Origin of the sequence: Cnuella takakiae (assembly GCF_001953305.1) — a bacterium.
Lineage (GTDB): Bacteria > Bacteroidota > Bacteroidia > Chitinophagales > Chitinophagaceae > Flavisolibacter > Flavisolibacter takakiae.
The window spans coordinates 3096115-3153785 of sequence record NZ_MTFE01000010.1; the positions used below are offsets into that span (position 1 = coordinate 3096115).

A 57671-nucleotide genomic window follows, 5' to 3' on the forward strand; every position below is an offset into this window, starting at 1 on the left:
GCATCTCCATACCGGCAATACGGGTATTGATGGTGGGGTAATCGGCGAAGTTCTGGCTGCCCAGGATCAGTACGCCCTTGGGAATGTTGAGGTGTACGCCCTTTTTCAGGAAGATGGCGCCCATGAGGTAGGTGCCCGGCTCAAAGCTTACCGTACCGCCACCGGCTTTTGCGCAAGCATCAATAGCAGCTTGAATCGCTTTGGTGGCACCCGTGGTACCATTACCTTTTGCGCCGTACTGATTTACCAGGAACTGTTTTTTTAAAAAATGGAGTTTGCCTGCACCTACCTTTCCTGCCCATGCAGGCATGGCGAAAGCGGCCTTTTGCGCCCCTGCACAAACAGGAACACCAGCCAGGAGGCAAGCAGCAAAAAGAAACCGGCAAAAGGCAATCATCAGTTTATGCTTAACAAGTAAAAGGTTCAGCCCTTAAAGGGACAAACTGGCTAAAATTAAGTTACGCTCCCTGTGTACCATCCTGCCTTGTCCTGTTGAAAGCATAAGGCCAGGCAATAGCCTGTACATTTAGCATAAGGAAAGAACCTGCGCGGGAGATGTTGTAGGTGTTTCGGTTTTGCTTTTCCTCCATGCAAGTGGCAGTTGATAAAATCTGTTGGTGCAAAACAAGACTCTGGTTCATTCTTCCCCTAACTTTCCTGCGTACAACCAACAAACCCCACCCCGGAAAAAAAGGATCATGAAAAGAACTGCCTTACTAACTATTGCCGCCATGTTTACATTATCCGTATATGGACAGGAACACACCCTTCCCCTCTACCCTGCCGGAAAGGTGCCCAACTGGAAAGATGCCGGCGAAAAAGAACAGGCCGAAGTAAATGAGATCGTACGGTACAGCCTGGTTCAGGAGCCCAATATCGCGGTGTTCCTGCCGCCCAAACGTATTGCTACAGGGCAGGCCGTGGTGGTATGTCCCGGTGGTGGCTATGGCGTGCTGGCCTACGACTGGGAAGGTACCAGCGTAGCCAAATGGCTCAACAGCAAGGGTATTGCTGCGGTGGTGCTCAAGTACCGCCTGCCCAATGCTAAAAGCAATATTACGCCGCACCTCACGCCGCTGATGGATGCCAAGCGGGCCATCCGCATGGTGCGTGCCAACGCCCCGCAGTGGAATGTGCAGCCAGGCAAAGTTGGTGTGATGGGCTTTTCTGCCGGTGGCCACCTTGCCTCCACGTTGGGAACTCATTTTGATGCGGGCAACAAGACTGCTACCGACTCCGTGGAGCGCTTTTCTTCCCGCCCCGACTTTATGGTATTGATTTACCCAGTCATTACCATGGATAAACAGTATACACACAGCGGTTCGCGCAACTACCTTATTGGCGCCAACCCCTCTGCCGATTTGGTGCAGTTGTACTCCAACGAGCTGCAGGTAAGCAAGGAAACACCATCCACATTTATTGTTCACTCCACCGATGATAAGGGCGTACCTGTTGAAAACAGCCTGCTGTTTTACCAGGCACTAAAGGCCAAGGAGGTTCCTGCCGAAATGCATATCTACCCATACGGCGGTCATGGTTTTGGATTGGCTACCGGCCGCGGCTACCTGGAAAGCTGGTCAGACAGGTGTCTGGATTGGATGCGGAGTTTAAAATAAAACGCCATAAAAAAAGCAGCGGTCGTACCGCTGCTTTTTTTATGGAGGAATCCTTGCTGATAAATATAATTTGTTGAAGCTGTTTTGTCTACGCTGCTATTAATTCAGTGCACTTATTCAGGCTTGGTCTTTACACTTCCTTTCTTATAATTCTTCCAGTCTTTAACGGTCATTTCAAACTTTATCTCGCCTGAGCCATGCACCCCTTTCTCTGCCCAACCTGATTTTCGATAAAAGATTTCGGCTCTTGTTTTTGGAGCTGTGCTTAACCAGATATCTTTTGCCGTTTGACTGAAGTACCAGTCAAGCATGGTGTCGTGAAGCAGTCTGCCGGCTCCCTGCTTTTCCAGGTCAGGGTGAACAAATAAGGCCCACACATTATTTGCAACCAGGTCAACAATGGCAAAGCCACTAACTTTTCCGCCCAATTCGCATACCCAGCCCTTACCTCTTTTGTTTATGTAGGTATTGCAATCATCGTCTGTGACCCTTTTGGGATCAGAAAGTCTATTTTCCCTGACAGCATGTCGAATGATTTGAATTTGCTTGATGTCACCTGTCGTTGCTTCCCGGATGATCATGATAAAGAGTTGGTAGCAAAGTATCTAAGCTAACCCACCATTGTTCCATCGAAGGTTCAACGCATTGCCGAAGGTGGCGCAATAAGGCAAGGTGAGCTTCACTAAAGTATAAAAGCAAAATTAAAAACTGATAGCCCGCCGATGTTTATTAACCCCACCTTTGGCGATGGGCTATTGGCAGCAACTAAAGCTTGGCGTAACCCAGCCTTTCAATTTCTTCATGGCTTTCAGCTAAATGGGTTTTTCCATCTGTTAGTACATAAAGGTTGTCACAAATGTCAAGCACTTGTCTGTACAAATGGTCTGTGATCAATAGGCCTTTATTCTTTTTCTCCTCCATCAGCAATTCTTTTACTTTTTCGATCTGCAGCGGACTTAAGTGGGTGAAAGGCTCGTCCAGCATAGCGAAGGCTGATTTTGATTTTACGATAACGTACAGTTCCAACAACCTTTGACCACCACCTGAAAGGCTGCCGACTGCAGCCTTATATTGTGACGCTAGTTCAGGAAATATTTCTGCAAATGGGGCGAAGTCTAAAGAAAAGTCATGAAACACTCTTTTTACCGAGAGTGACTTAAGAATATAATTAAACTGGGGGAGGTAAACTAACAAGTCCGCCCTTTTAAATACTGCATGGTATGCCTGGCCATCAATACGAACAGATTTCTCACATTTCAGTGTGCCATGGATGATTTTCATCAAACATGATTTCCCCTGCCCATTTCTGCCAAGCAAACCTGTAATTTTTCCGGTTTCACATTTCAAGTATACATTGGACAAAATTACCCGATTGCCAAATTGAAGTTGTATACTGTCAGCTTCCAGTTTATGAATCATTTGAACTTATAAGTCTGGATAATAAGAAAAAGAAAAAGAATGAAATCAAAAGTTAGGGTAACAACCCATAAGCGGGTTTTTGGAATGCCTAGATTCTGATAATAGTAGTATTCTTTCCGCTTGTAATTATTGATGAAATTGTAAATAAACGCGAGGCTCGCAATTTTGAGCCAGAACAATCCAGAGTAGGCGCTGAATCCATACTTCCAGAAAATACTTAAACAAAATGCATTAATAACCAGCGACGCAAAGAAGAAACTTCTGTAGAAAGTCCAAATAAGCCGTATAGTTTTGATTGGTTGCATGGTGATGGCTGCCAACACTTAAATATACGCAGCTCCTTGCTCCATTTACCATCGATTACCAATTGAATTTGGAACAAGGGATGCACGGTAATTGTAACAACATGGTTTTTCTACAGCAACTGTGTTCAGAAAATCCAGGCTCAACCAAACAGTCCTTCCTGGCCCAAAATCCAACAAATATGCCCGGATACATCCGGGCATATTCTCTTAAGGCCTTGTTTGTTTTACCTGTTCAGCCAAAGCATTCTGGAGCTTGCTGAATGCATCAGTTGTAATGCTGAATACCGTGCCGTGGCGGATGCCCGGCGGCATGGACAGTTGGGCGGAGATATCCTCCCAGTTTTGAAGGTCTTTGGAGCGGAGGGCACCATAGCGGTGGTCGCGGTATTTGTCAAAGTACACCACCCAGTGGTTATCTATTTTAACTGCCGTAGGACCCTCAGCCCAGTACTTGCCGGTGATGGGTGCCGAGGCCTTGCTGTATGGTCCTTCGATATTCTTTGCCCTTGCTATGCGGATATTCTTTTCTTCAGGCCACCGGGTTTCGTTTTTCAGGAACATGAGGTATCCCCTGCCTTCCTGTACAATGGAGGCATCAATTACGCTGTAACCGGGTTCGTACAAAAGTTTGGCGGGTGAGAAATGTACAAAATCAGGGGTGGTAACATAATACATCCGGTGGTTGTAACTGCTTTCAGCAGCCGTGTCCTTATTAGGGTAGCGGCCTGCAATGGTCGTAGCCCAGTAGATGATGTACTGTTTGGAACGGGGATCATAATTCAGCTCGGGTGCCCAGCAGTTGCGGGCACTGTCCGTTCCTTCCATCACGGGCAGGTAGCGCTGCTCGCTCCAGTGGACGAGGTCTTTTGAATAGGCATAACCAATGCCTTTTGCATTCCAGCTTACCGTCCACACCATGTGGTACAGCCCGTCCGGACCGATGGTGATGTGCGGGTCGCGCATCAGCCGGTCTTTGGAAACTGTTGGCCGAAGGAAGCTGCTGTCCTCCTTAAGCGCCGACCATTTCAACCCATCATGGCTATAAGCCAGGTGGAGGCCATCCTGTCCGTTTTGTTTGAAATAGGAAAACAGGTACACGGGCTTGTTTTGTTGCGCCTGCACCGTACAGGCAATGCACAAAGCGGCCAGGCATAGAAGAAGGTATCGCATTGGGGGTGGTTTATAAAAGTTCATTCACGGCGGGCATGGTAAACTGCTTGTCACCCTTTGTGGGTTTGGGCAGCCCGAAATAAAAATAAATGGTTCTTTTAGTAGTGCCGTTTACCGTGTTCCACTCGCTTTGCGGCCCCAGCGATTTGGTGTTGGTATTGATGTTGAGTGCCAGCTTGGTACCGATGGGTGGTATGTGGTCCAGAAAGGACAGGTTGCCCACGGGCAGTTCGGGGTGCGGCTTTACACCCGACAAACCATAGAAGTCAAACAGGCGGATAAACAGCCCCGGGTGGGGAGAAGCTACGGTAAACTTGCCTTCAACGGTGTTGAGTTGCATCCAGCTGATATCGGCATAATAACCTTTAAACTCGGGCAGCTGCCAGGGCGCCGAGCCTGTTTGGTTGTTGTTGTACATGCTTTCCCAAACATTATCCGTAACGCCCTGCAGCCTGTTTTTCCATACCCGGTAAGGACCCTTGCCCAGCCATTTGGCACCCAGTACAAAGTTTTCGGGGTAGGTAAAGGAAATACCGGTAAAAGGATATTGCCCGTTGAGGGTATAGGCATAATCGAGCTGCAGCCAGCCGCTGCCCCAGATTTTCCACTTCATGTACTGCAGGGCGCCGCTATACTGGAACTCGGCTACCTGGCTGTTTCCTTCGGCATAAGTGCGTACGCTTTCCAGCTTGCTGTCGCCGCTTACCAGTATGGGGCCTTTGCCAAAGGAAAGCGCATCGCTTGCTGCAGGTTTAACGTACTGCAGCAGTCCGTCTTTTTTACCGATGCTTACCGTGAGCTCGCTGCCTGAAAGGGTAACCAGCGAGTCGGTTTCGGTAAGCTTGGTTGCAGCGGTATCCAACAGGGCAACGGCTCCTGCCAGCAGGTCCTGTCCCTCTTTGGTACGGAAGGTCCACTGGTAAATTTTTTTTCCCGAAGGATCAAATGCTGCCACCTGCAAAGCGTCGGCATCTTTCCAGGTGGCTGGCAGGCCCAGGTGCAGGCTGCCCTGTGCGCCACCGGGTGCAATATCCGGGGCAATAGACTGCCCTTTTGCCTGTATATCATAGCCAGCAAAAGGATCGGAGGGCTTTTTATAATTGACCAGGGCCCAGGTAAAATGGCAGGCTTTGAGGTTGGTAAAATGATAGCGGTTTTCCAGCGGCAGGCTACCGTTGAAACCGGCAGGCAGCTCTTGCACCAGCATCTTTACCGGTGCATAGATTTCCCTGATGGCCCAAAAGCTGCCTTCTTTCTGGCGGTGTGGTCCCAGCACGCCATCGGGAGCGTTGAGGCCGTTTACATCTATTTGGTTGTTAAAGTCGGTGCGCACCAGGCCTTCATCCACCAGGGCCCACAAAAAGCCGCCGGCACCGCGCTTTTCTTTCCAGTGCAGTTCCCAAAAATCGGAAAGCGCTGCAGCACCCCCGCCATCATCCTGTGCGTGGAGGAACTCAGTGGGCATATAGATATTGCTGTCGGCAACAATGGCCTTGGTGCTGTAGTAATCTTCGTAGTGGTTGCAATCGATGCCATGGAAGGCATTGCCGGGACGGTGGTGGGCATGAATAACAGGGTGATGAGAAAGGTCGTATTGCCCGTAATCATCATCCAGTTCCTTGTTGTGGCCGCCTTCGTTGCCATTGCTCCAGATGAGGACGGAGGGATGGTTGGCATCGCGCAAAACCATTTCTTTTACCAGCTTGCTGCCGGCTTTGGTGCTATAGGCCTTTTGCCAACCAGCCAGTTCATCCAGCACATACAAACCCAGCGAGTCGCATATTTCCAAAAAACGTTTATCGGGCGGGTAATGCGAACACCGCACCGCGTTCATGTTCATCTCTTTGATCAGTTGCACATCCAGCAGGTCGGTTTCTGGGCGGGTGGCCCTGCCGGTTTCGGGCCACCACACATGGCGGTTGATGCCCTTCATTTTGATCTTGGTGCCATTGAGGTAGATACCATCACCCTGCCTTATTTCGATGGTACGAAAACCAAAGCGGTCACCTGTTTGGTATCCGGTTTTGCCACCGCTTGCCAGGCTTAGTTCAAAGCGGTACATGTGCGGTGTTTCGGCGGTCCACAACTTTGGGTTGCTTACCACGGTGGACAGCTGCACCAGGCTATCGCCTTTATTGGCTTTGGCAGTTGCAGAGCCTACCTGTTTGCCCTGCCCATCCAGTATGCGGGCCACCAGCGTCGCGCCTTGCTCCAGGCCGGACAGGTGTGCCTGCAGCCGGAAGCTGCCATCCGCCTTAGCATCCACCACTGCATGTTCAATAAAGCTCGTAGGTACGGCTTCCAGGTACACCGGCCGGAAGATGCCGCCCAGTATCCAGTAGTCGGCAAGGCGTTCGGCATTGTTCACCGACTCATCCGCCGACATCTTGCTGACGGTAGCCTCCAGCAGGTTTTCTTTACCAAACATCACCTTGTCTGTTACCTCGTACTTAAACCGGTAGAATGCCCCCTGGTGCATTTCACCTGCAGGCTTGCCATTGATCTTTACATCGGTATCCGTCATGGATCCTTCAAATACCAGGAATACCTTTTTGCCTTTCCAGCCCTGGGGCACCCTGAACTTGTGTCGGTACAAACCTTTTTCATCAGCAAAGCGGAAGTTTTTGCCATAGGTTTTGTAATCACGGCCATAGTTGTAGGCGCCAAAGCCTTGTTGCTCCCAATGTGCGGGTACCGGGATCCGGGTCCAGGTGCCGCTTTTGCGGCCACCGGTGCAATAAAAATCCCAGTCAACGGTATGGTTTACATCCCTGCCGGAGAGGTACTGAATTTCCTTCTGCTGTGCGCCTGCCGCTAAGGATGCCGAGAGGGCAAGAGCGGCCATGTATTTTTTGATACCGAACATGCATCTAATTTTTGTAGGTGGGTGTAAACGAAAACGCAATGCTGCATCACCATCACAGCTTATGGCGCCATCCTTGAAAAGGAATACCACCACCTGAATAACGCATAATTTGTCTGCCTTTGATTAGGGTAGTGCAGTATTGGTTTATTTCAGGGGTGATAGGGTTACAGGTCCCAACAAACCCGAAGACTGCGGCTCCCAACCAGAAGCATCAAACACGCCGTTCTTTAAGTTGGTGCGGATGCGTGCCGACATATTGATGTTGTAAAACTTTTTCCACTCAATGCCGTTGCGGTCCATGTAGCGGATGCGGTTGGCCATCAGGTTGGCTACTTCAATCACCAGTTCGTTGGAAGCCTTCATTTCTTGAGCGGGTATCACCAGGTAGAAATAGGGCCCTATAAGAGAAGCCATTTTTTTGCCGTTTAGGTAAACAGTAGCTGTTTCATCTACGTGGCCCAGGTGAAGAAGGTAATTCGCAACCTGACCCGATGGCTTGGGAATTACGGTTCTATACCTTGCCACACCTGAAAAGTTCTGGTAGCTGCTATCCTTTTCTTCGGTCCAGGAGCGCAGCGTGGTGGTGGTAAAAGGTGGAGGTAATACTGGCCCGCCACTCATAAAGCTTACTTCCCACCGGGTAATGCGGACGGGTGCTTCACCTAATTGTTCAATATAAGGAAAGGGCTTGTCTGCCTGCGTCTTATTGAAGGTTCGGATAAGTGTCGAAGCATGGGGCAACAATTGCAGCCAAACCTGCAGTTTACCTCCTTCAATCCGGGTGCGTGCCAGCCCCTTGTTGCCAGTGGCGGCATCAAACAAGGCCACAGAAGCAGCCTTTACTGCTAACGGTACCCAGCCTTCAAAAACCTGGTCTTTCCGGTTGTTTATAAAATACGTGTGTCCATCGCTGTTAGCCCTGCGCACAAACTGCAAACCCTGCTCTGCAAGTTCCTCTTTACGGATGCTGCCTGCTGACATAAGGTTATTGAGGTCTTTGCCTATTATTACGCTACCCTGTCCCAGTACTGCGGTTTGTATGCCTTCCTTAGTGGTAAAGCGCAGCTGCTGCAATAAACGTTGCATTTGGTTGCGGCGTTGCTCCAGCTGGTGCAAGCCAGGAACATCCTTGGGCAGCTCATTTAATACCAGCAGTTGTGCGCCCCCTTTTACCAACTCCAGGAGCTTGGTGAGTGTTTCCAGTGGCAGGTAGGTATTGGCAGGGAGCAGGATGGTTTGGTAGGTTACGCCGCCTGTTTGCAGCTTACCGCCTGCCACCTTCATCTGCTGTAATTGGCGGTCGGAAAAGAAGTCGAATGTATACCCGCCTTCTTCAAGCGATTTTGCGGTGTGCTCAAAGGTGCTGCCCTCCCAGTTCTTTTCCATGCCGTCGAAATGCTGGAGCATCAGGTTGCCCGGTTCCATGTACTTGTCTACCATGGGGAGGTAGAGCAACACATCGTTGTTAGGTTTGCCTGCCTGCAAAAAGCTTTGGGTGCGGGCAACATAGTCGTTGAGTGCTTTGAAGTCCTTCCATTGCGGGTTGGCCTGGTTAAAATGCGTAGCTGCATAAAACAACCATCCGGGCCATGTCGCGTCTTTTGGTGAGTAGTTTACGCCGTGATAGAAGATATGGTTCACCCCCCCGAGGAAGAACAGGTCCACGATCTTTTTTACATCACCCCATGAGTTGAGAAAATGCTCGTTGAGCCAGGTTGCCGACTCCGATGAAACCAGGGGTTTGCCCATTACGTTGGCAGTAGAGGTCGCAAACTTAAAGCGCAGCACATCGTTGCCTTCTGTTTCCGGTATGTCGATGGCGCCGTACAGGTCCAGCAGGTTGGCAGGAGAGCCATGCGACTGGTTGCGGATCAACTTGCCTTTGCCGGCGCCCCATTTCTTCCACTCGCGGGTAAAGTTCTCGAGGATCAGTTCGTCGATGGTGGCGCGGTAGTCGTACAACACGCGGCGGTTTTTTTCAGGGTCCGCCTGCTGGAAAAGGGCGGGCAGTTGCTGGCGCAGGTCGTAGCCACGTCTTTTTTGGAAAATATCAAAGAAGCCGGGCGTCCAGTTGCTTTGCCCGCGGGCATCGTCCACTTCGTACGAGTCGTTGAAAAGAGCCCTGAGGTAATAAAGGTCACGGCCCTTGAAAGCAGTATCAAAGCGGCGCAGGAAAGTATGGAGTGCATCTGCCGAAAAATGGTCGATGGCATAGCCTTCGCCACCGGGAGCCGCCCGTTCCACCATTTTTCCATGGAGGCCCTGGAATAGTGCATACAGGTTCCAGTTGCCTTCAGGAGCCGTCCAGTTGAGGGTACCAACTGCGTCGACATTTTTGGTCAAGTCAATCACCTGTCCTTTATCGGAATAGGCCATCAGGCTTTGCAGGTCCAGCTTACCGGAAAAGCGCACCTGGTCGAGTGCCAGTGCCTGCAGGTCCTTGTTGATGGCAATATCGCGGTTGATCTCGCTTTCCTTGCGGGACGTGGTGTTGGCGGTGCGCACAAAGCCTTCCTGTACCAGTTGAACGGGTTCCTGGAGCTTTTCGCCGCCCTTTAGCTTGAAGGTTTTGTATTGCACTGTTTTACTGGCGTCTTTATCCTTGATCCAGGGTCCGCCAAAGGGCCAGCCGGTGCCGTTGGCCATATCTATACCGATACCCAACTTTTTGGCTTCCTGCAGGCTGTATGCCAGCATGTCCATCCACTTGGGTGTGAGGAAAGGAATAAACTTTTGCTCTTCCCCTTTTACCCCGTAGATGGGTGTGATCTCCAGTCCACCCAACCCTGCCGCGGCATAATCCTGCATGTTGCTGCGGAGGTTGGCGGTATCTACTGCGCTGCCTTCCCACCACCAACGGGCCCATGGTTTGTTTGTTTGTTTGATGGGTGGCCATGCCACCTGTGCCGATGCGGGCAGCATGCCTGCTGCCAGTAAGGTTCCAATTGCGAGTTTGCGGATCTGCATAAATAGGTTGCTAGAAGGTGAACCAAAGAAGACAGGGACGACAGGGAGAACACAGGATTGCCCTTTGTGCACTTTCCTGTTCTGCGTGTCTTTGTGGTTTGACTTTTTCATGCTTAAAATGATCGGTTGCCGATTAGCTTAGTTGCCATCTGGTTTTGCGCCTGCTGTACTGGTGTTCAGGGGCAGGGAAAAATGTTCAAATCGTGGTGGTTTTGCAGGGTCGTAAGGCGCCAGGTCCTTGCGCAGCAATTTGGCTAAGGGCAGGTTGTTGTCCTTCATGCCTTGCGCTACGCACCGTGCCAGCTGGTAAGCTCCAAACTCAGTAAAATGTGTATCGTCTTTCAATGCTTTATCCTGCCCGGGAAAACTATGTTCCGGAAAATGTACAAAAGCCTTTATGCTTTCTACCGGTCCCCAGGCCTCGTACAGTGTCTTACTCATTGCGTTGAGGTCAATCACCGGTGTGCGGGTTTCCAGGCCAGTTTGTCTTACAGCTTCGGGATAATCCAATAAAGTATTGATGATATGCCCTGTGCTGTCGAAATGCCTACGATGCATGGAGGTTACCAGCACGGGTATCCCGCCCTTGCTCCTGGCCAGTTCGATATACTTTTTCAGGGTTTCTTTGTAAGTAGTGAAAGGCTCAAGATAATTGCCGCCCGGCTTTTGGTCGTTGTGGGCAAACTCAATAAACAGGTAATCGCCTTTTTGCATCAGGGATAAGATCTTGGCAAGCCTGCCTTCGCGTTCGAAAGCTTTCAGGGTCTCGCCCGATTCGGCATAATTGGCTACAGCCACTTTATTGCCCTGGAAAAAAGAAGGAATCATCTGTCCCCATGCGGCATAAGGAATATTGGCCTGGTCCACCACAGTGGAGTTGCCTGCAAGGAAAACAGTAGTGATTTTGGTTGCTGGTTTTATTTCAATGGCACGCACACCGGGGGCTTTGCCATTGAAGTGTAAGGTGAGCTTATTGTCCCAGTGCAGGTATTCTTTCTCTCTTTCTTTCAATTTAACCGGCTTACCCGTGCTGTGGTTGATGCTGTCGCGCAGGTGAACGTTCAATGTAGTCCATTTTTGTTGCCCCCTGCGGGTAACTACTTCTTCTGCCAGCAGTCTCCTGCACTCGGCGCGGATGGTGGTATTGCTGGCGCCATTTTCCTCACCCGTTAAAACGCGTACCTCGTAATTGCCTTCAGGCAGTTTTACGGAAAAAGAAAAGTGGGCAGGTTTGCCAGCAGCCATGCTGCTTTCTTCAAGGCCATAACCCGGTACATCCTGGTACTTCTGCTCTGGGCTGATGTACAGGGCACCTTTGGTTTTTGCATCCTTGCTAAAAATGAATTGCAGGGGCAATGAAAGAGATTGCTGGGCATACAGGGATTGCAGGCTGCCCGAAAGCAAAAGGATGGATATCAGTGATGGAAACTTTTTCATTGGCAAGCATGATTCTTCATCCTGTAAGTGCCACTGGCTAGCTGACCCATACAGGTTGATGGAACATTATTTTCAACAACTACAGGTGGCAATCCCTGTTGCGTAAGCTTTCAAATGTAAAAAGGTTCAATTAACGCTTGTTCACAAGTTTTCATCAGGATGGCACAGGATGCCACCAAAATGGGCCACACTACTTTTGACGCCCTGAATACATGTGGAGCCACTGCATACACATGTATAGCCAGCCGTTACCCTGGATTGATTGCCGTTGTTTGTTCTTTGCCCGCCGTGTCCTGCTTTGTGTTGTTGCCGCATTACGCCTACTGCCTAATCCTGTCCGGTTTGTCTTTTTAGTTTACACCGCTCCCCCTTTTGGAGCTGGCATCCCCTGCCCCATACCGAGACCCTATCTACAAAACTGCAAAGCTGTATGAACAATTTGCTTCGTGCTGTTGGCGTCATGGCCACATCGGCACTGCTATTTACCAGTTGCAAAAAGGGTGCTTTCAACGATTACTACGAGAGACCCGCAGGCCTTGAAGCGCCTATTTACCAGGTGCTGACAGCCAAGGGTAACTTTAAAACCCTGCTGGCGGTAATTGATAAGAGCGGATATAAGGGTACCCTTTCCAGTGCAGGGTATTGGACCTTATTTGCACCCAACGATGCAGCTTTTGAAACCTACTTTAAAGAAAATAATACCAGCCTCTTAAGCTTTGATTCCACAAAAGCGCAGGCACTGGTTCAGTACCTGCTGGTTTATAACGCCTTCGATAAAAACAGGATAGACGATTACCAATCCAACACAGGGTGGGTGCCTGATATAGCCTTCCGGAGACGGACGGCTTACTATTCCGGCTTTTATAACGATACTACTGCCACCGGGCAGGTGGTAAAAACCATTGCCTCCAACCGCAACGGCGCTGCCCTTCCTTATGTGGCTGGCGACAACAACAACAAGTACATCCCCTACTTCACGGATGTATATTTTTCCAAGAAGAAGCTTTCGCAGCAAGACTATACTTACTTCTATCCTGGCGCCAGCTTTACCGGCTTTAACGTAGCAGGTGCTGCCGTTGTCAACAAAGACATCACTGCGGAAAACGGCGTGGTGCACGAAATTAACCGTGTGGTGGCACCCCTGCTATCACTGGAAGAGTTTTTACGGAGCAAGCCGGAGTACAGCCTTTTCCGGAGCCTGTACGAAAAGTACATGGTGACCTACCAGCAAAATACGGATGCAACGCGCCGCTTTGCGTTGTTGGCAAAAGAACCTGCAACGGTATTTGTAAAAACCTTCAGCAGCCTGCTGGCCTTTTCGCCCAACAACGAAAACTTCTCCAAGCTGCAGGATAACGACGGACAGCAGGACTCGTGGAGTATGATTGTGCCGCGCAACGAACAGCTGCGCAGCTATATTGAGAATGTATTGCTGGAATACTACGGAAAGGATATCCGCAACCTCGGGCAATTACCGCCTGCTGTTATTTCTGATTTCCTTAATGCCCATATGTGGCAAACTGCATTGTGGCCAACCAAGTTCAGCACCACACCCAACTTCCTGGGTGAAGAAGCACGCTTTGATCCTGCAACGAACATTGCCGATAAGCGCATCCTGAGCAACGGCATGTTTTATGGTGCCACCAGGGTGCAGGACGCCAACGTGTTTTCTTCCGTGTACTCGCGAGCCTACCTCGATCCCAAGTACACCATGATGACGCGTTTGCTGGACGCGGACCTGAAGTTTACCATCAACAGTCCCAACCAGAAGTATACCCTCTTTATGATGCCTGATGCCGTGTTGCGTGCCGCCGGTTACGACTATGTACCCAGCATCAACGAGTGGGGATACACGCCTCCTGCTACCGGCATACGTACGGCGGGTGAAGCCGTGCGCCAGCGATTGCTGCGCATGCTCAACACCAGCCTGGTGCAAACACCCAAGGGCGAACTGGACAACCTTGGTGGTGCAGGTACCATTGCGGCCAGCAACGGTGAGGTGATCCGCTTCAATGCCAACCAGGTGATGAGCGGCGGCAGTATGGATGCGGGCCAAACCATCCGCGTGGACAGCAGCCGCACCGTGCGCAATGGGAAAGTGTATTACCTCAACGGGTTACTTTCTTTCTCCGAAACAAGTATTGGTACCCATATTCAAAGGTTGGGTGCAGCCACTACTTCGGAGTTCAACTTCTTCTGGCAGTACCTGCTCAACTCGGCGGCCTCTTACAATGCCGCAACGGGTGAAATCATCGGTACTTCGGCTGGATCTTTCTACACCGTTTTTGTACCCAACAACAACGCCATCCGCCAGGCAGTGCGTGATGGTGTGCTGCCCGGCACACCCAGCACCGGCGTACCCAATTTTGCGCCTACCCTACCTGCCGACCGCGACCGGGTGAACCGCTTTATCCTGTATCACATCCTCAACAAGCGCACGGTAATTCCCGATGGCAAAGAGTCGGGTGGTTTTGAAACCTTGCTGAAGAATGGTGCGGGTGATGTGCTCACTGTAACGGTGCTGAGCCAGCCTGGCGCTATGATACTAACGGACATGAACAACCGCAGTACAACTGTGCTGGTGCCACAGAGTAATAACCTGTCCAACCGCACCGTGATTCACCTCACGAACAATTACCTGCGTTATACCTTCTAAAAATTCCTACACGCCAAATATGAAAAAGCTATTGACCTTGCTGGGCATCATGCTTAGCCTTGTGGCCACATTGCCTGTGCTGGCCCAGGATGCACCAGTGATTATTGTGCAGGGAAAGATCACCGATAAGCAAAAGGCCGCACTTACGGGTGTGACAGTTGCCGAAGTGGACGCCGAACAGCGTACCGTGCGGGCCGTTACCACCGATGTGGAAGGTGCATTCGCCATGCGGATCAACAACAAAAAGAACAAGCTTTCTTTTTCTTTTATCGGGTATAAAACCTTAACTCTCGGCATCAACGATCGTAAGGAGTTTAACCTGGTGCTGGAAAGCAATAGCGCCGACCTGGGTGAAGTGGTGATTGTGTCGCAGCGCAAAACAGAAAACGGCAACGTGGCCATTGCGGAAAAAGACCTGACTACGGCTGTTGCGCGTATCAGTGCCAAAGACCTGGAAGAGATGCAGGCCGCCTCCATCGACCAGGCATTGCAGGGCCGCCTCTCGGGTGTGGACATCACCGCATCTTCCGGCGACCCCGGTGCCGGTATGCAAATCCGTATTCGTGGTACCTCTTCCATTAACGGCTCCAACAACCCCATGATCGTGGTGGATGGTATGCCTTACGAAACACAGATCCCTTCCGACTTCAACTTCGGTACCGCCGACGAACTGGGTTATGCTTCCCTGCTCAATATTGCGCCTACCGATATCCGGGACATTACCATTTTAAAAGATGCTGCCGCTACCGCCATCTGGGGTTCGCGTGCCGCCAACGGCGTACTGCTCATCACCACCAAGCGCGGTGCTATTGGCCGGCCCACAATTACCTACAACTTCAAAGGTTCGATGATGCGCCAGCCTGAAGCCATACCCATGCTAAACGGTAACCAGTATTCCACCCTGGTACCTGAAGCATTTATGAACCGGAATGGTATGCCCCTGAATACACAAACGGTAAAAGAATTTCAGTACGACCCCAACGATCCTTACTGGTTTTACAACTACAGCAACAATACCGACTGGGTTCGGGAAATCAGCCAGACCGGTTTTTCGCAAGACCATACCGTGGCTATGAACGGTGGTGGCGAAAGGGCTAAATATTATGCATCGGTAGGTATGCTCAACCAGCGGGGTACCACCATTGGTACCGGACTGAACCGGCTGAATACCCGTATCAATTTGGACTATGAAGTGTCTGATCGTATCAAGATCCGAACCGACCTTTCCTTTTCGCATACTGACAACAACCGCAACTATGTAAACAGCTCCAACAATGCTGATGGCATTCGCAATATTGCCTACAACAAGATGCCCAATATGAGCGTGTACGAGTATGATGAATTTGGCAACCGCACGCCCAACTTCTTCTCGCCCGCCATCAACATACAAGGCCAGTATGCCGGTACCTACAACCCGGTGGCTATGGCGCTTGCGGCAAAGAACAATATCCTCAACGACCGCGTAACCCCGCGTTTCAACCTGCAGTACCAGATCATTCCTGAAGTGCTGTTGGCTACCGCCGATGTGCAGTTTGATATCAACAATACCAAGACAAAAACCTTCCTGCCGCAAAATGCTACCGGCCGCCCTTATACCGAAACGGTGGTGAACCGCGCTTACGATGGCGACCTCGATGTTTTCAACGTTACTTCCAAAACAAACTTTGTTTATACACCCAAGTTCAAGGACAAGAAACACAACCTGATCTCTTACCTGTCCTTGTTCACCTTCGACAACAAGACCGCATCGCACGAAGCGCTCTCTTCCAATACTGCTTCTTCGCTCCTGCAGGATCCTTCCATTCCTTCGCGTACCCAAAACCAGGAGCTGCGCCTGGTAGCCAACCAAACCCAAACCCGGAATATTGCCGCTACCCTCAGTGCGCAGTATAGCCTGAAGGACCGCTACATTGTAAACCTCGGTATTCGTGGTGAAGGCCACTCGCGTTTTGGCCCCGGCCACCGCTATGGTTCCTTCCCCTCCTTGTCGGCACGCTACCGCATTTCCGACGAGCCTTTTATGGCCGTATTCCGCAAGGTGATCAACGACCTGAGCCTACGTGCTTCTTATGGCCAGAGCGGTAACGCTCCCCGCAGGGACTATACTTTTTACAATACCTACAACAACTTCGACTGGGGTTATGCCGGACAAGCTGCCGTTTACCCTGCCAACATGGAGTTGAAGAACCTGCGTTGGGAAACCATCATTGGTCAAAACTTTGGTTTTAACCTCGCCATGTTCAAATCGAAGCTGAACGTGGACGTGGAGATTTACAAGAACAAAACCAAGGACCTCTTCTTCGCCAACCCCGGTTTGCAGATCTCTTCGTTCACTGGTTTTAATACCGTGGATATGAACGTGGGTACCATGGACAACCAGGGCTGGGAACTGTCGCTGAATGCAACGCCGTACCAGAACAAGAAACTGAAGTGGACCCTGAACTTCAACATCGCCCGCAACATCAACATGATCCGCGAGATATCGGAGTTCTACCCCCGCGAGCAGGGCAACCTCACCGCCAACGGGCAGTACAAAACCTATATGCAGGTAAACAACCCCTTTGGTTCTTTCTATGGGTTCCGCTACGAGGGCGTGTACAGCACCACCGAATCGACGGTAGCTACCGATGCCAAGGGCCAGCCCATTGTGGGCCCCAACGGCCAGAAAGTGTATATGCGCTTCAACTATCCCAACGTGGATTACCAGTTCCAGGCGGGTGATGCCAAATACGCCGATATCAACAAGGATGGTAATATCAACTACATGGACATCGTGTACCTGGGCAACAGCAACCCCCAGCTGACCGGTGGCTTTGGCTCCAGCCTTTCGTTTAAAAATACCTGGACGCTTACCTGCTTCTTCAACTACCGCTACAAGTACGACGTGGTAAACGGCACCAAGATGCAGACCACCAACATGTTTGGCTACAGCAACCAAAGCACCGCCGTGCTCCGCCGCTGGCGCAAGGAAGGCGATGTAACGGATATCCCCCGCGCCCTGTTTGGCAGTGGCTACAACTGGCTGGGATCGGACCGCTATGTAGAGGATGCAAGCTTCCTGCGTTTCCGCACACTCACCCTGCGCTACAATATGCCCCGCGCTGTTGCAGGCAAGCTGAAGCTGAAAAACATGAGCGCCTTTGTTACCGGCGAAAACCTGTTTACCTGGACCAACTATACCGGCCAGGACCCCGAGGTGAGCATGCGTGGTAACGACCCCTTCCGCGTGGCTATCGACTACTCGATGACACCGCCGGTGAAAACGGTAACCATCGGTCTTACCGGTTCATTCTAAACACCGCGCATTCAACCAACAGAATCACCATTCCAACAGCAACAAAATGAAGTTGTTTCAAAAAATATCCTTCCGGATCGCCTGCCTGCTGGCAGTGCTATCGCTGGCCTCCTGCCAGAAATACCTGGATCTTAAACCCCAGGACGGCATCATCCGCCAAAACTTCTGGCAAACCAAGGAGCAGATGCAGGCCGCCGTTAATGGCTGTTATGCCTCCCTGCTGGGTGCACCCGCAGGTGTAAGCGACCGTGCCCTGCCCGAGTACCTCTTCCTGTGGGGTGAGCTCCGCGCCGATATGCTGTCTGCCAACCTGGGTGTAACCAACGAGGACCTGGAGATCATGAACAGCAATATCGATCCGAGCAATACCATCACCAACTGGCGCTCGGTGTACCGTACCATCAACTACTGCAATACGGTAATTGATTTTGCGCCCTCTGTGCTGGAAGTAGATAAAACCCTCTCGCAGGCAAGCCTGGATGCTGCCGTTGCGGAAGCCAAAACCCTGCGTGCCCTGATGTTTTTCTACCTGGTGCGCAGCTTCCGTGATGTACCCCTGGTGCTGAAGGCTACCTATAGCGACCAGCAGTTGGAGCAGTTGCCCAAATCTTCGGATACGGCGGTATTGGCGCAAATAGTAAAAGACCTGGTTGCTGCGGAACCCGTGACGCCTGAATCTTTTGGCGACAAAAGCCTGGATAAAGGCCGCATCACTAAGTACACCGTTAATGCCCTGCTGGCCGATGTGTACCTGTGGATGGAGAAATACCCCGAAGCCCTTGCTGCTGCCGATAAGGTGATCAACTCGGGCCGCTTTGGATTGGTGCGTGGCAATAGCGCCTGGTTCAATACCCTGTACTACCAGGGCAATAGCAACGAAGCGATTTTTGAATTCCAATACGACCGCCAAAAGCTCAATCCTTTCTTTGGCATCTTCCGCAACCGTCCCCGTTTTATGGCCAGCTCAAGGGTGATGGAAGAAATTTATACCGTAGACTTCCAGGACGATACCAAACGCGACATCCGTGGTGACGGTGCCGCCGTGCGGGCCACCGATGGTATGATCTGGAAATACCTGGGCGTGGACAACAACACCATGCGGGCACAGGAAGAAAGCTTTGCCCACTGGATTGTGTACCGCTATGCCGATGTGCTGCTGATGAAGGCCGAATGCCTTGCCCAGCTGAACCGCGGCCGCGAAGCCCTCGACATCGTGTACACCATCCGCCAGCGTGCCGGCGCTCTTGCCGCCACCGACCGCAACCCCGATGCGCAGGATAAGGTAGGTATCACCGATTTTATTCTTGAAGAAAGGGCCCGTGAGTTTGCCTACGAAGGCAAACGCTGGTACGATGTGCTGCGCCATGCCAAGCGCGACAACTACAGCCGCCTGCAGTTGCTGCTCGACCTGATTGCCAACAGCGTTCCCGCCGACCGCCAACAGTCGGCCATTGCCAAGGCAAAGGATAAAAACAGCCACTACTTCCCCATCTATATCTACGAACTGCAAACGGACAAGAACCTGGTGCAAAACCCATTTTATAAATAATGCCAAGCCATACTAATATGAGAACATTGCTTTCCAAAACGCTATGGGCTTGGGTTGCCGCTCTGGCGATGGTGGCTTACAGCAGCTGCCAAAAGGTAGAAATCGTAGAGTCGACTACTACGGATGTAAACATGTACGACTTCCTGCTGAAGAATGGGAAAACCTATTCGGAGTGGGCCAAGGTATTGGACCGTACCGGCAACGCGGGTTTTCTCAATGCCTATGGCGCTTATACGATGTTTGCGCCCACTAACGACGCGGTAAAAGGTTATCTCGCGCAGGTAGGCAAGCCCACCGTTAATGATGTGGACCTCGACCAACTGAAAAATCTGGTGCGTTTTCACCTGATACAGGACACCATCGGCACCAGCAATTTCAAGGATGGCAAACTGCCCACCATCACCATGCTGGGCCAGTACCTCATCACCGGGGTGTTGAACAAAGACGGTGTTTCGCGTTATGAAGTAAACCGCCAGGCTCTGGTGATGCAGCCCAACGTGATTTGCGGCAACGGCATTGTACATGGGTTGAACCAGGTATTGATTCCCGCCAGCAAAACACTGGCGCAGCTTATTGAAGCCGATCCCGACTACTCGGTATTTACCCAGGCCCTTAAAGCTACCGGTTTTTACGACCGCCTGAATGTTGTGGACGCCGATACCAGCAAGCGCTTTATGAGCGTGATTGCCGAAACAAACAAAGCTTTGCAGGATTCGGGCATCGTTAGTTATGATGCCTTGCGCCGTAAGTATTCGCAAACGGGCAACCCTGCTGCCACCAATGACGGTCTTTACCTCTATGTGGCCTACCACATCATGCCTGATGCCCGCTACCTGGCCGATATCATCACCGCACCTTCGCACCCCACAAGGGCGCCCCTCGAAGTGCTTACCTCCAAGCTTGATGGCCAGACGGTGCTGATCAATGAAATTGAATTCAACGGCAACCTGGAAAAAGGTGTTGCCCTCAACCGCATTAAAAGCGATATTTCGGCAACCAACGGCGTACTCCACAGCGCCACCGCCCATTTCTCTATCAAGGTGCGCACACCTGTAGCCACCTACTGGGATGTGGCCGACTTCCCGGAAATCCGAAAGCTGCCATCATTTTTCCGTAAGCAGACTTACAACTTTGAACTGGGCTCGCTCAAGGATTTTACCTGGGAAAAAGGTGCGCTCACCTATACCTATACCACCGCTTCCAACTTCCCGGTGTACTGGAACGATTACCTCCAGATACCGCTTGGCCTGACGAATACGGCCCGCAACCGCTGGGTGGAAATGAAAACCCCCTTGCTGGTAAAAGGCCGCTACAAGGTATGGGTATGTTACCGCCAGCAAAAGGCTTCCAACAACAACCCGCCCTTCCCTACACAGGTTTCTTTCCGGGGCGAACCCATGAGCCGCCTGCTCAATTTTGACGAAGGCGCTCCTTCGGGTACCGATGGCGAACTGGAGGCCCTGGGTTGGAAGCGGTATATGGAAGTAAGCAATGGCTTGTACTGTGGCCGCCTGCTGGGTACCATCGATGTGCCCACTACCGACCGCCACACCATCCGCATGGAAGCCATCACCGGCGCCGGCCAAAACCAGAACAACCTGGATATGATCCATTTCATACCGGTAAATATGCCACAAATACGCCCCCTGTTTAAACGCGATGGCGGTTTGATTCCCTAACACAGAATACCCTAGAATAAAGATGTTGCGCAATAAAATAAACCAACTGCTGCTGGTGCTTGCCCTGGGTGGCGCGGTGGCTGGTTGTTCCAAAAACGAAACGGCTCCTGCTTTTCCCAATGCAAGCGTAGGGAAAAGCCTGGCTGAAGTAATTGAAGCTACGCCCAGGCTATCGCTGCTGGCAGGCTACCTGAAAAAATCGGGACTGCTTAAAGAACTGGAAGCCTCCAAAACCTACACGGTATGGGCGCCCGACAACGAAGCACTTAAAAGCCTTGATCCCACGATTGCAGCCGATAGTGCCAAACTGCGTGCGGTGCTTTCGAACCACATTGCCCTATTTAGCTATTACAGCAAGGACGGTGGTGCAGGCAAAAGGGTGGAAATGCTCAATGGCAAGCAAGTATTTTTTGCCGGTGCCACCTTCGATGCATCGCCCATCACCGAAGCTGACCACAGCACCCGCAACGGTGTGCTGCATGTAATTGGAAAACTAGCGGCGCCCCTGCCCTCTGTTTGGGAATACATCAACGGCAATACCGCCGCCTACCGGCAAAATGCGTTCATCGTTGGCCAGAACTACCAGGCTTTCGATCCTGCTCTGGCCATAGTAGACAGCATCAGTGCCAATACCGGTTTGCCGGTGTACCGCCCCGGAACTGGCCTGGTTACCCGCAACCTTTTCCTGGACCAGGTAGCTGATGTACGAAGCGAAGAAAAGCTGTTCACCTATTTCTTGGTGGCCGATGCTGCCATGGTATCGGAAACCAACAGGCTCCTGCCCTATTTCCGCACCTCCACTGCCGACAGCACGCTAAGCCTGAGCAGCTTCCGCTTGGTACGCGATATGGTGGTGGAAGGCTATTTCACTAAGGAGCAGATCAGTGGTAACCTCGTTACCAGGTTTGGGGTTACCCTGCCGGTGCGCAGTGCCGATATTACTGCTTCCATCCGCCTGAGCAACGGCATCGTGCATGTGCTCGGCGGCATCAACTTCAACCTGGCGCAAAAGCTGCCCAATATCCTGGTGCAGGGCGAGCAGCCCCGCGGCACTTTCCGCCCCGATGGCAGCGTAGTAAACGTACGTGGCTCCGTTTTCTTCCGCGACCGCCTCAACCCCCTCACCGGTAAGGCATTCAATGATATCTACGTGTACAATCACGGCGTGAGTGCCCTCAACTTGCAATACACCACGGCACCCCTGCCCGCTGCACGTTATAAAGTGTATTGGGTTGCGGTAAACGATACGCTGCGGGTAAACGGTACCATCAACCCGACAGCTTTCCAGCAAAGGTTGGCCCTGGGCAGCCGCACGGCTACCAATTTTGCCCTGCGTGCCGTTGATGCCAACAATTATGGCGAAGTGCTGCTGGGTGAATATACCCACCCGGCTTACGGCCCGCTCGACCTGTTCTTGACGGCAGCGAGCAGTACCGCTGCGGGTGTCAATACCCTTACCCTCGACTATATAAGGCTGGAGCCCCAATTATAAATCACCTTACTACCGATAAATGAAGCATCTTTTATCTACCCGTACCCTGCCTGTTGCCCTGTTGTTTTCAGCCCTTGCGCTGTATGCACAGCCGGCTGCAACACAACAAAAGGCAAGGGGCGCACAGCCAACCGTAGCGGCGCCCAAAACTGACGGCTTTGTGCTGTTGAAAGGTACCATCCTGGAGGCTGCCTCGCGCAAGCCCCTGGCAGGCGCCAGTGTTCGTTATAAAAATATTTCGGCAGCCATCACCGATGCGTCAGGCAATTTCTCCATCAAGGTGCCCGATTACAAGGTGAGTGTTGAAGTGGAGGCACCCGGTTTCCAATTGAAAGAAATCGCCCTCCAGGGTGCATCTTCGGTACAGGCCAGCCTGATGGAAGACGCATTCTCTTCGGTGTACGACGCCGCCAATACGCCTGCGGGCACCCTTTTGCAAAGCCAGTCACCTTTTTCCCAGCGCAGCCTCAACCTGTCAGGCGCCTGGGAACGACCTTTTGAAACTGCTGATACCTACCTGCAAGGCAAGGTGGCCGGCTTAAATGTGATCCGCCGCTCGGGAACTCCCGGTTCCGGCGCCTCGCTGTTCCTTCGTGGCCTGTCCTCGCTCAATGCCACCAACCAGCCCCTGCTGGTGATCGATGGTATTTTGTACGACAATACCGAGTATGGCACCTCCATGATGGGTGGCAGTTTCAACAACCCCTTGTCCATGATCGACATCAAGGACATTGACAATATCACCGTGATCAAGGACGCCACATCGCTGTATGGCACCAAGGGCGCCAATGGCGTTATCCAGATTACCACAGCACGTGCCCGCGAGCTGGCCACCCGTATTGATTTTGCTGCTTACACAGGGATCAACTTTGCCCCCAAGGCCCTGCCCCTGATGGGCGCCGCCGACTACCGCACCCTGGTATCGGGTATGTTGCAAACTGCGGGTATGAGCGCTGCCCAACTGGCCGCCCAGCCTTGGATGAACGACAATACCGCTTCGGCTGACTATTACCGTTATCACAACAATACCGACTGGCAAAACCAGGTGCTTAAAAATGCTGCCGCGCAGAACTACTACCTCAAGATCACCGGTGGCGACAATATTGCCCGGTATGCCCTGAGCATGGGTTACCTGGCCAATGAAGGCACGCTCCGGAACTCCGGTGTCAAACGGTACAACACCCGCTTTAATGGCGACTTCAACCTGAGCCGCCGCCTTACGGCATCTACCAACCTGAGTTTTACCTTCAACGAACAAAACCTCCGCGACCAGGGGCAGAATACCAATGTCAATCTCCTGCTTTCAAGCCTGCTGAAATCGCCCCTGCTGCGGGTGAATGAAGTGTCGGCAAGCGGCGCCGAGTCGCCCGACCTGGCCGGTCTGGATATATTCAACCGGAGCAACCCCGTGGCCTTGTCCCGTTTGGCAATCGGCCAGAACAACTCCTACCGCTTTATGGGTGTGATCGGGTTCAACTACCAGATCAACCCCGCATTTAGCCTGCAAACCAACCTGGGTGTAACCCTCGACAAGGTGCGCGAAACCATGTTCCTACCTTCCAAGGGCGTACTGGCCGACTCGCTGGCTACCGCTGTGGCCAAGAACCGGTCGGGTAGCGCGGTAAAACGGCTTTTCCAGTTGCTGAGCGATACCCGTTTGCAGTACCAGAAAACCTTTGGCAATATCCACGACCTAAGTGCGGCCATTGGTTTCCGCTACCAAACATCGCAGATCGAAGAAGATTTTGGTAAAGGCTTCAACTCGGCTACTGACGAACTGCGCAGTGTAAGCTTTGGCCTCAACACCCTCCGCCAGATCGGGGGCAACCTGGGCCTGTGGCGCTGGACCAACCAGTACAGCAGCATCGACTACCGCCTGCGCAACCGCTACCTGCTTTCGTTGCAGGCTGCTTTCGACGGCTCCTCTCGTTTTGGCAAACTGGCTTCGGGTTCGGCACGCCGCCGTGATGGTATTAACCTGGCCTTTATGCCTTCGCTGTCTGCCGGCTGGGTAGTTTCTTCCGAAAGCTTTATGAAGGACCTGCCTTTTGTTGACCACCTGAAGCTGCGGGCTACCTATGGCCTTACCGGCAACGATGATATCGGTAATTACACCACGCGCAACTATTACGTATCGCAAAACCTGCTGGGATTGCAGGGACTGGTGCGTGGCAATATCGGCAACGATAAACTGCAGTGGGAAGAAGCCACCAAGTTCAATGGCGGTATTGACCTGGCACTGTTTAAAGAACGTGTTAGCCTGAGCGTAGATGCTTACAAGCAGCGCACCCGCCACATGCTTCTGTTTGAACCCGCCCCTGCCGCTTCAGGTCTCACCACCATGGCTACCAGCAATGCCGGCATGTCGGTAAACGGCTGGGAAGCTGCGCTCAACCTGCGCCTGGTGAACCAACCCAAACTGAAATGGGATATCGGCGGAACGGTGGGCAACTACCGGATGCGGATAACAGAAATGCCCGGCGGCGCTAAACAAACCGCCATGGGTGATGCTACCTATATGAGTGCGGTTGGCGGCCAACCCAATGCTTTCTGGGGACAGCAGGCAACATGGGTTTATGCTACCGATGCCGATGCGGCTGCTGAAGGCCTCTCCATCCGCACTGCCAACGGCCAGTTGGTGCCCTTTAAAGGCGGCGATATGCGCTTTGCCGACCTCAATGGCGACAAGGTGATTGACGACGCGGACCGCACCAATATGGGCAATCCCAATCCACAGTTCTTTGGCGGTTTCCAAACCGGGCTTACCTATAAGCGGTTCAACCTGCAGGCCCTTGCCACCTACAGCTATGGCAACGAAGTGTACAACAGCGTGCGCCGCCAATTGGAGTCTGCATCGGGATATGCCAACCAACTGGCTTCCGTAATCGAGCGCTGGACCAAGAACGGCGATATGAACGCCATGCCACGTGCCACCTGGGGCGACCCCATGGGTAATGGCCGCTTTTCCAGCCGCTGGATAGAAGATGGCTCCTACCTGCGCCTCCGCACCGTTTCGCTGTCGTACAACCTGCCGGTAAAAGCAGGGCTGGTAAAATACGCGGTGGTATATGCCAACGGAAACAACCTGGTAACCCTCACCCGCTACAAAGGCTATGATCCTGAGTTCAGCGCCGGCAACAGCCTGTACGCACAGGGCGTGGACGCCGGTATGGAGCCACAGGTGCGTTCCGTGCAGGCGGGTGTTCGTATTGGATTGTAAATAAACAGAACGCGGTGGCCCCGGCCCCGATATAAATAAGTAAGGCTATGTTTCAACGATTTTCTTTTTTGGGTAAACGCATGGTACCCCTTGCAATGGCAGCCATGGCCCTGGCTTCCTGCAACAAAATGCTGGAAACCGAACCACAGGGCGTACTCTCCGCGCAGAACTATTACCGGGATGTGTTTGACGCCGATGCGGCCGTGTGGGGTGTGTATGGCAAAATGATGAACCTGGCTAAGCCCTACCTGCTGCTCAACGAGCTGCGTGCCGACCTGATGCAGCCAACAGGTAATGCCGACCAGTACCTGCAGCAACTGAGCCAGCACACTGTTACCCCCGACAACCCGTATATCAGCCCGCAGCCTTTTTACGAGGTGATCCTCAACTGCAATGATGTTTTAGAAAACTTCGACAGGATGCTGGCGGCCAAAAAGCTGAAAGTACAGGAGTACAACCAGCGCTATGCCGATATCGCTGCCATCCGCAGTTGGGTGTACCTGCAACTGGGTATCCACTATGGTGCCGTGCCTTATGTTACCCGCTCGCTGCAGCAGGTGCGTGAAGTGCAGGACCAGAGCCTTATTCCCCGCCTACCCTTTAACCAGTTGCTCGACTCGCTGGTGAAAACATTAGAGGGCCTGCCTTCGATGGAAGAATACCCCACTGGCAGCACCCTGCGCACCACTGTGGACCAGTACAACACCCAGAAGTTCTTTATTAACAAATACTGCCTGCTGGGCGATTTGTACCTGTGGCGCGGCAAGGGCGCCGACTACCGCAAGGCGGCCACTGCTTACCGCACCATCATGCAAACGGCTACCACGCAGGGTGCCAGCGGCGACCAGTACTACAGCCAGTACCGCATCTTCCAGGCCGACGTGGTGACCAACAACGACCTCTCGGTAGGATATACCCGCTTCCGCGAAACGGACCGCACCGCGCTGGTAGATAACAACACCCAGGGATGGCGCTCCATCTTTGCCCGCGCCATCGACAACCGCGAGGCCAGCTGGGAATGGATCTGGGCCCTGCCTTTTGACAAGAACTTTGCACCTGCAAATCCTTTTGTGGAACTGTTTTCGCCTGTGGGCGGCCGCTACCTGCTGAAGCCCTCGCAGGCAGCCGTAGATATGTGGAACGGACAGGTGCAGGTAAACAATTTCAACTACGATGCCCGTGGCCAGTTTAGCTGGCGCACCGTGTTGGGGCAGCCCGTGATCATGAAATACCTGTACAACTACCTCGAGCCCAATACAGGTTTGCCGCTGGGTACCATTTATGATAAAAACAGCAAGTGGTTCCTTTACCGTGCCGCCACCCTCCACCTGCGTTATGCCGAAGCCGCCAACCGCGATGGCCGCCGCAAACTGGCCTATGCACTGGTGAACAACGGCATCAAAGCGCAGTACGACAACCCTGCTACCGTAGACAATACCAACGAGATGCAGACTTTTGATGCTGCACCTTACGATTTCGATGCCCGCCAGGGTGATCCTCCCGGCCCCGTGTTCCGTGCCGAGTGGTTCCGGGGTGTAGGTATCCGTGGCCGTGCCTTTGTGAAGAATGTACCCGTGAATGGCGACAGCACCCTTGCGGTAGAAAATATTACCATTGATGAAGCCGCATTGGAAACGGCGTATGAAGGTCACCGCTGGCCCGACCTGGTGCGGGTTGCCAAGCGCCGCAACGACCCGGCCTTTCTTGCCGACCGCGTGTACCAGAAGCTGCTGAAAGATGGCGTACCCGGGGCCGCAGCAACCCGTGCCCGCCTCCTGAATCCGGACAACTGGTACCTGCCTTTCAAATGGTAAGCCAGTACTCCCTGCTCATTTAAAACCAAGGAAAAAGGTCAAAAGATTAAGGATCGCAATGGTGCGCCCTGCAGTAATGCAGGCATAACCGGTCCTTAAACTTTTGACTTTTTACTGTATTTCTCCTGCCCTTCTGCATGCTACAGGCATGTAGAATATTAACTAACGAGCCATGCTCTTGCCTAAATATGGGGTACATTTGGGGATCAATGCCCAACGGGTTAGCATTAACTACCTGCAAATGAAAATTGGTCCATTCAGTAAGCTGATTGTTTTCGATGATTTTTCGGCTACGCCCAAATACCAGCAACTCGCTGATTCTTTTATCCGGGCCATCGACAATAAGAAACTCCAGTTGAACGACATGGTTCCCTCCATCAACGAGGTGAGTTCCTATTTTGAAATTTCCCGCGATACGGTTGAAAAAGGGTACCGCACCCTGAAGAAGCAGGGCATACTTGGGTCGGTGCCCGGTAAAGGCTATTTCATCAAAAGCGTGGAAACAGGCCAGAGCCTGCGGATCTTTTTAATGTTCAATAAGCTGAGCGCCCACAAAAAGATCCTGTACGATTCACTCATCCGGGCTTTGAATAATAAGGCCACCATCGACTTTTATATTTACCACAGCGACCTTGGCCTTTTCCGCCGCATCATGGAAGCCAATAAAGACAAGGAGTACGATTACTATGTGATCGTACCGCATTTTACCGGCGAAGGCGATGATGCTTATGAATTGCTGAACACCATTCCACAGGGCAAACTGATCCTGCTGGACAAAATGGTGCGCCAGGTAAAAACGCCTTTTGCTGCGGTATATGAAAATTTTGGCCACGATATTTTCAACGCCCTTCGGGAAGCCTTACCGCAACTGGGCAAGTACCCCCGTTTGAAAATCATATTCCCGCCCAACAGTTATTATCCCATAGAAATCCTTGAAGGCTTTATCAACTTCTGTACGGAATATGCTTTTAGCTATGGCGTAGTTACGGATATTGCATCGGAGGAAATCCAGAAGGGGGAAGCCTATATCAACCTGATGGATGATGACCTGGTAACCCTGGTAGAAAAAGTAGTGGCTGCCGGATATATCGTTGGCCAGGACCTGGGCATCATATCCTACAACGAAACCCCTCTGAAGCGGATCATCCTCCAGGGTATTACCACCATTTCCACCGATTTTGAGGTAATGGGCGCAGAAACGGCAAGGGTCATCATCGACCGCAGCCCCGAACAGGTGCAGGTACCCTTTAGCCTCAACCTGCGCGCTTCGCTGTAGTAAGGCATTGGTTTTGTACCCGACCTTTTACCCCTAATCTAAACTTTGCGCAGATGGATGTAAAAATGGAAGCCTCCTGGAAGGCCTTGCTGGAAGACGAATTCAAGAAGCCTTATTTTAAACAAATCGTAGAACACCTGAAAACAGAAAGAAGCCAGGGCAAAACCATCTATCCTGCAGGTGGCAATATCTTTCATGCTTTTGACGCTACTCCGTTTGGTAATGTAAAAGTGGTTATCCTGGGCCAGGATCCATATCATGGTCCCAACCAGGCACATGGCCTTTCCTTTTCTGTACAACCCGGTGTGCCCCCTCCTCCTTCCCTGCTGAATATTTACAAAGAGTTGCACGAAGATGTAGGCATTCCCATACCGCGGCATGGCTACCTGGAAAAATGGGCGAACCAGGGCGTGCTCTTGCTCAACGCATCATTAACCGTACGTGCCGGCGAAGCCAATAGCCATAGCAAGATCGGATGGGAAAAATTTACGGACACCGTAATCCAAACCATATCTGATAAACAAGACCACGTGGTGTTTTTGTTATGGGGCAAATTTGCACAATCGAAAGCTGCGCTAATCGATCAAAAGAAGCACCTGATCCTGAAATCGGCGCATCCTTCTCCCCTTGCTGCACACAGCGGTTTTTTTGGCAACCATCATTTTTCCCAAACCAACCAATACCTGATGCAGCACGGCAAGGACCCCATTGACTGGGCATTGTAGCGGGGAATTGTTTGATGAGTTTGATAGGGCCAATAAGTTCAATGAGTTGAATGGGTTCAATGGAGTCAATAAGTGCAATGGGGTAAATGAGGTCAATGCGTTCATTTGGTTGAATACCTGATGGCGTAAATGAGCAGGCTGATGTTGAAATGGAACCCATACCGTTTGTTGAACTGAACGCTCGATAAAGGCGGGGCCTCATTGCGAAGGCGCAACAACCGCTTGTGTTGTCGGGACATTTCCGCACCGAAGCAATCTCCTGCCGCTGTAAGCCGATAAACGGGCACCAACAACAACCCTTTTATTGCAGGCGAGTGCTTCTGCGCCGCCAACTGCTGCGTAATACAAAACATCTCCGGCGCTTCGCAATGACGGTCCCTAGTGGTTGTGTTTTGCAGTCATGATTTCAAGAGCAACCATACATGCAAGTTTTAATGTAACTACACGGGACAGCTCACTCATCTTTTATTTAGCCCAATAAGTTTTGCCCCTTCCTGCGGTTTTGGGTAAACTAAATGGTGGTTTGGTCTGGCAGGTTTATCCGGTAAAAGCCCCGCCATTATTTCCCACTATTGGCGAAAGCTTATTTTCGTGCCATGAAATTGGTAAAGAATGTACTGGGCCGTGTGTTTGCTGTGTGGGCGGCCATTGTATTTATAGGTTCCATGCTGGTGATCATTATCCCGCTTTGGTTTATTGCCCGGCAGGAAGAACCCCGCCGTACCATCAACGCGTTCAAATTATTTCACCCCTGGATCGCATTCTTTTTCATTTTCTCGGGTGTGCGCCGCAGGTTTGTGGGGCTGCACCATTTTGAAAAAGAAAAAAGCTATGTAGTAGTGTGCAACCACAACTGCTTTATGGATGTGCCGCTTTCCTCCTGTGGTATTCCGGTGCCCAACCGTACCATTGCCAAAGCTGAAATGGCCAAAATTCCCCTGTTCAATGTTATTTACCGGGGCGGCTCCATCCTGGTAGACCGCAAAAGTGAATCCAGCCGCAAACGCAGCTATATTGCCATGCGCAAGGTGCTGAATTATGGCCTTACCATGTGTATCTATCCCGAGGGTACCCGCAACAAAGGCAAGGTGCCCATGCAACAGTTCCATGATGGTGCTTTTCGCCTGGCGGTGGATAGCAAGAAAGCCATCCTGCCAACTGTCTTATTTAACACCACTAAGGTGATGCCCCGCGACAAGTCGTTTTACTTCTGGCCCACACCTGTTGAAATGCATTTCCTTGACCCTATTTCTTCAGCAGGTAAAACCGTTGATGAACTGAAGGAGGAAACCTGGCAGGTGATGCGGGATTATTATGTGGCTAAAGGTGGTTTCCAGGAGGCGGTTTAGCCTGTTATCAAGGCAAAACATTCATCTTAACCTGTCTATAAATGAGGGTGCCATTTAAGGCTGAATTCAAAAGGGTAGCTGGAACAAGGGGGCTAATTGTTGGCTTTTTCCTATAGTCTTTTTTCACTTGTTTTTCTTTTAAATTTTGAAGGCTGTTCAGGGCTCTTGTCCATACAGCCAGCCTGGAATTGTATTTTAACTATTTGCTTTCCTATTATCAGCAGCCTTCTGAAAGCTTGCGGGTAGGTAGCAGTAACTTCACCGTTCAACCGGAAAATTGATATGGAGTATTTCGACCTGTTTTCTTTGCCCGTTCAATTGCAGGTAGACAAGAAGCTTTTAAGGGCCAGATACCTGGAGTTGAGCCGCAAGTATCATCCTGATTATTTTGCCAACGAGGAATTGGGTGTGCAACAGGATGCTTTGGATGCCACAGCCAGGTTGAATGCTGCATTAAAAACCCTCAGTAATACGGATGAGACCATCCGTTATGTTCTGGCACAAAAGGGGCTGCTGGAGCAGGATGAAAAGTACAAGCTAGGCAACGACTTTTTGATGGAGATGATGGACATTAATGAGGCGGCTGCTGACCTTCAGTTTGATCCGGACCCGGAAGCACAACAAAAGATTAATGCACAGATAAACCAGATCGGCCATGAAATCTATGCACCTGTTCAACCAATTGTGGAAGGTTATCAAGAGGGTGTTACTACCCAGGAAGAGTTGTTGCAAGTAAAGGATTATTATTTCCGCAAAAAATATTTGGAAAGGTTGCAACAACAATTAGGCGGAATGCACTAATATTGCACCCCCGCCCGGGTGGCGAAATTGGTAGACGCAGCAGACTCAAAATCTGCCGTTCGCAAGAATGTGCCGGTTCGAGTCCGGCCCCGGGCACAAAGGCCGCTGAATGTTCAGCGGCCTTTTGCATTTACCTCCTGTTGGCTGTACCGGGTTTCCCCTGTCCTGCCCGGATCAATACCATGCCGGCAAACGCCTCCAGGTTGATTTTACCCGGCCCATAAACCTTCCCTGATGCATCCTGGTAGGCTCCGTTCAGGTTGATGGCTTTGGTTTGCGTGGCTGCATTGTACAGAACCAGGAAGTCCTGGTCAGAAATTTTATTGGACGCTAATTGTACCGCACCTTCCCTGCTGTTGCCATCCAAACCATAGATGGCGTTGTACTGTCTTAAAGAATATTTCCTGGTTTGTTGTTTGCCTTTCTGGTACATATTCCAGCCTACAAAAACCTTCTCACCAGCTTCACGGTATGGGCGTGCATACAGGTTGGAATCAATCAAGGATTTGTTTGCTGTTGGCAACAAGCCTTGTGCGGGTATAAAAGTGGAATCTCTTGTTTCCAGCAATTTCACGAGGTTGCTGGTTGTGTTGTTTGCCACTACAATGTTGTGCGCAAAACGAATATCCCTGGGTGGATCCCATTTGGCAAGGTCATAGGTAAACCTTACTCCCGCTTCCTTAAACCCAAAAACGGTGTTGTGGTGGATGTTGATGGCTGTTGTATTGTGTAGGTAAAAGCCAGCACCTTCACCATTGGCAATAAAGTTTTCATACAACTCTATATCCCTGCTGCCATCATCAATATAAATACCATAGGTCTGGCTGGTATTATTGGGCGTACCTGCAGTAGCATCCATGCCATCCAATATGATGTTGCGGTAAACTTTGCGGTTGGTTTGTGGCTGGCGTCCCTGGTTTACGGTATAAATGCCGCCTACATCATCCATCACTGCACCATAATGTTGCACCAGGTTGTGGTGAATGCGCACATCAGAACCCTTAAAGCGAATGCCGATATTACCAGTACTGTCAATTCTGTTGTAAGCAATTTCATGGTCTTCGCCCCTGTCATTCAGAATGCCAATACGGCAAACCGTACCATAGCCGCCGTACTGTTCCTGAAGCCCGATTCTTTGTATGGTATTGCCGCGAATGCTCAGGCCACTTTGTACAAATCTTGCACTGATGCCAATATTGCCGCAATCGGCAATATCATTATCCATTAGTGAAATAAAGTTGTTACCCGGGCTTGCTGCTGCAATACCTTCCATACCACAGGCCCGCACCGTACATCTCTGAATGGTGTTGTTGGGAGCATAGGCCAGGAAAATACCAAAGGTTGTAGCACCTTCAAATGCAAGGTCCTGCACTACCAGGTATTTTTGGTTGGTGCAATTAAAAAGGGTGTCCACTACAGGAACCTGAATGCGGTAATTGGCAGGGTTTGCATCTACCTGCAACCGAACGGTTTTGCTTGCATAATTGATAAACCATTCGCCGTGGCTATCGATGGTTGCGGGATGATTGGTGAGAAAAAAACCAAAGCCTTTTTGTGCTTTGTTTTCGAAATTCTTTGTTTGGAGCTCCGTTCCCTGTTGGTTGGTTACCACGGCTGTATCAATTACAAACCGCATCAGCCGTGCTACCAGGGTAGCACCAGTCCAATCGGTGTTGCCTGCCCGAAGGCTCCTGTTTATAAAACTGCTGTTGTCATTGCGGTCCGATTCATTGGAGAGATAGCCTTTGTTTGGGTCTGTGTTGTTGGGGAACCTTCCCTGGCCAAAAGGTTTTCCGTTGATAAGCAATATGGGGCAGTACGAGGGAAAATCTTCAGGTAAGCTAGCTGTGTATTGTTTTGCTCCTACAGCTTTCCATTCTTTCAAAGTTACAAGGCCGGTGATCAGCGGTTTTGGTCCGCTGCCATAAGCGCCGATGGTAATGGACCTGCCGGGTGCACCACTACAGCGCACCTGTAATGGGCCATAAAAAGTGCTGCCTCGCTGCAACAAAATACTGTCGCCTGCATAAAATAAGTTGCCTTTCTTCTTGGATATTTCTGCCTGCAGCCGCTGGTAATTCCAGGGTGTCCCAATGGAGGTGCCTTTATTGTTGCTGGCTCCTTTTTCACTTACATAATAAGTGGTGGCATGCGCATAAAAACTAATAAGGCTTAGCAAAAGCATTACCGCACGAAAACAATATTTTTTCATTTTGATCTTCGTTTATAGCTGCCCATCCGGTTAAAAGTAGGACCACAAGGCTGTAGAATAACTTGTAAAAACCTTTTTTTAACTATATCCTTGTAGACGTAAAAAAACCTTACCCTACCGTGTACCCCCTAAGAAGCCTACTTGTCTATCCTTTTTTCCTGCTCTCATTACTGTTGCCGGCATTAGTGGAAGCCCGCCACCCGGCTGATTCCCTTGTTCGGTTGCAGGTTACTTACCACACCAACAAGCTGGATGCCCTCGAAATAGTGTGGGGATTGAATGATTGGAATGAACCCGAAAGCCAACTGCTGCCTGCAGGTACCAAGGTAAGGGATGAGATGGCCTTTACACCCATGGAGCGCAAAGGCGGTGTTTTTGTTGCGGAGTTGAACCTGCCCCAAGGCGCACAATTAAACTTTTATTTCCGGGCGGAATTTAACAAGGCACTCTCCAGTTACCGGGCCTACGACACCAACGAAGGGGATTTGTATGCAATTAAAGTTGGAGGTAAAGCGCTTTATTCAATACGTGATAAAAACCTGGGCATATATGCTCAGGGCTTTAACCTGCTATACCTGGCAGGGAAAATCCTGCTAATGGCATTGATCCTTTTTTCAGTGCTGTATTTTGTAAACAGGTATAAGGTACAACCCGCGCCTGTCCATTTGTTTTTAGGCGCATGGCTTTCCGGATGGTTGTTCACCATGGCGGCAAGGGCTCAGATTACCCATACTTCTTTGCTGAAGCCCAAATCATTCCTTGCTGCCCTGCAGCAAGATGCGCTTTTGTTATTTATACTTGGTTTTGCCGGCACCCTATTACTTGCGCTTACTGCCAGGAAGATAAAATGGCAAAAGGCAGTGAGTTATCTTCTTTTTGCGTTGCTTTTTTTCATCAGCCTGGTATCCATTCTCAACATCGAGGTGATCAAACAATTGGGTACGCCTTTTAATTATAAATGGCTTTATTACTCCGATTTCCTCAAAGAGTCGGATTCAAAGAAACAGGCTGCACAGGTGTTGGACGGCTTGTACATCGGCCGGCTGGCAATGCTCATGGTAGCCTTTGTTTTATTAAGTAAATCCATACAATACCTTGCTGCCCTTATACCAGCCCGCAAGCTACAGGTGTTCACCTGGGTGGGTTATTTGCTTGTGTTGGCTATTACCCTGCCCATCTTTAGCCGGCACCATATTGCACCTTCACGGAAGGAAACGCCGGTTTGGGCATTTGCCCGCAGCTTTTTTGAACCGGCCAACTTGAATAGAATCCAGGAGATGAAGCTGCCGGGTGCGGTTACAAACTATTTCAGTGATGCAACTGCTGCCAGGGTATGGCAGCAACCAGGTGGCATAGATTCAATCAATAACATCATCGTGTTTGTATCAGAGTCCACACCAGCCAACCTGGTTAGTTTGTACACCAATGAGTTTGATGCAACCCCAAAACTGAAGGCATGGAGCCGTTTCGGAAGGGTGTACGACAATATGTATGTGCATATTCCGAGCACGGGCAACTCGATGATTTCCCTGGTAACAGGTGTGTATCCGATGATCGATTATAACTCGGCGCTGAATAATGGTACGGTGTGGGAGCAATCCGCTCTTCCGACGGTATTGAACAAAGCCGGTTGGCAAACAGGGTTGTTCTTTGCCTCTGATCTTCGGTATAGTGAGATGGACAGCTTTGCCCACAGACAGGGTTTTGGTACCATCCGCGACCGGAACAATATGCCTTGTAAAGTGCTGGCACAACGCAAAGACAGCACGCTTGATGTAATGGATGATGCCTGTGTGGTACATGAATACCTGGGCTGGCTGGAAGGCAACAAGGGTAAAAAGAACATGGCGGTGGTGTGGACCAACCAAACCCATAGCCCCTACTACTCCGATGGCAAAAAAAAGTTTACGGATAAAAAAGGATCCGTCAACCAATACCTGAATGCACTGCATCATTCCGATTCCTTGTTTGGGCAGTTGATGAATACTTTAGCCCAAAGCGGCAAATTGCAAAGCACCCTGGTGGTGTTTGCTGCCGACCATGGGGAGGCTTTTGGCACACACGACCAACGTTCGCATGCATCGCGCATATACGAGGAGAATGTGCGCATTCCACTGGTGCTCATTCAGCCACGCCTTTTCCGGGGTGAAAGAGACAGCGTTATCCGAAGTATGGTAGACCTCCCCGCCACCATTGCACAGGTATGTGGCTTGCCCAAACCCAAAGGCTGGTATGGCAAAAGCCTTTTTGAACCATTGCCAGACAGTCGTTCTTTTTTCGTGAGCCCCTATACCGACCTTTTGGTGGGTACCCGCAACGGCAAATGGAAGTTCATTTATAATGTAGACAATAAAGACGCTGAATTGTACGACCTCCAGAAAGATCCGGCAGAAAAGTACAACCTGTCGGGCCGCTACCCGGAGGTGGTAAAGGAGCAGTCGCAATACGTATTTGGTTGGATGCAGCAGGTGCAAAAAGATTATAGCCGTATGGTGCCGAACAACCAAAACAATGCAACCCTGCAACAGGCAGCCCGGTGAGCTGCCAACAACCAAACTGTTTTGGTAGATTAATAAGCCCCTTACCTTTCACAATGGTCCTGGCTGTTGTGTCTTTGTGAGATGGAGTTCATTTGCCTGCGTGATATTGGTCACCTATAAGGCATCGGCCGGAACGGACCTTTGTTGGCAATGGGAAATATGGATGTACTCGGATACCTGGCTTCTTTGCTTATCGGCTTCACCCTGGGCCTGATTGGTGGTGGCGGGTCCATGCTTACCATGCCGGTTTTGGTTTTTCTGTTCCGGGTCAATCCCATTACTGCTACGGCATACTCGCTCTTTATTGTCGGTTCCACTTCGCTGGTTGGTGTTGTTCCCAAATTGAAACAAGGGGCTGTTAACCTGAAGGCGGCTTTGGCATTTGGGTTGCCTTCCCTGGCGGCCGTATTTTTCATGCGCATTTTCCTGGTGCCCCGAATCCCGGAGCACATGCAAATACTTGGTACCGCCATTTCACGCGACATGCTGCTCATGTTGGTTTTTGCAGCGCTAATGATCCTGGCTTCCCTGACGCTGATCAGGCAGTCAAAAACTAATTGGGTAGATAAGGAACAAAATGAATGTGGTATCCGATTGCCGCTGATTATTGGTTCCGGGTTGTTGGAAGGAACTTTTACAGGTCTTGTTGGTGCCGGTGGCGGATTCCTGATCATTCCGGCCCTTGTGTTGCTCAATAAAATACCTATGAAGGAAGCCATCGGTACTTCACTGCTCATTATTGCTATAAAGTCATTGGTGGGTTTTACCGGCGATCTGTCTCATTTTTCCATGGACTGGCACCTGCTGTGCTCCATTACTGCTACGGCTATTGCCGGTATTTTTGCAGGCAATTATTGCAACAGGCGGATCAATGGCGAAAGGCTTAAAAGAGGCTTCGGACTGTTTGTTTTTGCAATGGGTATTTATATCCTTTGCAAACAGCTTCTTCCTTAACACTGCATACCTGTAGCAAGCCAACTTTATTGTAAAAAGAAAGTCCAGCGGTGCTGCGAAGCAGGGCTGGCCTTTTATGTTTCTTGCAATTGGAAAAGTAAAATTTCTAATAACTCTGGAAGGTCCTTGTCCTGTTCACCCGCAGGTCCTGCAGCAGGGCTGCCTTGGGGTTGATGGTAAAGGAGAAGGAACGCCAGGGACCAACCGGGGTCAGGTTGATGGCCATCTGCCAGCAGTGCATGTCGCGGGAAATGGACATGGTAAAAGTTTGCAGCTGCGTGGTTTTAAAATCGTAGTATACGTTGTTCACGCTAAAGTTCCACTTTGGTGTCAGGTTGAAACTACCGTTCACGGAGAGGTTGGCGTTGAATTCATTTTCAAAACCGCTGTAGTCGGCCATTGGCCTGCGGTTGAAGCCTGCTGAAAAAGAAAGCGACAACTGCCAGGGAATATTGAAGTCCACGAATTCGGCTGGGTTGCGGCGCATATAATCCATCAGCATGGCCTGGTCGTTCAGCAGCATGGGATCGGTGATCTGTCGGCCGTTGCGCAGTACCGGGTTGTCTTCGTCTGTTTGGGTCCCTTTCTTATCATCCTTCTTCTTGCTCTGGAACTGGGTACTGATGGCCAGGCTGCCATACTGCAGGGTGCCCAGGCGGAAACCATCCGACCATGCATATTTGTTGATGGGGCGGCCAAAGCGGTTGGTTTGATAAGGCGAGAGCAAAGCGCTGGCAGTGATGTTGATCTTCTCAAACAAAGTGCTGCGCAGGTACAGGTTGAAGTTTTGCAGCTTCATGGTATCGGCCAGGAAGTTGTAACCGCTGTTAAAGCCAAAACCATCTATCAGGCGGATTTTACGGATGGCATTGGCACCCGTGTCGTTTTTGCTCCGCCATTTCATTTCCAGGTTATTGTCTACACCAAAGGAGATACCACCAAACTGCCCTTCGCTAAACGGCGAAAACAGGTTGCCGGAAAGGGAGGAAAAACGCCCGAAGTTTTCACCCGTTGTATCCAGCTGCGTGGTGTAGTAGTACTTGCTGGACATGTCCGGGCGGTAGTTGAAGGATACCTGTGGCCTTACAACGTGGCGGATAGCTGCTACCCTTGACCGTTGGAAACGCAACGTACCAAACACGTTGGTGCTGGCGCTCATGCCAAAGGTTACTTCCTGGTCGACAAAGAAACCACGGGAAATGGCTGTGTCCAGCCTTTTCAGGTTGGGGTTCCAGCTGCGTATAAATTTGTTTTGCAGCCATACCTGCTGATAGGATATAGAAGGCGAAAAAATCAGCGGGCCTACCGGCGGCAGCGACATGGTAATGGGAAAACGGTGTTGTGCGCCCCACTGCATGGTATCCAACAGGTCGCCAAGGCGGAAGCGGGCCGTATCATAAAAAGACAGCTGGTTGCCAAAGTTGCCGTTATACCCCACGCCCAGGTTTTCGTACCAACGCTTGGCACCTACAATGGTTTTGCGCTGGAAAGGGTAAATGGTATTGAGCGTAAAACCTGCAGTAGGCAGGGTGATCTGCATCAGGCGGGTCTGGTTGTCCTGGTTGTGGTTGGCGCTTAAAGTAAGGTTGTAAGGTTTGCCCTGCCATGTTTTGGAATAAGCAATGGAGGAGTTCAGCTTGTTGCCAAAGATGCGCCGGGTGTCGTTTGGCTGCAGCTGGTTGTGGCGGGTAGAACCCGCATTTACGTTGGCCGAAAAGGTAGTGCCGGGACGGGCACGCTGGTCAACGCTGTGGGTCCAGCCAATCATAAATGTTTTGGTCAGCGAGAAATCGGGATCATCCTTGAAGGCTTGTTTGGTACGCTGGAACTGCAGGTTGAGGGCGCCATTATAGCGGTATCTTTTCCGGTAAGTTGGCGTAAGCGTAGCACTCCAGGTGCCGTAAGAATAAATATTTCCCTGCAAACGCATGTCCAGGTATTCATTCAGCACTTTGTAATAACCCACGCCTTCCAGGCCCAGGCCAAAAGCCTCGTTGGTGGCAATCTGGGGCGGCAGCATACCCGAATGGCGGCCCTGGCTCAGGGGAAAGAAACCAAATGGCAGGTAAATGGGCAGGGGTACGCCTTCAAACTCGGGGTGCGTGGGTCCGGTAACGGCAATTTTATTGTTGATCACCTTCAGCCTGTTTGTGCGAAAGGCAAAGTGCGGCTCATCGAAACTGCAGGTTGTGAGGCGGCCACTGCTCACGAAGATGGTGCTCGAATCGGCCTTCTTGATCTTGTCGCCCTGCACAAACATTTCACCTTGCTGGGTAAAGGTGTTGCGGGTAAGTCCCCGTTGTGTTTTGAAATTGAACTGGATGGTATCGCTCTGAAAACGGTTCTCGCCCTGCTCAAAGCGGGCACGGGTAAGCAGGTTGCCCATGCTGTCGCGGTCGGCGGTTGCCGTCATGATATTGCTTTGCTGGTCCACCACTACCTGTGGCGCAGCAAGCGATACATCGTTGTATTCTGTTTGGGTGTTGCCGTATAAAAGTATTTTTTTGTCCTGTACCAAAACCACGGCGCTGTCTTCGGCTTTGTATTTTACGGGGCCGGACAGCGTGTCTTTGGACATGCGAAGGGTAAAACTGTCCACCGTTGGAACCGTGTCCCGTCGCCGGTTCAGGCTGTCCCGCCTAATAGATAGGCTATCCAGCCGTTTTGCGGGTATCGTGTCCTGTATGTTTGTTAAACTGCATATGTTTTTGGTGGGTGTTACCTCTTTGTTGGCTGCTTGTAACGTTAAGCAAAACAACACGAAGACACCAACCAACAACGATGAGCAGCTTTTTAAACTAAATTTGTGCAGTCCCGACATAAGGAAGCAACAAAAGTAACTGATTAGCCCTTAATGACCGGCTTGTACAAACTGTTAACGGTTAAATAAAATCCTCTATGCTAAACAAATCATTGATCCTTGTATCGCTATTCTCCTTGAGTTCCCTGCTGTTTTCCTTTGCAGGCCCCAAAAGGGTATTGCGTACCATAGTGATTGATGCTGGTCATGGTGGCAAGGACGTGGGCGCACGTGGCGACTATTCCTACGAAAAGGATATCTGCCTGGGTGTGGCCACCAAGCTGGGTGAAGAAATTGCCCGCACCGCCCCTGATATCAAACTGGTGTTTACCCGCACTTCCGACTCCTACCCCGAACTCCATGCCCGCGCCAAGCAGGCCAACCAAAGCAAGGGCGACCTGTTTATTTCCATCCACGTTAACTCGGCGCCGCCGCAGCAGCACAAAGAATTTGTGGGCAACAAAACCGTGGTGAGTTATACGGGTAAAGGCAAAAAGCGGAAGAAAGTTACCCGCCAGGTGCCACAGTATCGGTACTATTCTACCCCCAACCCTGCCCAGGGTACAGAGACCTATATCTGGGGTGCCCATAAAAACGAAGACAAAGAAGTGGCGATGCGTGAAAACGCTCCCATGCTTGCCGAAGAGAACTTCCAGCAGAACTATGGCGAGGTGGATGTGAACTCCGCCGACTTTATTGCCCTTTCCCTGCTGAAAACAAAACAATACTTCAAGCGGAGCGCTACCCTTGCAGGTATGGTAGAAGAGGAATTTGCCCGTGTGGGGCGTATCAGCCGCGGACAGCGCCAGCGCCAGGTAGGTATCTGGGTACTACAGGCTACGGCCATGCCTTCCATCCTGGTAGAAACAGGTTATATCTCCAACCGCGAGGAAGAAGACTACCTGAACAGCGAGAAAGGCCAGAATGAAATTGCTGATTGTATCACCCTTGCGTTGAAGAATTATATGGGCTGGCTCGAAAAGCAGCAGTTGCCCGCACAAAATGCTTCCGTAATGCTGGATAAGGATGGTACGGCTACCAAGGCCTTCCTGGAACAGGTTGCAGCCGACGAGGCCCGCAGGCAGAAAGCCGCCCGCTAAGCACATCAACTTCAAACTATTTAGCCCTGCATCTTGCGGGGCTTTTTATTTGGACAATCCTTTGCAGTAAAGCTTTCCCCTTCATTATCAGTGGTATGGTTTTTTAGCCGGGGTGATGGGCGGCTAGGGTAACGGAAAATTTGTTGTTATTTTGGCCCGGGCATTTCCATAGCCTGATAAACAAAAGTTCATGAAGATTAATAACGAAACCAAGGTAGGCTTACTTGCGCTGGTGGCAATTGTTCTGTTGGTGCTTGGATTTAGTTTCCTCAAGGGCAGTACCCTTTTCAATAAACAACCGGCTGTGTTTGCCGTTTTCAAGGACCTTGGCTCTTTGGAAAAATCCAACGTAGTTAAGATCAATGGCCTTGCGGTGGGAACGGTGTACAATTTTACCCCGCTGAATAAAGAAGTAGATGGGATCATCGTAGAAATACACCTTACCCGCGATGTAAATATTCCTGCCAACTCGGTAGCTTTTATCGATGGCTCCCTGATCGGTTCGGCATATATCAAAATTGAAAAGGGGGATGCCCGCAACTACCTGCAACCCGGTGATACCATCAATACCAATATTTCCGGAGGCATCATTGCCAACCTGCAGCAGCAACTGACGCCTACTGTAGCCCGTGTGAATGATGTTGCCGATTCGCTGAAGCTGGTGCTGGGCAGCCTGCACCAGGTGCTGGACCCAACCACCAACGGCAACCTGCAAACCATGATCGCAAGCCTTGCGGTTTCTGCAAACAACCTCCAAAGGCTTACCAATGCTGAATCCGGAATCATTGCGCAAACAATGGGCAGCCTTAATTCCGTAACCGGCAACCTTTCCCGTAACAACGAGCAAATTTCTTCTACCATCCGCAACCTGGAGCTGACCACAGCCAACCTGGCCAATGCACCCATACAGCAAACGGTAAGTGCATTGCAGGGTACCATCGACCAGTTGAAAACAACCATCACCCGCCTCGATGCCAATGTAAACAACCCCAATGGATCGCTGGGTAAACTGCTCAACGATAAACAATTGTATGAGCAGTTGAATAAAGTAGCACTGAGTTTGGAAATCTTGTTGGATGATGTACGGGTACACCCGAAACGCTACGTTAATATTTCAGTTTTCGGTGGCAAGAACAAAGCAGAGCCTTTAACTTCGCCTGCTACAAAAGATACCGTTCTGGTGTCGGTAGGACAGTAATGAACAGATTTTATTTTCTTTTTATAATAGTGCTTGGCTGCTTTGCAGCCAATGCTTTTTCCAGCAGGTTGGTGCGTGATGTCAAAGTTGTTGCCGATACCACAACGCCTGTTCAGATTCTTAATGCCGAGAGGCTAACGGTTAAAAATACCGATCAAAACTCTGTTCAAATCCTTTCGGGTAATGTTCGGCTGCGCCAGGGAACAGCCCTTTTCGATTGTGATAGTTGCATAATTAACAAGACCAAAAACATCTTTGAGGCTTTTGGCCGTGTTCACATCAACGACAGCGATACGGCACATATCTACTCCAATAAGCTGCTGTACCAGATTGATAAAAGAACCGCTTTTTTTACAGGCAATGTACGCATGACGGACGGTCAGGCTACCCTTACCACCAATAACCTGGAGTATGATATGAATACCCGGATTGGTATTTATAAAAACGGCGGTAAGGTGGTGAACAAGAAGTCTGTACTTACCAGTAAAGAAGGCATTTACTATGCCGATATCCGTGATATCTACTTCAAGAAGAAAGTAGAACTGAAGGATCCTGCCTTTTACCTGAAGTCTGATTCTCTCTTGTACAATACCGAACTGCAAACGGCAAGGTTTATAACGGATACCTACATACGTGATTCCAGCGGCCGTGTGATTCGCACCTCGGAAGGTTCTTACGATCTGAAGGGTGGCAATGCCCAGTTTACGCAACGTACCACTATAGAAGATGGCGCCCTCACCGTAACCGGCGACCAGATTGCCAACGACGATAAAGCAGGTGTGGTGCAGATAAGAGGACGTGGTGTGCTGAAGGATACCGCCAAAGGCTTGTCGATACTGGCCAACGAAATTTTCGTCAACAAAAAAACAGAAGCCTTCCTGGCAACGGTGAAGCCCCTGATGATCATCAAGCAGGAAAAGGATTCCATTTATATCACTGCCGATACTTTGTTCTCCGCCCGCCTTTCCGACCTTACCAGGGTACACGATTCTTTGCATCGTTATGATACCTTGAAAGCAGGCGACAGTACCAACCGCTATTTCGAAGCGTTCCGCAATGTGCGGGTCTTTACTGATTCGGTGCAGTCCGTTTCCGATTCATTGTATTATTCATTCCGCGATACTTCTTTCCAGTTGTTTCAAAACCCTATTGTTTGGAGCCAGGGTAGCCAGATCACAGGCGATACCATCTTCCTGTATACCCGCAACAAGCAGGCAGATAAGGTAAAGGTGTTCAATAACTCTTACCTCGTGCAACAGGTGGAACCGGGTTATTACAACCAGGTAAAATCAAAACGAATGGATGGCTTTTTCGTAGCCGGTGTCATTGATTCGGTAAGAGCAAAAGGTGTAGCGGAAAGCATCTACTTCCTCCAGGATGATGACAGTGCCTATACAGGGATCAACCAAACCAAAAGCGAGTTGATGGATGTTTTCTTCAAACAAGGCGAACTCAACCGGGTTGTATTTCGCAGTTCAGTGGAAGGTACCCTGTGGCCCATCCGGCAAAAGACTCCCAAAGAAATGCAGCTCCCCTCCTTTCGCTGGCTGGAAGCCCGCAGACCAAAGACAAAATTTGAACTTTTCCAGTAGCGCTGCTATTAATTATGATTCTCTAAAGGGCAGTTGAATATTTTGCGTATTGAAGCAGGTTGCAACATGTTTCCCCAGCGTTTTTCTTGATGACAAAGAAATCGATTGTTCCTGTCGCATGGTTCTTTGTCGCCTGCCTACTACAGTATACGAAAGAACGGGTTCTTTTCGTTTGAAGCTTATCCAAAACCATACAGATGAAACAGCTATTTTTTGGTCTTTTGTTCCTGCTTTTTTCAGGTGTGCTGCATGCCCAACAGGGCCGCAATGCTCTGGGTATCCGCTTTAGCAATAACGATGCGTTGGTGAATACCGGCATCAGTTTCCGCCATTATGTAAAATCCAGCACCGCTATTGAAGGAACCCTTTCCTTCGATCCGGCAGCTGTGGGAATACTGGTAGAGAAGTTTAAACCCCTGGGCAGTCCAGGCCTGAACTGGTTTTATGGCGGCGGCGGATATGTTGCCTTTTCGGGCAGGAACGTGTTGGGTGCGCAGGGTATCATCGGGCTGGATTATACTTTTTCAGCTGCGCCCATCAATGTATCACTGGACTGGAAACCTGAGTTGGAATTGTTAAATGATGTAAGCTTTGAACCTGCGGCAGTTGGCCTGGGTATTAGGTTTACTTTCTAGTAGTTTAAGCACACCTGACAGGTTTCAAAAACCTGCCAGGTGTTTTTGCCTTTCCTAATTTACCGATCCAAAAAACATATAAGCCAGAAGAACGGAGGTAATAATCCCCACCAGGTCGGCTAGCAGCATGGAGCCGATGGCATAACGGGTATTACGGATCGAAACTGCGCCGAAGTATACGGCAATGACGTAAAAAGTAGTATCCGAAGAACCCTGCAGGATACAGGAAAGCCTTCCGGGAAAAGAATCGGGTCCAAAGGTTTTCATCGTATCGATCATCATTCCCCTTGCCCCACTGCCACTTAAAGGTTTGATCAGGGCTGTTGGCAATCCATCTACAAAACGGGTATCGGTTTCCAAGAAGGCAAACAGGCCTTTCATTCCGCCAATCATAACATCAAAAGTGCCGCTGGTGCGCAGCAGCGAAATAGCTGCCAGCATGCCCACCAGGTAAGGAATGATTTTTACTGCCGTTTCAAAACCACCCTTTGCGCCTTCCACAAATGCGTCGAAGACATTGATCTTTTTATACACCGCTCCGGCAATGATCAAAAAGAAGATCAGCAGGATCAACCCGTTGGAAAGCAGGCTGGAAAAAGATTGCACCGATTCAAAGTTCAGGGAGGTAAGATACCATACCAATAAGGCGATCACCGCAGATAGTCCGCCAACCCAGGCAAGGATTACTGGCTGCAACAGGTTGATCTTTTGCCGGAGGCTTACAATAAACATGGCAGCCATGGTGGCTACAAAGGTGGCGATCATACAGGGTACAAAAATGTCGGTAGGGTTTGCCGATTTCAATGCAGATCGGGCAGCAATAATGCTTACCGGAATGAGGGTCAGGCCCGATGCATGCAGGCAGAGAAACATGATCTGTGCATTGGAAGCGGTGGTTTTGGAAGGGTTGAGTTCCTGGAGGCTTTCCATCGCCTTTAGTCCGAAAGGAGTTGCTGCATTATCCAGTCCTAGAAGGTTGGCCGAGAAGTTCATCATCATATGCCCCATCGCCGGGTGGTTCTTTGGCAGCTCCGGAAACAAGCGGGAGAAGAAAGGACCAATGATCCGCGACAACATCCGGATGCCGCCGGCTTTTTCGGCAATGCTCATGAAACCCATAAAAAGCGCCATGATACCGATCAACCCAATGGCAATATTGACCGCACTTTTACAAGTTTCTATGATACCATCAGCCGGGCGTGTTAAGCGAAATGGCAATGACGTTATAGTAAGGGCAGACTGTCCTGGAGCCAGGTTTGTGGGAGCGCCTTTTTCGGTGAATACCACGGTTGCAGGGTGAAGTGCATCTGCCGGGAAATATCCATAGCCTGCCAGTCTTTCGCTAAATTTTTCTTCGTTTGGATAACCATGCTGGCGGGGATCGGCAGCCAGTTGATAACGGATGGTATCTACCACATCATCGGTTTTGCCCACCACCATGCGGCTGAAGATGGCTTCATCGCCACCAAGAAAACGAAAGAGTGCCACGGTAACGGCAACAAGTATGAATGCGGACCAGATTCTGCTTAAGGCCATAGATAGGTTTGGATGTCAGTTGTGTCCAGTTCAAAGACCGGGAACCCTGCCTTGAATTTGGGGCGATGAAGGTAATTGTTTGAAGGCAATCAGGGCCGAGGGCTTCATTTGCTTATCTTTGCGCCTCGAAAAACAGGGGTACAAAAGGCTTTGTTCCGACAATTGGAAGGACTTACAAAGTTTTGCCTCCCTACTTTGAACCATAAATTTTCAACTGACAACTTTTTTATATGGCTTTACAGGCTGGTATCGTAGGTCTGCCCAACGTAGGAAAATCAACTTTGTTTAACGCGGTAAGCAATAGCGCAAAAGCGCAAGCAAGCAACTACCGCTTTTGTACCATCGAACCCAACGTGGGTTTGGTTGATGTACCCGATGAAAGGCTGGCCAAGCTGGCCGAGTTGGTTCAACCCAACCGCGTGGTGCCTACCCAGATCGAAATCGTGGACATTGCCGGACTGGTGCGCGGTGCGTCCAAAGGAGAAGGTCTGGGCAACAAGTTCCTGGGCAATATCCGCGAGGTGGACGCCATCATCCACGTGATCCGTTGTTTTGAAGACGAGAACATCCTGCGCGAAGAAGGCGCTATCAATCCTGTAAGCGATAAGGAAATCATTGACACCGAGCTGCAGCTGAAAGACCTGGATAGCGTAGAAAAGAAAATGCAGAAGACGGAAAAAAACGCCAAGTTTGACGTTAAAGCCAAGGCCGAACTGGAAGTGCTGCAGCGTTGCAAAGCCCACCTGGAGCAAGGCAAAAGCATCCGTTCACTTGGGCTGGCGCCCGAAGAGCGTACTGCTATTGCCGACCTCTTCCTGCTCACCGAAAAGCCTGTACTGTATGTTGCCAATGTTGACGAGCCCAGCATGCACACCGGCAACAAATATTCGGAGACCCTGAAAGCGGCCGTAGCCGAAGAAGGTGCTGAAGTGATCATCATGAACAACAGCATTGAAGCACAGATTTCCGAAATGGAGGAGCCAGAAGACAAGGCGCTCTTTATGGATGAATATGGAATGAAAGAACCTGCACTGAACCGCCTGATCCGCTCGGCCTACCACCTGCTGAACCTGCAAACCTATTTTACCGCGGGTGTTCAGGAAGTACGTGCATGGACCATTGGTCAGGGTTGGAAAGCACCCCAGGCAGCTTCGGTGATCCATACTGATTTTGAAAAAGGATTTATCAAGGCAGAAGTGATTGGCTACGACGACTACGTGCAGTATGGCTCAGAATCTGCCTGCCGCGATGCCGGACGCCTGCGTATTGAGGGTAAGGAATATATTGTGAAAGACGGTGATGTGATGCACTTCAGGTTCAACGTGTAACCGTACCATATTATCTAAAAACATTTTTTATGAAGTGCCCTGCTTAAATAGCAGGGCACTTTTGTTTACAGTAATCAGTGATCTGCTTCTTTCATTTTGATGGTTATCCAAACAGTATTTTGCTGAGCATTATTTTTTATAGGTATTTTTCCGAAATCAAAATGGCCGCCAGTACATCCTGTTTTACTTTCAGGCCTGATCCGCAGAACTGATGCAACCAAAACACCACCCCATGAAACCATACCTGCTTTTCTTTTTTACCCTCTTTGCATTATGGTCTGAGGCGCAAAAGCCATTTTTCCGCGACTTCAGTGTTGGATACCGGATTGGCGAAGGGGAAGCTGTGGAAAGTAATCCTTTTTTCATCCCTCCATTGTTGAAAAAGCCTGCTGGGTTTCAAAAAATGCTGGACACCTTGCAATGGAATTCCTTGCATGGCAATTCCGGTCCGGTTACCTACCACCGGGTTTTCCTCCAGGCTGTACTTGGCTTCCCGCAAAATGGAGGAAGGTTCTGGCGCAATAGCTACATACCAGTAGGAATAAATTATGCATTCAGGGAAAAACGAGGCGGAATGGATATTGGGACCCAGGAATGGTATGCGCGTTCTTCAGTAAACCTATTGGAAACAAAAAAGTACTGGATGACGCAAAGCGTCCGGTTTATTGGGTTACATGCCGGCATATACCGCAAAATCAGGATCACCCGAAAAGTGAGTTTGCAATCCGGTGTTTTGCTCCAGGGCGAAATGGCTATTAATCATCATTTTAAACGGGGTGTAGATACTTCAGCATTCTCCCCTGCGCAAAGTACCCTGGTATACAAACGTTCAGACCAACTGCCAACCTTACATGGCCGCAACTTCGGACAGTGGTCGGTTCTCATTCCTCTTTCAGCCGAACTGAACCTGTATAAAAAGCAGTGGTATCTCCAACCCGAAATAACAGTTGGCCTGCTCAGTAACCGCTATTTAAAAGCTTCGGGAATATCAAGGGAAAGCATCAATGCCGCGCTTTGGTTTATTTACAGGCGTAACTAGGGCTGCTTAAAACTAAATGTATGCAGGCAGCTACCTGTATTTAATACAAACAATTTAGAACACAGCACGTACTGAAGCCCGCCCGGTATGAACCATTGCAGCTGAGGCCGCTTTCCGGCCTTCGTAGCTAAAGTTGATTTCGATATTATTGGCTAATCGCTGGGTGAAATCTGATTGCCAAACCAGGTTTTTGCCGGGCATCAAGCCTTCCAGCATGGTGTAGGCGAGACTGGTATTTGTAGGACCATCGTAGGAAATATGGTGGTAGCTAATCCTGCTGGTCAGCATGCTGTTTTGGAGTATACTGTACCTGCAATCCAACTCCATCACCTGTGCTTTTAGCGCTTCCTGTCCTGATTGTTGTTTGCTCTTTTTTTGCGCATACCTGTATGCGCCCTGCAGCCTGAAACTGGTAGACCGGACCAGCGCGATCCGGGGTTCTATATGCCGGTGAAAAACCTGGTAATTGCGGTTGGCAAATGCAGGGGTCATCAACTTTTGGTTGCCTGCCTGCAACCGCAGGTCGAAGTGCAGGATCCTGGTTATTCTGGTTCGCCCCTTGAGCCGCCATTCCTCCTGGCGGTTGGTTTCCATACCATAATTGAGGAAAGCCCTTACCTGGCTTTGCGTTTGCTCCAGGTCGAGCCCCCAGCCGGGCTGCTGCCGGTTAAAGGATAGATTGTTGGTGAGATGCGTATTTACACTGATCAGGGAGGTATCGGTACCCGGTTTCGGAAAAGGGTTCCATGCCGGATAATGGTTAGCGATTGTTTTTGTATTTGCCTGCAAAGCGCTGTTAAGCAAAAAGCGGGTAAGAAGGGCTCCTGACTTAAGTGCTTTTTCAAGCATACCAGGATCAACGGTAAGCACGTAATTCCAGGTGGCAAAACCCGTTTTCAGGTACTCATTTGTGGGTATCCATAACCTGGCATAACGTGCATGGTCGCGGAAGCGGGCCGTTTCAAATTCATTGAGTTGTTGCAGGCCGTCGTTGTTATAATCCATCCAGGTGTATTCACCCTGACCAGCTGGTACTTCATAATAAGTACGTTCTCTTTTGGGTTCCTGTCCATTACCCAGTTCGTATAATGCGGAGCCGGAAACCAGGCCATTCCATTCCCTGAACTGGTAAGCAGCCCTTGCCAAGAGGTTGTGGCCAGCAGGCTGGGTGGAACTTTTTTCCATAGGCTGCACCTGCCGGTAAGTAGCCTGTACGTTCAATTGGCGGTTTGGGTTTTTGTATAAATCAGCCTGGAGGTTTATCGTATAACTCCTGTCTGGCTGCCTGCTTATCGTTTGTTGCGGTATGCTATTGGTGCGACTGTTGATGCTGAAGGCAAAACGGTTCAACTTTTTCTCGCTGTTGCGGAGGGTAAGGCCGTAACTGTAATAAGCAAAACGCTCCCTGGTAAGGCTGTCCCCGGCATCTGTCGAGGTTTTGCTTTGTTCTGCTTCGTAGCGCAGCAACAGTTGTATCCCATCATCATGGAAAAAGGTTTTTTGCACCTCCATTTGAGGGTGCCAGTACAAACCTTTATTGGCTCCTGACTTAAAGCGGGTCCACTGGGCACCGGATGTAAATTGCCAATTGCGCAGCTTGCCATGGTGCGTCACTTCCTGTTGCATCCCTGCATAATCCCTGCCTCTTTGCAACAAGCTATATTGGTATTTAAATAGAGCATCCCTCCTATTCTGCACTGTAGTTACCAATTCCAACCAACGTTCCTGCATTGGTTTAGAGAAAGTAGGAAGCCCCCATGCCCTGCTGAATTCTACACTCCTCAATCTTTCTACAGGCTTATAAGCTGCAGCCAGGTATTCGGCCCTAACCTTTGATTCCATTTGTAAACCCTTGCCCAGCCGGGTTTGGTTCCGGTAATACATACGGGCTGCTGTTGCGGGTATGTCTTTAGCACTTTTTGGGGCAAAAAAATTAGGGTTGTAATGACTCCAGGCCAGCTCCGTTTCTATTGCATTTTGATCATTCCATCTGTAGGCTGCAGATAAGCTTGCAACCCGGTGTTGTTTCGGCGGCACCATTACCTGAACCGGTTCAAAGCGGCCCTGCTTTATGCTGTTTACAGGCGGTACATAGCGGTAAACCTTTCCATTTAGCCCATTTTGATCGGGCAGGTAGTTCCCATTTCCCTGCCCCAGGTCGGTAAAGGCAACCGCATACCGTTGCCGGCTGGTACCGGCAGTATACCGGTAGATGGTATCAGCTGTTGGGCCGGGCAGCACAACTCTTTCGTACAATACTTTTCCGGTGCCTACGCTATCAGGGTAAGCAGAAGGGTAAAAGGCCATCCCCTCGGTTGCAGCAAGTTGTTGCAGGAACTGCTTTTGTCCTGCTGTAAGGATTTGGTTGATGGGATTATTTGGTGCATCCCTATTTTGGTAAAAGGCAAAGCTTACCGCCAGTTTTTTGCCTTGTGCTACTGTTTGCTGTAGGTATAGATTGGTGTTGAGATAATTGCGGTCGGCGTATTCAAATTCCACCTGTATGCGGCTATCGCGGGTGATCAGCTTCCGCGGCATAAAGGTTATTTCTGCCGCATTGTAATTAATCAAATAGTCGCGATCCGCTCCTCTTTCCAGCTTTTGTCCATCTACAAATACCTGTTCTGAATTAGCCAGAACAAAAAAATAAGTTTCGTTATTGGCGCCTGAAAGCCGGTAGGGACCCTGGTTGCCATCGGAAGTCTGTAACGTATTGCGGTGAAATTTTCCTTTTGCTAAAGCGCTACTCAGCTTTGTCTGGCCTTTGGTTTTTGCGGCAAATTGCTGCCTGGAGGAAAAAGTTAATCCCTGCAGGCGTTTGCTGAAGTGTAGAAAGTAGAGCTGGTCTGCTTTCAGGTCCTGGTCTCCCAGCTGCAGGTCCCAGTTCTTTTTTTGAAACCGAAGGTAAACCTGGTCCCATTCATTCAGCTGCCGGGTGGTGCCATCCGGCTGGAGGGGCAAATTATTATCTGATAAGGCCGCCTGAATGGCGGTGCTATCTGGCAACCACCCTTCCAGTTGCAGGTTGAAGTTGGATTGGAGCGCCGCACTTTGGGCATTGCCCATGGATAGCCCGCGTTCAAAACTGCCGCTATACCGCAGCTTGCCCCAATCCCTTTGTTGTTTTTCTGCTTTTGCAAGTGCTGGGGAGCCTACCAGGGTTTGATCCAGGAGGCTGTCGTAGCTGTGCCGCTTCTGTATGGTTCCAAGCTTTGTATTCCACACATGGTATTGTATCAAAACCGAATCTGCCGGTGGTTTTTGCTTCCACCTTAGGGTGGCTGTGAAAGGGTCAAGGATATAGAAGCTGTCCGCAACACCGCCTACCTGGAGTGAACCGGGTACCAGCCACAAGCTATCCAATTTAAGGCGGTCAGGCTTTGTGGGCAGAAACTTTACCCGGTATGTTGGGTCCATTACAGATAAAGCCTGGCCATAAATCCTTACGGAACTGCATGCCAGCAGGCAGCACAGCAGGATAAAGCCAGTTGGTTTCAAGCGGGTAGGTTGATCCGCAAAGTTCTGGCAATCCAACCCCCAAAGACCTATTTGAAACCAAGGCCCTTTAAGTCGGGCCTATTGAAAAAAGAAAAAGCCGGCATTTGCCGGCTTCAATCAAATATGTAGAAACACTTATTTGTCGGCAGCTACACCGGCAAAAAGGTAGTCCTTGTGCATGCGCGAGATATTGGTAATGGAAATCTCCTTGGGGCAAACAGCCTCGCAGGCACCGGTAAAGGTGCAGGATCCAAAACCTTCCTTATCCATCTGGGCCACCATGCTCAGCACACGGCTTTTACGCTCTGGCTGACCCTGGGGCAACAATGCCAGGTGCGAAACCTTTGCAGCCAAGAAAAGGGATGCAGAAGCATTTTTACAGGCTGCCACACAAGCGCCACAGGCGATGCAGGAAGCTGCGGCAAAAGAAGCATCAGCGTTGTCCTTATTCACGGGAATGGCGTTACCATCAACTGCATTACCGGTATTTACCGAAACAAAACCTCCGGCCTGAACCAGACGGTCGAAAGCAGAGCGATCCGTAACCAGGTCTTTGATCACTGGGAAAGCCTGTGCACGCCAGGGTTCTACCACCACGGTATCGCCATCTTTAAAGGCACGCATGTGCAGCTGGCAGGTGGTGGTGGCGTGCCATGGACCATGGGGGCGGCCATTGATGTACATGGAGCACATACCACAGATACCTTCCCGGCAGTCATGGTCAAAAGCGATGGGATCGCCGCCCTCTTTTACAAGGCGGTCGTTCAACAGGTCGATAACTTCAAGAAAGGACATCTCTGAAGAGACATCTTTTACAGGATAAGTTTCAAATCGACCTTGGGCGTTTTTGTTATCCTGGCGCCATACTTTCAGCGTCAGGTTCATGTTGTAGTGTTCCATATAGAATCGCACACACCATCCGGCACGAACTGTAGCCGATGGCATTTTGTTGATTATTGAAATTTGGATTTGATTTGTGCCGCTGCAAAAAAGCCACGCAAATCAAATCTATTTATTTAAAGAACTGGTTGATCTTGATCAACTTAAAAGCCCTTTGTTATTATTAACAAATAGCTTACTTGTACGAACGCTGGCTGGGTTTTACCACCTCGTAATCCAGGGGTTCTTTTTCCAACTGCCATTCGTGGGTACCTACCGATTTCCAGGCAGCCACATACATGTACTGGTCATCGTGGCGCAGGGCTTCACCATCTTCGGTTTGGTGCTCTTCGCGGAAGTGACCACCACAGCTTTCCTCGCGGTTGAGGGCATCAATACACATCAACTCACCCAGTTCAATAAAGTCGGCAACACGGCCAGCTTTATCCAGTTCGGGGTTAAAGTCGTTGATCTTGCCGGGAATGCGGATATTGCTCCAGAACTCTTTGCGCAGCTGGCGGATTTCTTCAATGGCTTCGGTGAGGCCTTGTTTGTTTCGGGCCATACCGCATTTGTCCCACATGATTTTACCCAGACGCTTGTGCATTGTTTCCACCGTTTCGGTACCCTTGATGCTCATCAGCGTTTCCAGTCGTTCGCGAACAGATTTTTCTGCTTCGTCGAATGCGGGTTGGTTGGTAGTGAGTGCGCCACTCCGGATTTCTTCAGCCAGGTAGTTGCCAATGGTGTAAGGAATAACGAAGTAGCCATCAGCCAGGCCCTGCATCAGCGCAGAGGCACCGAGGCGGTTGGCACCGTGATCGGAGAAGTTGGCTTCACCCAGGGCATAGAGGCCGGGGATGGCAGTCATCAGCTCGTAATCCACCCATAGGCCACCCATGGTATAGTGTACCGCTGGGTAAATGCGCATGGGCACTTCGTAAGGGTTTTCGCCGGTAATTTTTTCGTACATGTCGAAAAGGTTACCATATTTCTCTTTTACAACCTCTTTGCCCATGGCAATGATCTGCGCATCGGATGTGCCGGAGAGATTGCGCTTACCTGCTTCGATGCGGCCATAACGCAGGATGGCGTCGGCATAATCGAGGTAAACGGCCTGCTTGGAAGTACCTACACCATAGCCGGCGTCGCAACGCTCTTTGGCGGCGCGGCTGGCTACGTCGCGGGGTACGAGGTTACCAAAGGCAGGATATCTTCTTTCGAGGTAGTAATCGCGTTCGTCTTCTGGAATCTGGTCGGCTCGGCGGTCATCGCCCTTTTTCTTGGGCACCCAAATCCGGCCATCATTACGCAGCGATTCCGACATCAGGGTCAGCTTCGACTGGTGCTCGCCGGTTACGGGGATACAGGTGGGGTGAATCTGGGTAAAGCAGGGGTTTGCAAAATGGGCACCCTTGCGGTGAGCTTTCCAGGCTGCGGTAACATTGGAACCCATGGCGTTGGTGCTCAGGTAGAACACGTTGCCATAACCACCAGAGCAGATCAGTACGGCGTGGCCGGCATGACGCTCCAGTTCACCTGTTACCAGGTTGCGGGCAATGATGCCACGGGCCTTGCCTTCCACCATTACGATTTCCAGCATCTCGTGACGGGTATACATTTTTACGTTGCCCAAAGCTACCTGGCGCTCCAAGGCCTGGTAAGCGCCAATCAGCAGCTGCTGGCCTGTCTGGCCTGCGGCATAGAAGGTACGCTGTACCTGGGTACCGCCGAAAGAACGGTTGGAGAGCAGGCCGCCATATTCGCGGGCAAAGGGAACACCCTGCGCCACGCACTGGTCAATGATATTGGTACTCACCTCGGCAAGGCGGTGTACGTTGCCTTCACGGGCACGGTAGTCGCCACCCTTGATGGTATCGTAAAAAAGGCGGAACACGGAATCGCCGTCGTTCTGGTAATTTTTTGCAGCATTAATGCCACCCTGCGCTGCAATGGAGTGCGCACGGCGGGGAGAATCCTGGAAGCAGAAAGCTTTAACCTTATAACCCAGTTCGCCCAGGGAAGCAGCAGCAGAGGCGCCGGCCAAACCGGTACCGATGATGATTACTTCCAGCTTGCGCTTGTTGGCGGGGTTTACCAGTTTTACGTGTCCTTTGTAGTCCTCCCATTTCTTTTCTAAAGGCCCATCAGGAATTTTTGCGTTCAGCATACGTCAAATTGCAATTAACGAATAATAGAGTTGATACCGGTCACTGTAAGGTACAGTGAACCAAACGTATCTATAACAATCAACCGTGTTTAAAGATCAAAAATTGCTGTGAAAGTTGTTGCTGTTCAACGTTTTATGTGCTTTCGCGGCAATTGTCAAACAAAAATCGGTGCACCCCAAACCCAAATGTTGTTGCCTGTAGCCATGGGCAGGCCGCACCGAATATCTTGTCTTAGTCGGGCTTGATCCACTGGAAGTGCATGGCAATGGGCATCAGGGCAAAAAGCACCGATACTACCACGGCAAATCCATATCCCAGGCTCTTCAGCATGGTCAGGTATTTCTTGTTGTGTACACCCATGGTGCGGAAGGCACTCTGGAAGCCATGCAGCAGGTGGAAGCACAGCGATGCGCACGCAACAAGGTACAGCAGCACAATCAGCGGGCTTTGGAAAACCTCGAACATGCGCAGGTAGAGGTTGTGCATTTCAACACCATTGCCATAAGCTACAGGAGCCAGGTCGTGGGTAATGCGTGAAGGAACCCAGAAAGCACTGATGTGTACGATCAGGAATAGGAAAATGAGGGTACCCAGCAAACCCATGCTGCGGCTATACCATTTGGAACCCCTGTTGCCAAGGCCTACGGAATAAGCAGTGCCACGGCGTTTGCGGTTTTGAATTTCCAGTTGGTAACCCTGGATGATGTGGAGGATAAAACCTGCAAACAATACGAGCTCCAGGATACGGGTAACAATGGTGGAACCCATGAAATGAGCTGCCCTGTTGAACATCTCACCGTTATCACTTGGATTGAGGAAAGGAAGATCAGCGAAAATGCACGCATTCAGACCAACGTGAATCACCAGGAAACCAATCAGGAAAAGACCAGTGAGGCCCATTACGATTTTCCTACCAACAGCCGATGTAAAGAAGTAAGACCATTTCATATTAACAGCAGAAGTGTTGAAAAAATTCAGCGCAAATGTACGGGGCGCTCTCCATAAAATTTTACATTAAAATGAAACAGGAAAATCAGATGGTAATTCTTCTGTTCTGTTCATCATCGATGAGCTTAAACAAATGGAAGGGTTTGTAAGTTCGCCAATTGGAAAGCTCTTTGAGTTCTATATAATAATTGATCTTGGCTTTCCGGAAATCGTATTGCGTTGCCTCTGGCATATTGAGGCATACGATCCAGCCCTGTTCATCTGTTACTTCTTCAAACCACTCCTGGTAATAGTCCTTATCGCCACTATGAAAGTTGAGTACATTCTCTGCAATGAGGATGAACTTGGTAATGCCCTGGTGTTCAAATTCATCAATCACATCACGCTTCAGGGTCATAATATCATTTTCAATGGCATCGTTCCACTCGCCTATCAGTTCAATCACTACATATTGCTCTTCATAATCGGCCAGTAAAACTTTAAGGTACAGGGTACGGCTCCCGAAATCATCCCACTGCGGGTGTATATAATAGTTATATACCGTAGCAGTAAATTCAAATTCTGAATACTGCCGACGATAAAATGGCGACCGCTCGTCCTCCTCACTGGTATATATATGCCGCCAATTGTAATATGGTTCTATATCGTGCATTGGTGATCCTCAGGAAAGATAGCAGCCCTTGTTTCAGTCGCTCAGGCAGCAATCTTTTGTTTTAAAATGATCCTGCAAATTTCGGCAAATAGCCAGCTCTTTCCATGGAAAAATAAGGGTTTGCGAAAAAGATTAGCATTTCAATTTTGTGCAAATTGAATCCGTAAAGGAAGTGCTTCACATAGCCAGCTCATTGCTGGTGGTAACTGACCAGCCCTTCCATTGGGTTCTTCAGGATCCTGCCCGCATCGAAACCATAGCTTTTGCAAAGTTCCAGTACCACATCGCGAAAACCCCATGCCACCCCGCCCACAAAATGTACCGGGTACTTCCAAACTTCCGGGAAGCGGTTGAGGTGTTGGAAAAAGAAATCATTCAAACCGTCTTCAATGATGTTTTCGATCATATAATGCCCCCTGTTCTCCGCCAGAAAAGGCGTAAAGCTGGACAGGTACCTGTTGGGCAATGGCTTTTTATATACCTGGTCCAGTATGTCCACCCGGTTAGTAGAAAAAGTAGCGTCAAAACGGGCACGCAGTTCTTCATCGAAGGTTTCGTACAGGTAATATTGCAGGACTTTTTTGCCCAGGTAGGCGCCACTGCCTTCATCGCCCAGCACATAACCTAAACCCGGGCTGTTGCGCGTAATCTTTTTGCCGTTGAAATAACAGGAGTTGGAACCCGTACCGAGTATACAGGCAAGCCCTTTTTCATGGCCACATCCTGCCCGTGCGGCAGCCATCAAGTCGGTATCAACAGTAATGCTTGCCTGGGGAAAAACAGTCTGCAGGGCTTTTTTGATGCTTTTTGCATTCTCCGGGTTGGCGCAGCCCGTACCATAATAGTACACCTGTTCCACTTCGGCTTTTTTCAACTGGGGCAGCAACTCAGCCTGGAGTAATTCTACAATTTGCTGGGTATTAAGAAAGTAAGGGCTGATGCCTTGCGTATAG

Annotated in this window: 36 protein-coding genes and 1 tRNA gene (2 of these 37 only partly in view); 21 read left to right on the forward strand and 16 right to left on the reverse strand. The window is 50.3% G+C overall.

The genetic code is table 11. From position 1 onward, the window contains the following. Positions 1 to 397 carry the start of a glycoside hydrolase family 28 protein gene (locus tag BUE76_RS13510; protein WP_073039590.1) on the reverse strand. The gene continues 1067 nt to the left of window position 1, outside the view, so 397 of the gene's 1464 nt are visible here — the first part of the coding sequence; the start codon lies at positions 395 to 397; its stop codon lies beyond the left edge, outside the window. 301 nt (positions 398 to 698) lie between these two features. On the opposite strand from BUE76_RS13510, the gene BUE76_RS13515 reads away from it, so the two are divergent. Next, entirely contained in the window at positions 699 to 1616 is a 918-nt protein-coding gene (locus tag BUE76_RS13515; RefSeq protein WP_073039587.1) for an alpha/beta hydrolase, read from the forward strand. A gap of 113 nt (positions 1617 to 1729) precedes the next feature. On the opposite strand, the gene BUE76_RS13520 is transcribed toward BUE76_RS13515, so the two are convergent. The 6 genes from BUE76_RS13520 to BUE76_RS13550 all read right to left on the reverse strand — a co-directional run bounded on the left by BUE76_RS13520 (position 1730) and on the right by BUE76_RS13550 (position 11780). Then, positions 1730 to 2197, reverse strand: a complete 468-nt coding sequence (locus BUE76_RS13520; RefSeq protein ID WP_073039585.1) for a GNAT family N-acetyltransferase — start codon at positions 2195 to 2197, stop codon at positions 1730 to 1732. A 184-nt stretch (positions 2198 to 2381) separates the two neighbouring features. Then, the gene (locus BUE76_RS13525; RefSeq protein WP_073039583.1) at positions 2382 to 3035 is read right to left on the reverse strand and encodes an ATP-binding cassette domain-containing protein; all 654 of its coding nucleotides are present in this window, start codon (positions 3033 to 3035) and stop codon (positions 2382 to 2384) included. Positions 3036 to 3547: 512 nt separating this feature from the next. Continuing rightward, complete coding sequence (locus BUE76_RS13535) at positions 3548 to 4510, reverse strand: glycoside hydrolase family 43 protein (protein WP_073039579.1); 963 nt, start codon at positions 4508 to 4510, stop codon at positions 3548 to 3550. A gap of 10 nt (positions 4511 to 4520) precedes the next feature. Beyond that, positions 4521 to 7376: a glycoside hydrolase family 2 protein gene (locus BUE76_RS13540; RefSeq protein ID WP_073039577.1), complete on the reverse strand. Its 2856-nt coding sequence runs from the start codon at positions 7374 to 7376 to the stop codon at positions 4521 to 4523. Positions 7377 to 7520: 144 nt separating this feature from the next. After that, positions 7521 to 10343 (reverse strand): glycosyl hydrolase, encoded by a 2823-nt coding sequence (locus BUE76_RS13545; protein ID WP_216820664.1) that lies wholly within the window; start codon positions 10341 to 10343, stop codon positions 7521 to 7523. A gap of 138 nt (positions 10344 to 10481) precedes the next feature. Then, a complete protein-coding gene (locus BUE76_RS13550) occupies positions 10482 to 11780 on the reverse strand; it encodes a rhamnogalacturonan acetylesterase (protein ID WP_073039575.1) in 1299 nt (432 codons plus the stop codon). Positions 11781 to 12210: 430 nt separating this feature from the next. Between BUE76_RS13550 and BUE76_RS13555 the strand changes: the two genes are divergently transcribed. The 12 genes from BUE76_RS13555 to BUE76_RS13615 all read left to right on the forward strand — a co-directional run bounded on the left by BUE76_RS13555 (position 12211) and on the right by BUE76_RS13615 (position 31732). Then, a complete protein-coding gene (locus BUE76_RS13555) occupies positions 12211 to 14436 on the forward strand; it encodes a fasciclin domain-containing protein (protein WP_073039573.1) in 2226 nt (741 codons plus the stop codon). A gap of 19 nt (positions 14437 to 14455) precedes the next feature. Continuing rightward, positions 14456 to 17731 (forward strand): SusC/RagA family TonB-linked outer membrane protein, encoded by a 3276-nt coding sequence (locus tag BUE76_RS13560; RefSeq protein WP_073039571.1) that lies wholly within the window; start codon positions 14456 to 14458, stop codon positions 17729 to 17731. A 46-nt stretch (positions 17732 to 17777) separates the two neighbouring features. Next, positions 17778 to 19280 (forward strand): RagB/SusD family nutrient uptake outer membrane protein, encoded by a 1503-nt coding sequence (locus BUE76_RS13565; protein WP_073039569.1) that lies wholly within the window; start codon positions 17778 to 17780, stop codon positions 19278 to 19280. Between the two features lie 17 nt (positions 19281 to 19297). Beyond that, positions 19298 to 20959 carry a fasciclin domain-containing protein gene (locus tag BUE76_RS13570; RefSeq protein ID WP_158069972.1) on the forward strand — a complete coding sequence of 554 codons (1662 nt, stop codon included), beginning with the start codon at positions 19298 to 19300 and terminating at the stop codon, positions 20957 to 20959. Positions 20960 to 20981: 22 nt separating this feature from the next. Further along, positions 20982 to 22451: a fasciclin domain-containing protein gene (locus BUE76_RS13575; protein ID WP_073039564.1), complete on the forward strand. Its 1470-nt coding sequence runs from the start codon at positions 20982 to 20984 to the stop codon at positions 22449 to 22451. 19 nt (positions 22452 to 22470) lie between these two features. Beyond that, positions 22471 to 25671, forward strand: coding sequence for a SusC/RagA family TonB-linked outer membrane protein (locus BUE76_RS13580; protein ID WP_073039562.1), 3201 nt, complete (start codon positions 22471 to 22473; stop codon positions 25669 to 25671). A gap of 47 nt (positions 25672 to 25718) precedes the next feature. Then, positions 25719 to 27485: a RagB/SusD family nutrient uptake outer membrane protein gene (locus tag BUE76_RS13585; RefSeq protein WP_073039559.1), complete on the forward strand. Its 1767-nt coding sequence runs from the start codon at positions 25719 to 25721 to the stop codon at positions 27483 to 27485. A 241-nt stretch (positions 27486 to 27726) separates the two neighbouring features. Beyond that, positions 27727 to 28761, forward strand: coding sequence for a GntR family transcriptional regulator (locus tag BUE76_RS13590; protein ID WP_073040265.1), 1035 nt, complete (start codon positions 27727 to 27729; stop codon positions 28759 to 28761). Between the two features lie 53 nt (positions 28762 to 28814). Further along, entirely contained in the window at positions 28815 to 29486 is a 672-nt protein-coding gene (gene ung, locus BUE76_RS13595) for a uracil-DNA glycosylase (RefSeq protein ID WP_073039557.1), read from the forward strand. 596 nt (positions 29487 to 30082) lie between these two features. Continuing rightward, the gene (locus BUE76_RS13605; protein ID WP_073039553.1) at positions 30083 to 30835 is read left to right on the forward strand and encodes a lysophospholipid acyltransferase family protein; all 753 of its coding nucleotides are present in this window, start codon (positions 30083 to 30085) and stop codon (positions 30833 to 30835) included. A gap of 282 nt (positions 30836 to 31117) precedes the next feature. Beyond that, complete coding sequence (locus BUE76_RS13610; RefSeq protein WP_073039551.1) at positions 31118 to 31636, forward strand: iron-sulfur cluster co-chaperone HscB C-terminal domain-containing protein; 519 nt, start codon at positions 31118 to 31120, stop codon at positions 31634 to 31636. Positions 31637 to 31648: 12 nt separating this feature from the next. After that, positions 31649 to 31732, forward strand: a tRNA-Leu gene (locus tag BUE76_RS13615). A gap of 34 nt (positions 31733 to 31766) precedes the next feature. Here the strand turns inward: BUE76_RS13615 and BUE76_RS13620 are convergent. Then, the gene (locus tag BUE76_RS13620; protein WP_083596325.1) at positions 31767 to 33848 is read right to left on the reverse strand and encodes a right-handed parallel beta-helix repeat-containing protein; all 2082 of its coding nucleotides are present in this window, start codon (positions 33846 to 33848) and stop codon (positions 31767 to 31769) included. Positions 33849 to 33967: 119 nt separating this feature from the next. On the opposite strand from BUE76_RS13620, the gene BUE76_RS13625 reads away from it, so the two are divergent. Together BUE76_RS13625 and BUE76_RS13630 are read left to right on the forward strand one after the other, a co-directional pair. Beyond that, positions 33968 to 36388 carry an LTA synthase family protein gene (locus tag BUE76_RS13625; protein ID WP_143157183.1) on the forward strand — a complete coding sequence of 807 codons (2421 nt, stop codon included), beginning with the start codon at positions 33968 to 33970 and terminating at the stop codon, positions 36386 to 36388. Positions 36389 to 36547: 159 nt separating this feature from the next. Beyond that, positions 36548 to 37342 (forward strand): sulfite exporter TauE/SafE family protein, encoded by a 795-nt coding sequence (locus tag BUE76_RS13630; RefSeq protein WP_073039545.1) that lies wholly within the window; start codon positions 36548 to 36550, stop codon positions 37340 to 37342. Positions 37343 to 37448: 106 nt separating this feature from the next. Here the strand turns inward: BUE76_RS13630 and BUE76_RS13635 are convergent, their stop codons facing one another. After that, positions 37449 to 39920 (reverse strand): putative LPS assembly protein LptD, encoded by a 2472-nt coding sequence (locus BUE76_RS13635; RefSeq protein WP_245798276.1) that lies wholly within the window; start codon positions 39918 to 39920, stop codon positions 37449 to 37451. A gap of 320 nt (positions 39921 to 40240) precedes the next feature. On the opposite strand from BUE76_RS13635, the gene BUE76_RS13640 reads away from it, so the two are divergent. The 4 genes from BUE76_RS13640 (at position 40241) to BUE76_RS13655 (ending at position 44667) form a co-directional block, all read left to right on the forward strand. Beyond that, on the forward strand, positions 40241 to 41242 hold the full coding sequence (locus BUE76_RS13640) for an N-acetylmuramoyl-L-alanine amidase family protein (protein WP_083596324.1): 1002 nt from the start codon (positions 40241 to 40243) through the stop codon (positions 41240 to 41242). Between the two features lie 190 nt (positions 41243 to 41432). Continuing rightward, the gene (locus tag BUE76_RS13645; RefSeq protein WP_073039539.1) at positions 41433 to 42440 is read left to right on the forward strand and encodes an MlaD family protein; all 1008 of its coding nucleotides are present in this window, start codon (positions 41433 to 41435) and stop codon (positions 42438 to 42440) included. Further along, positions 42440 to 44032 (forward strand): OstA-like protein, encoded by a 1593-nt coding sequence (locus BUE76_RS13650; RefSeq protein WP_073039538.1) that lies wholly within the window; start codon positions 42440 to 42442, stop codon positions 44030 to 44032. The genes BUE76_RS13645 and BUE76_RS13650 overlap by 1 nt, the downstream gene beginning before the upstream one ends. Before the next feature lie 197 nt (positions 44033 to 44229). Then, the gene (locus tag BUE76_RS13655) at positions 44230 to 44667 is read left to right on the forward strand and encodes a hypothetical protein (protein WP_073039535.1); all 438 of its coding nucleotides are present in this window, start codon (positions 44230 to 44232) and stop codon (positions 44665 to 44667) included. 54 nt (positions 44668 to 44721) lie between these two features. Here BUE76_RS13655 and BUE76_RS13660 read toward each other — a convergent pair whose 3' ends face one another. Then, a complete protein-coding gene (locus tag BUE76_RS13660; protein ID WP_073039533.1) occupies positions 44722 to 46203 on the reverse strand; it encodes a nucleoside recognition domain-containing protein in 1482 nt (493 codons plus the stop codon). A 230-nt stretch (positions 46204 to 46433) separates the two neighbouring features. Here BUE76_RS13660 and ychF point away from each other — a divergent pair, with 230 nt between their 5' ends. Together ychF and BUE76_RS13670 are read left to right on the forward strand one after the other, a co-directional pair. Next, a complete protein-coding gene (gene ychF / locus BUE76_RS13665) occupies positions 46434 to 47531 on the forward strand; it encodes a redox-regulated ATPase YchF (protein WP_073039531.1) in 1098 nt (365 codons plus the stop codon). 232 nt (positions 47532 to 47763) lie between these two features. Further along, positions 47764 to 48570, forward strand: a complete 807-nt coding sequence (locus tag BUE76_RS13670; protein ID WP_073039529.1) for a hypothetical protein — start codon at positions 47764 to 47766, stop codon at positions 48568 to 48570. Between the two features lie 54 nt (positions 48571 to 48624). Here the strand turns inward: BUE76_RS13670 and BUE76_RS13675 are convergent, their stop codons facing one another. From BUE76_RS13675 to BUE76_RS13700, 6 genes are all read right to left on the reverse strand, one after another. Then, a complete protein-coding gene (locus BUE76_RS13675; protein WP_083596323.1) occupies positions 48625 to 52068 on the reverse strand; it encodes a hypothetical protein in 3444 nt (1147 codons plus the stop codon). A gap of 135 nt (positions 52069 to 52203) precedes the next feature. Further along, positions 52204 to 52953, reverse strand: a complete 750-nt coding sequence (locus tag BUE76_RS13680; protein ID WP_245798274.1) for a succinate dehydrogenase/fumarate reductase iron-sulfur subunit — start codon at positions 52951 to 52953, stop codon at positions 52204 to 52206. 190 nt (positions 52954 to 53143) lie between these two features. Next, on the reverse strand, positions 53144 to 55117 hold the full coding sequence (locus BUE76_RS13685) for a fumarate reductase/succinate dehydrogenase flavoprotein subunit (RefSeq protein WP_073039525.1): 1974 nt from the start codon (positions 55115 to 55117) through the stop codon (positions 53144 to 53146). Positions 55118 to 55349: 232 nt separating this feature from the next. Further along, complete coding sequence (locus BUE76_RS13690; protein WP_073039523.1) at positions 55350 to 56066, reverse strand: succinate dehydrogenase cytochrome b subunit; 717 nt, start codon at positions 56064 to 56066, stop codon at positions 55350 to 55352. 85 nt (positions 56067 to 56151) lie between these two features. Then, positions 56152 to 56718 carry a hypothetical protein gene (locus BUE76_RS13695; protein WP_073039521.1) on the reverse strand — a complete coding sequence of 189 codons (567 nt, stop codon included), beginning with the start codon at positions 56716 to 56718 and terminating at the stop codon, positions 56152 to 56154. Between the two features lie 190 nt (positions 56719 to 56908). Continuing rightward, positions 56909 to 57671: the 3' portion of an N-acetylglucosamine kinase gene (locus tag BUE76_RS13700; protein WP_073039519.1), read on the reverse strand. It continues 80 nt past the right edge of the window; only the last 763 of its 843 coding nucleotides appear in the window; the start codon falls outside the window, past its right edge; it ends in the stop codon at positions 56909 to 56911.

What these genes read in the sequence shown, in the direction of transcription:
- BUE76_RS13515 (WP_073039587.1), top strand. Translation starts at nt 699, where the DNA reads ATGAAAAGAACTGCCTTACTAACTATTGCCGCCATGTTTACATTATCC.
- BUE76_RS13520 (WP_073039585.1), bottom strand. Translation starts at nt 2,197, where the DNA reads ATGATCATCCGGGAAGCAACGACAGGTGACATCAAGCAAATTCAAATC.
- BUE76_RS13525 (WP_073039583.1), bottom strand. Translation starts at nt 3,035, where the DNA reads ATGATTCATAAACTGGAAGCTGACAGTATACAACTTCAATTTGGCAAT.
- BUE76_RS13535 (WP_073039579.1), bottom strand. Translation starts at nt 4,510, where the DNA reads ATGCGATACCTTCTTCTATGCCTGGCCGCTTTGTGCATTGCCTGTACG.
- BUE76_RS13540 (WP_073039577.1), bottom strand. Translation starts at nt 7,376, where the DNA reads ATGTTCGGTATCAAAAAATACATGGCCGCTCTTGCCCTCTCGGCATCC.
- BUE76_RS13545 (WP_216820664.1), bottom strand. Translation starts at nt 10,343, where the DNA reads ATGCAGATCCGCAAACTCGCAATTGGAACCTTACTGGCAGCAGGCATG.
- BUE76_RS13550 (WP_073039575.1), bottom strand. Translation starts at nt 11,780, where the DNA reads ATGAAAAAGTTTCCATCACTGATATCCATCCTTTTGCTTTCGGGCAGC.
- BUE76_RS13555 (WP_073039573.1), top strand. Translation starts at nt 12,211, where the DNA reads ATGAACAATTTGCTTCGTGCTGTTGGCGTCATGGCCACATCGGCACTG.
- BUE76_RS13560 (WP_073039571.1), top strand. Translation starts at nt 14,456, where the DNA reads ATGAAAAAGCTATTGACCTTGCTGGGCATCATGCTTAGCCTTGTGGCC.
- BUE76_RS13565 (WP_073039569.1), top strand. Translation starts at nt 17,778, where the DNA reads ATGAAGTTGTTTCAAAAAATATCCTTCCGGATCGCCTGCCTGCTGGCA.
- BUE76_RS13570 (WP_158069972.1), top strand. Translation starts at nt 19,298, where the DNA reads ATGAGAACATTGCTTTCCAAAACGCTATGGGCTTGGGTTGCCGCTCTG.
- BUE76_RS13575 (WP_073039564.1), top strand. Translation starts at nt 20,982, where the DNA reads ATGTTGCGCAATAAAATAAACCAACTGCTGCTGGTGCTTGCCCTGGGT.
- BUE76_RS13580 (WP_073039562.1), top strand. Translation starts at nt 22,471, where the DNA reads ATGAAGCATCTTTTATCTACCCGTACCCTGCCTGTTGCCCTGTTGTTT.
- BUE76_RS13585 (WP_073039559.1), top strand. Translation starts at nt 25,719, where the DNA reads ATGTTTCAACGATTTTCTTTTTTGGGTAAACGCATGGTACCCCTTGCA.
- BUE76_RS13590 (WP_073040265.1), top strand. Translation starts at nt 27,727, where the DNA reads ATGAAAATTGGTCCATTCAGTAAGCTGATTGTTTTCGATGATTTTTCG.
- ung (WP_073039557.1), top strand. Translation starts at nt 28,815, where the DNA reads ATGGATGTAAAAATGGAAGCCTCCTGGAAGGCCTTGCTGGAAGACGAA.
- BUE76_RS13605 (WP_073039553.1), top strand. Translation starts at nt 30,083, where the DNA reads ATGAAATTGGTAAAGAATGTACTGGGCCGTGTGTTTGCTGTGTGGGCG.
- BUE76_RS13610 (WP_073039551.1), top strand. Translation starts at nt 31,118, where the DNA reads ATGGAGTATTTCGACCTGTTTTCTTTGCCCGTTCAATTGCAGGTAGAC.
- BUE76_RS13620 (WP_083596325.1), bottom strand. Translation starts at nt 33,848, where the DNA reads ATGAAAAAATATTGTTTTCGTGCGGTAATGCTTTTGCTAAGCCTTATT.
- BUE76_RS13630 (WP_073039545.1), top strand. Translation starts at nt 36,548, where the DNA reads ATGGATGTACTCGGATACCTGGCTTCTTTGCTTATCGGCTTCACCCTG.
- BUE76_RS13635 (WP_245798276.1), bottom strand. Translation starts at nt 39,920, where the DNA reads ATGTCCAAAGACACGCTGTCCGGCCCCGTAAAATACAAAGCCGAAGAC.
- BUE76_RS13640 (WP_083596324.1), top strand. Translation starts at nt 40,241, where the DNA reads ATGCTAAACAAATCATTGATCCTTGTATCGCTATTCTCCTTGAGTTCC.
- BUE76_RS13645 (WP_073039539.1), top strand. Translation starts at nt 41,433, where the DNA reads ATGAAGATTAATAACGAAACCAAGGTAGGCTTACTTGCGCTGGTGGCA.
- BUE76_RS13650 (WP_073039538.1), top strand. Translation starts at nt 42,440, where the DNA reads ATGAACAGATTTTATTTTCTTTTTATAATAGTGCTTGGCTGCTTTGCA.
- BUE76_RS13655 (WP_073039535.1), top strand. Translation starts at nt 44,230, where the DNA reads ATGAAACAGCTATTTTTTGGTCTTTTGTTCCTGCTTTTTTCAGGTGTG.
- BUE76_RS13660 (WP_073039533.1), bottom strand. Translation starts at nt 46,203, where the DNA reads ATGGCCTTAAGCAGAATCTGGTCCGCATTCATACTTGTTGCCGTTACC.
- ychF (WP_073039531.1), top strand. Translation starts at nt 46,434, where the DNA reads ATGGCTTTACAGGCTGGTATCGTAGGTCTGCCCAACGTAGGAAAATCA.
- BUE76_RS13670 (WP_073039529.1), top strand. Translation starts at nt 47,764, where the DNA reads ATGAAACCATACCTGCTTTTCTTTTTTACCCTCTTTGCATTATGGTCT.
- BUE76_RS13680 (WP_245798274.1), bottom strand. Translation starts at nt 52,953, where the DNA reads ATGAACCTGACGCTGAAAGTATGGCGCCAGGATAACAAAAACGCCCAA.
- BUE76_RS13685 (WP_073039525.1), bottom strand. Translation starts at nt 55,117, where the DNA reads ATGCTGAACGCAAAAATTCCTGATGGGCCTTTAGAAAAGAAATGGGAG.
- BUE76_RS13690 (WP_073039523.1), bottom strand. Translation starts at nt 56,066, where the DNA reads ATGAAATGGTCTTACTTCTTTACATCGGCTGTTGGTAGGAAAATCGTA.
- BUE76_RS13695 (WP_073039521.1), bottom strand. Translation starts at nt 56,718, where the DNA reads ATGCACGATATAGAACCATATTACAATTGGCGGCATATATATACCAGT.